This is a genomic window from Streptomyces sp. NPDC054794 (assembly GCF_053611585.1).
Map to the genome: position 1 here is coordinate 57,260 of NZ_JBSHAQ010000022.1, position 55,079 is coordinate 112,338.

At 70.9% G+C, this 55,079-nt stretch carries 57 protein-coding genes (2 of these 57 running past the window's edge); 38 read left to right on the forward strand and 19 right to left on the reverse strand.

The window, feature by feature from the left end; all coding sequences use genetic code 11:
* Positions 1–745: the 5' portion of a quinone oxidoreductase family protein gene (locus tag ACWGKT_RS23440; RefSeq protein WP_453275220.1), read on the reverse strand. Its footprint begins 230 nt before the window's first position; only the first 745 of its 975 coding nucleotides appear in the window; its start codon is at positions 743–745; its stop codon lies off the left edge, out of view.
* Between the two features lie 114 nt (positions 746–859).
* Between ACWGKT_RS23440 and ACWGKT_RS23445 the strand changes: the two genes are divergently transcribed.
* Positions 860–1,183, forward strand: a complete 324-nt coding sequence (locus tag ACWGKT_RS23445; RefSeq protein ID WP_356144019.1) for an ArsR/SmtB family transcription factor — start codon at positions 860–862, stop codon at positions 1,181–1,183.
* A gap of 33 nt (positions 1,184–1,216) precedes the next feature.
* Here ACWGKT_RS23445 and ACWGKT_RS23450 read toward each other — a convergent pair whose 3' ends face one another.
* Positions 1,217–1,504, reverse strand: coding sequence for a PLD nuclease N-terminal domain-containing protein (locus tag ACWGKT_RS23450; RefSeq protein WP_453275221.1), 288 nt, complete (start codon positions 1,502–1,504; stop codon positions 1,217–1,219).
* 76 nt (positions 1,505–1,580) lie between these two features.
* On the opposite strand from ACWGKT_RS23450, the gene ACWGKT_RS23455 reads away from it, so the two are divergent.
* From ACWGKT_RS23455 to ACWGKT_RS23490, 8 genes are all read left to right on the forward strand, one after another.
* Positions 1,581–3,032: a menaquinone biosynthesis decarboxylase gene (locus ACWGKT_RS23455; protein ID WP_235455467.1), complete on the forward strand. Its 1,452-nt coding sequence runs from the start codon at positions 1,581–1,583 to the stop codon at positions 3,030–3,032.
* Positions 3,029–3,931 carry a menaquinone biosynthesis prenyltransferase MqnP gene (gene mqnP, locus ACWGKT_RS23460; RefSeq protein WP_356144023.1) on the forward strand — a complete coding sequence of 301 codons (903 nt, stop codon included), beginning with the start codon at positions 3,029–3,031 and terminating at the stop codon, positions 3,929–3,931. The genes ACWGKT_RS23455 and mqnP overlap by 4 nt, the downstream gene beginning before the upstream one ends.
* 110 nt (positions 3,932–4,041) lie before the next feature.
* Positions 4,042–4,716 (forward strand): UbiX family flavin prenyltransferase, encoded by a 675-nt coding sequence (locus ACWGKT_RS23465; protein ID WP_453275222.1) that lies wholly within the window; start codon positions 4,042–4,044, stop codon positions 4,714–4,716.
* Between the two features lie 67 nt (positions 4,717–4,783).
* Complete coding sequence (locus ACWGKT_RS23470; protein ID WP_235455462.1) at positions 4,784–5,239, forward strand: Lrp/AsnC family transcriptional regulator; 456 nt, start codon at positions 4,784–4,786, stop codon at positions 5,237–5,239.
* 81 nt (positions 5,240–5,320) lie between these two features.
* Positions 5,321–6,484, forward strand: a complete 1,164-nt coding sequence (gene mqnE / locus ACWGKT_RS23475; RefSeq protein ID WP_453275223.1) for an aminofutalosine synthase MqnE — start codon at positions 5,321–5,323, stop codon at positions 6,482–6,484.
* Between the two features lies 1 nt (position 6,485).
* Entirely contained in the window at positions 6,486–7,007 is a 522-nt protein-coding gene (locus ACWGKT_RS23480; protein WP_453275224.1) for an N-acetyltransferase family protein, read from the forward strand.
* Positions 7,008–7,121: 114 nt separating this feature from the next.
* Positions 7,122–7,421, forward strand: a complete 300-nt coding sequence (locus ACWGKT_RS23485) for a DUF4229 domain-containing protein (protein ID WP_235455459.1) — start codon at positions 7,122–7,124, stop codon at positions 7,419–7,421.
* Positions 7,422–7,469: 48 nt separating this feature from the next.
* Positions 7,470–8,117, forward strand: a complete 648-nt coding sequence (locus tag ACWGKT_RS23490; protein ID WP_453275225.1) for a TetR/AcrR family transcriptional regulator — start codon at positions 7,470–7,472, stop codon at positions 8,115–8,117.
* Positions 8,118–8,147: 30 nt separating this feature from the next.
* Here ACWGKT_RS23490 and ACWGKT_RS23495 read toward each other — a convergent pair whose 3' ends face one another.
* A complete protein-coding gene (locus tag ACWGKT_RS23495; RefSeq protein ID WP_453275226.1) occupies positions 8,148–8,993 on the reverse strand; it encodes a MaoC/PaaZ C-terminal domain-containing protein in 846 nt (281 codons plus the stop codon).
* Between the two features lie 415 nt (positions 8,994–9,408).
* Between ACWGKT_RS23495 and ACWGKT_RS23500 the strand changes: the two genes are divergently transcribed.
* Positions 9,409–11,349 carry an AMP-dependent synthetase/ligase gene (locus tag ACWGKT_RS23500; RefSeq protein ID WP_453275227.1) on the forward strand — a complete coding sequence of 647 codons (1,941 nt, stop codon included), beginning with the start codon at positions 9,409–9,411 and terminating at the stop codon, positions 11,347–11,349.
* Here ACWGKT_RS23500 and ACWGKT_RS23505 read toward each other — a convergent pair.
* Positions 11,303–12,244 (reverse strand): LysR family transcriptional regulator, encoded by a 942-nt coding sequence (locus tag ACWGKT_RS23505; protein WP_453275228.1) that lies wholly within the window; start codon positions 12,242–12,244, stop codon positions 11,303–11,305. The genes ACWGKT_RS23500 and ACWGKT_RS23505 overlap by 47 nt on opposite strands.
* A 195-nt stretch (positions 12,245–12,439) precedes the next feature.
* On the opposite strand from ACWGKT_RS23505, the gene ACWGKT_RS23510 reads away from it, so the two are divergent.
* Both ACWGKT_RS23510 and kstD read left to right on the forward strand, forming a co-directional pair.
* Positions 12,440–12,997, forward strand: a complete 558-nt coding sequence (locus tag ACWGKT_RS23510; RefSeq protein WP_453275229.1) for a DUF6817 domain-containing protein — start codon at positions 12,440–12,442, stop codon at positions 12,995–12,997.
* Between the two features lie 102 nt (positions 12,998–13,099).
* Positions 13,100–14,872, forward strand: a complete 1,773-nt coding sequence (gene kstD / locus ACWGKT_RS23515; RefSeq protein WP_453275230.1) for a 3-oxosteroid 1-dehydrogenase — start codon at positions 13,100–13,102, stop codon at positions 14,870–14,872.
* 17 nt (positions 14,873–14,889) lie between these two features.
* On the opposite strand, the gene ACWGKT_RS23520 is transcribed toward kstD, so the two are convergent.
* Positions 14,890–15,537 carry a class I SAM-dependent DNA methyltransferase gene (locus tag ACWGKT_RS23520; protein ID WP_453275285.1) on the reverse strand — a complete coding sequence of 216 codons (648 nt, stop codon included), beginning with the start codon at positions 15,535–15,537 and terminating at the stop codon, positions 14,890–14,892.
* A 302-nt stretch (positions 15,538–15,839) separates the two neighbouring features.
* Between ACWGKT_RS23520 and ACWGKT_RS23525 the strand changes: the two genes are divergently transcribed.
* Complete coding sequence (locus ACWGKT_RS23525) at positions 15,840–16,415, forward strand: helix-turn-helix domain-containing protein (RefSeq protein WP_453275231.1); 576 nt, start codon at positions 15,840–15,842, stop codon at positions 16,413–16,415.
* Positions 16,416–16,522: 107 nt separating this feature from the next.
* Here ACWGKT_RS23525 and ACWGKT_RS23530 read toward each other — a convergent pair whose 3' ends face one another.
* On the reverse strand, positions 16,523–16,726 hold the full coding sequence (locus ACWGKT_RS23530; RefSeq protein WP_003992177.1) for a cold-shock protein: 204 nt from the start codon (positions 16,724–16,726) through the stop codon (positions 16,523–16,525).
* Between the two features lie 288 nt (positions 16,727–17,014).
* Here ACWGKT_RS23530 and ACWGKT_RS23535 point away from each other — a divergent pair, with 288 nt between their 5' ends.
* Positions 17,015–17,863 (forward strand): menaquinone biosynthetic enzyme MqnA/MqnD family protein, encoded by an 849-nt coding sequence (locus ACWGKT_RS23535; protein ID WP_453275232.1) that lies wholly within the window; start codon positions 17,015–17,017, stop codon positions 17,861–17,863.
* A gap of 88 nt (positions 17,864–17,951) precedes the next feature.
* Positions 17,952–19,775: a protein kinase domain-containing protein gene (locus ACWGKT_RS23540; protein ID WP_453275233.1), complete on the forward strand. Its 1,824-nt coding sequence runs from the start codon at positions 17,952–17,954 to the stop codon at positions 19,773–19,775.
* Positions 19,776–19,838: 63 nt separating this feature from the next.
* Here the strand turns inward: ACWGKT_RS23540 and ACWGKT_RS23545 are convergent, their stop codons facing one another.
* Complete coding sequence (locus ACWGKT_RS23545) at positions 19,839–24,398, reverse strand: FtsK/SpoIIIE domain-containing protein (protein WP_453275234.1); 4,560 nt, start codon at positions 24,396–24,398, stop codon at positions 19,839–19,841.
* 258 nt (positions 24,399–24,656) lie between these two features.
* On the opposite strand from ACWGKT_RS23545, the gene ACWGKT_RS23550 reads away from it, so the two are divergent.
* Complete coding sequence (locus ACWGKT_RS23550; RefSeq protein ID WP_453275235.1) at positions 24,657–24,959, forward strand: WXG100 family type VII secretion target; 303 nt, start codon at positions 24,657–24,659, stop codon at positions 24,957–24,959.
* Between the two features lie 70 nt (positions 24,960–25,029).
* On the opposite strand, the gene ACWGKT_RS23555 is transcribed toward ACWGKT_RS23550, so the two are convergent.
* The 8 genes from ACWGKT_RS23555 to ACWGKT_RS23590 all read right to left on the reverse strand — a co-directional run bounded on the left by ACWGKT_RS23555 (position 25,030) and on the right by ACWGKT_RS23590 (position 31,574).
* A complete protein-coding gene (locus tag ACWGKT_RS23555; RefSeq protein WP_453275236.1) occupies positions 25,030–25,578 on the reverse strand; it encodes a hypothetical protein in 549 nt (182 codons plus the stop codon).
* Positions 25,575–26,243: a hypothetical protein gene (locus ACWGKT_RS23560; protein ID WP_453275237.1), complete on the reverse strand. Its 669-nt coding sequence runs from the start codon at positions 26,241–26,243 to the stop codon at positions 25,575–25,577. Before ACWGKT_RS23560 ends, ACWGKT_RS23555 begins: the two co-directional genes overlap by 4 nt.
* On the reverse strand, positions 26,240–26,818 hold the full coding sequence (locus tag ACWGKT_RS23565; protein ID WP_453275238.1) for a hypothetical protein: 579 nt from the start codon (positions 26,816–26,818) through the stop codon (positions 26,240–26,242). The genes ACWGKT_RS23560 and ACWGKT_RS23565 overlap by 4 nt, the downstream gene beginning before the upstream one ends.
* 31 nt (positions 26,819–26,849) lie before the next feature.
* Positions 26,850–28,064, reverse strand: coding sequence for a putative T7SS-secreted protein (locus tag ACWGKT_RS23570; protein ID WP_453275239.1), 1,215 nt, complete (start codon positions 28,062–28,064; stop codon positions 26,850–26,852).
* Positions 28,061–28,372 carry a hypothetical protein gene (locus tag ACWGKT_RS23575; RefSeq protein WP_235459411.1) on the reverse strand — a complete coding sequence of 104 codons (312 nt, stop codon included), beginning with the start codon at positions 28,370–28,372 and terminating at the stop codon, positions 28,061–28,063. The genes ACWGKT_RS23570 and ACWGKT_RS23575 overlap by 4 nt, the downstream gene beginning before the upstream one ends.
* 637 nt (positions 28,373–29,009) lie before the next feature.
* Positions 29,010–30,053: a hypothetical protein gene (locus tag ACWGKT_RS23580; protein ID WP_453275240.1), complete on the reverse strand. Its 1,044-nt coding sequence runs from the start codon at positions 30,051–30,053 to the stop codon at positions 29,010–29,012.
* On the reverse strand, positions 30,041–30,697 hold the full coding sequence (locus ACWGKT_RS23585) for a hypothetical protein (RefSeq protein WP_453275241.1): 657 nt from the start codon (positions 30,695–30,697) through the stop codon (positions 30,041–30,043). The genes ACWGKT_RS23580 and ACWGKT_RS23585 overlap by 13 nt, the downstream gene beginning before the upstream one ends.
* Before the next feature lie 157 nt (positions 30,698–30,854).
* A complete protein-coding gene (locus ACWGKT_RS23590; protein ID WP_453275242.1) occupies positions 30,855–31,574 on the reverse strand; it encodes a hypothetical protein in 720 nt (239 codons plus the stop codon).
* Positions 31,575–32,626: 1,052 nt separating this feature from the next.
* Here ACWGKT_RS23590 and ACWGKT_RS23595 point away from each other — a divergent pair.
* The 15 genes from ACWGKT_RS23595 (at position 32,627) to ACWGKT_RS23665 (ending at position 44,417) form a co-directional block, all read left to right on the forward strand.
* Positions 32,627–33,349 (forward strand): hypothetical protein, encoded by a 723-nt coding sequence (locus ACWGKT_RS23595; protein WP_356144071.1) that lies wholly within the window; start codon positions 32,627–32,629, stop codon positions 33,347–33,349.
* A 17-nt stretch (positions 33,350–33,366) separates the two neighbouring features.
* Positions 33,367–34,299, forward strand: coding sequence for a hypothetical protein (locus tag ACWGKT_RS23600; protein ID WP_453275243.1), 933 nt, complete (start codon positions 33,367–33,369; stop codon positions 34,297–34,299).
* Positions 34,296–35,603 carry a CpaF family protein gene (locus ACWGKT_RS23605; protein ID WP_356144075.1) on the forward strand — a complete coding sequence of 436 codons (1,308 nt, stop codon included), beginning with the start codon at positions 34,296–34,298 and terminating at the stop codon, positions 35,601–35,603. Before ACWGKT_RS23600 ends, ACWGKT_RS23605 begins: the two co-directional genes overlap by 4 nt.
* Before the next feature lie 53 nt (positions 35,604–35,656).
* Positions 35,657–36,613 (forward strand): type II secretion system F family protein, encoded by a 957-nt coding sequence (locus ACWGKT_RS23610; protein ID WP_453275286.1) that lies wholly within the window; start codon positions 35,657–35,659, stop codon positions 36,611–36,613.
* On the forward strand, positions 36,610–37,530 hold the full coding sequence (locus ACWGKT_RS23615; RefSeq protein ID WP_453275244.1) for a type II secretion system F family protein: 921 nt from the start codon (positions 36,610–36,612) through the stop codon (positions 37,528–37,530). Before ACWGKT_RS23610 ends, ACWGKT_RS23615 begins: the two co-directional genes overlap by 4 nt.
* Before the next feature lie 46 nt (positions 37,531–37,576).
* Positions 37,577–37,828 (forward strand): hypothetical protein, encoded by a 252-nt coding sequence (locus ACWGKT_RS23620; RefSeq protein WP_235459403.1) that lies wholly within the window; start codon positions 37,577–37,579, stop codon positions 37,826–37,828.
* 36 nt (positions 37,829–37,864) lie between these two features.
* Positions 37,865–38,326: a TadE family protein gene (locus ACWGKT_RS23625; RefSeq protein ID WP_374295321.1), complete on the forward strand. Its 462-nt coding sequence runs from the start codon at positions 37,865–37,867 to the stop codon at positions 38,324–38,326.
* The gene (locus ACWGKT_RS23630) at positions 38,327–38,767 is read left to right on the forward strand and encodes a TadE/TadG family type IV pilus assembly protein (protein ID WP_453275245.1); all 441 of its coding nucleotides are present in this window, start codon (positions 38,327–38,329) and stop codon (positions 38,765–38,767) included.
* Complete coding sequence (locus tag ACWGKT_RS23635) at positions 38,764–39,225, forward strand: TadE/TadG family type IV pilus assembly protein (RefSeq protein WP_453275246.1); 462 nt, start codon at positions 38,764–38,766, stop codon at positions 39,223–39,225. Before ACWGKT_RS23630 ends, ACWGKT_RS23635 begins: the two co-directional genes overlap by 4 nt.
* 6 nt (positions 39,226–39,231) lie before the next feature.
* Entirely contained in the window at positions 39,232–39,936 is a 705-nt protein-coding gene (locus tag ACWGKT_RS23640) for a hypothetical protein (RefSeq protein WP_453275247.1), read from the forward strand.
* Between the two features lie 133 nt (positions 39,937–40,069).
* On the forward strand, positions 40,070–40,393 hold the full coding sequence (locus tag ACWGKT_RS23645; RefSeq protein ID WP_453275248.1) for a hypothetical protein: 324 nt from the start codon (positions 40,070–40,072) through the stop codon (positions 40,391–40,393).
* On the forward strand, positions 40,390–41,817 hold the full coding sequence (locus ACWGKT_RS23650; RefSeq protein WP_453275249.1) for a putative T7SS-secreted protein: 1,428 nt from the start codon (positions 40,390–40,392) through the stop codon (positions 41,815–41,817). Before ACWGKT_RS23645 ends, ACWGKT_RS23650 begins: the two co-directional genes overlap by 4 nt.
* Positions 41,814–43,160, forward strand: a complete 1,347-nt coding sequence (locus ACWGKT_RS23655) for a hypothetical protein (protein WP_453275250.1) — start codon at positions 41,814–41,816, stop codon at positions 43,158–43,160. Before ACWGKT_RS23650 ends, ACWGKT_RS23655 begins: the two co-directional genes overlap by 4 nt.
* A complete protein-coding gene (locus ACWGKT_RS23660; protein ID WP_453275251.1) occupies positions 43,157–43,756 on the forward strand; it encodes a hypothetical protein in 600 nt (199 codons plus the stop codon). The genes ACWGKT_RS23655 and ACWGKT_RS23660 overlap by 4 nt, the downstream gene beginning before the upstream one ends.
* Before the next feature lie 7 nt (positions 43,757–43,763).
* The gene (locus ACWGKT_RS23665; protein WP_453275252.1) at positions 43,764–44,417 is read left to right on the forward strand and encodes a hypothetical protein; all 654 of its coding nucleotides are present in this window, start codon (positions 43,764–43,766) and stop codon (positions 44,415–44,417) included.
* Positions 44,418–44,439: 22 nt separating this feature from the next.
* On the opposite strand, the gene ACWGKT_RS23670 is transcribed toward ACWGKT_RS23665, so the two are convergent.
* Complete coding sequence (locus tag ACWGKT_RS23670; RefSeq protein ID WP_453275253.1) at positions 44,440–44,667, reverse strand: hypothetical protein; 228 nt, start codon at positions 44,665–44,667, stop codon at positions 44,440–44,442.
* Between the two features lie 137 nt (positions 44,668–44,804).
* Here ACWGKT_RS23670 and ACWGKT_RS23675 point away from each other — a divergent pair, with 137 nt between their 5' ends.
* From ACWGKT_RS23675 to ACWGKT_RS23695, 5 genes are all read left to right on the forward strand, one after another.
* The gene (locus ACWGKT_RS23675) at positions 44,805–45,188 is read left to right on the forward strand and encodes a hypothetical protein (protein ID WP_453275254.1); all 384 of its coding nucleotides are present in this window, start codon (positions 44,805–44,807) and stop codon (positions 45,186–45,188) included.
* Positions 45,189–45,452: 264 nt separating this feature from the next.
* Positions 45,453–48,440, forward strand: a complete 2,988-nt coding sequence (locus ACWGKT_RS23680; protein ID WP_453275255.1) for a BTAD domain-containing putative transcriptional regulator — start codon at positions 45,453–45,455, stop codon at positions 48,438–48,440.
* Positions 48,437–49,168 carry a prepilin peptidase gene (locus tag ACWGKT_RS23685; RefSeq protein ID WP_453275256.1) on the forward strand — a complete coding sequence of 244 codons (732 nt, stop codon included), beginning with the start codon at positions 48,437–48,439 and terminating at the stop codon, positions 49,166–49,168. Before ACWGKT_RS23680 ends, ACWGKT_RS23685 begins: the two co-directional genes overlap by 4 nt.
* A 72-nt stretch (positions 49,169–49,240) precedes the next feature.
* Positions 49,241–50,440 carry a cyclic dehypoxanthinyl futalosine synthase gene (gene mqnC / locus ACWGKT_RS23690; RefSeq protein ID WP_356144105.1) on the forward strand — a complete coding sequence of 400 codons (1,200 nt, stop codon included), beginning with the start codon at positions 49,241–49,243 and terminating at the stop codon, positions 50,438–50,440.
* Between the two features lie 46 nt (positions 50,441–50,486).
* Positions 50,487–51,086, forward strand: a complete 600-nt coding sequence (locus ACWGKT_RS23695; RefSeq protein ID WP_453275257.1) for an imidazolonepropionase-like domain-containing protein — start codon at positions 50,487–50,489, stop codon at positions 51,084–51,086.
* Positions 51,087–51,092: 6 nt separating this feature from the next.
* Here ACWGKT_RS23695 and ACWGKT_RS23700 read toward each other — a convergent pair whose 3' ends face one another.
* A complete protein-coding gene (locus ACWGKT_RS23700; protein WP_453275258.1) occupies positions 51,093–52,079 on the reverse strand; it encodes a chitinase in 987 nt (328 codons plus the stop codon).
* Between the two features lie 164 nt (positions 52,080–52,243).
* On the opposite strand from ACWGKT_RS23700, the gene ACWGKT_RS23705 reads away from it, so the two are divergent.
* Positions 52,244–52,939, forward strand: a complete 696-nt coding sequence (locus ACWGKT_RS23705; RefSeq protein ID WP_356144111.1) for a demethylmenaquinone methyltransferase — start codon at positions 52,244–52,246, stop codon at positions 52,937–52,939.
* Between the two features lie 9 nt (positions 52,940–52,948).
* Here the strand turns inward: ACWGKT_RS23705 and ACWGKT_RS23710 are convergent, their stop codons facing one another.
* The gene (locus ACWGKT_RS23710) at positions 52,949–53,257 is read right to left on the reverse strand and encodes a PASTA domain-containing protein (protein ID WP_356144113.1); all 309 of its coding nucleotides are present in this window, start codon (positions 53,255–53,257) and stop codon (positions 52,949–52,951) included.
* A 127-nt stretch (positions 53,258–53,384) separates the two neighbouring features.
* A complete protein-coding gene (locus ACWGKT_RS23715; RefSeq protein ID WP_453275259.1) occupies positions 53,385–53,903 on the reverse strand; it encodes a GNAT family N-acetyltransferase in 519 nt (172 codons plus the stop codon).
* 48 nt (positions 53,904–53,951) lie between these two features.
* Between ACWGKT_RS23715 and ACWGKT_RS23720 the strand changes: the two genes are divergently transcribed.
* A protein-coding gene (locus ACWGKT_RS23720) for a geranylgeranyl reductase family protein (protein ID WP_356144115.1) crosses the window boundary here: on the forward strand, positions 53,952–55,079 show its 5' portion. 207 nt of this gene lie beyond the right edge of the window; 1,128 of the gene's 1,335 nt are visible here — the first part of the coding sequence; it begins with the start codon at positions 53,952–53,954; the stop codon falls past the right edge of the window.

Consider the following 55,079-nt stretch of genomic DNA (forward strand, 5'->3'; position numbering starts at 1 on the left):
CCGGCGGGCCCGCGGTCCACGGCGCCGCGGAGCTCGCGTTGCCGTAGGAGACGAGGCGGCCGAAAACGGCCAGGGAGTCCAGGGACGCCCGCAGGGTCTCGCCGCCCACCGGGTCCAGGGCGAGGTCGACTCCCCGGCCGCCGGTCGCCTGCCGTACCGGCTGCTCGAAGGCGCCCACGAAGACCTCGTCGTAGCCGTGGTCCTTGGCGTACGCCGCCTTCGGCGCGGAGGACACCACGCCGTACACCGCTCCGGCGCCCGCCGCCCGCGCCAACTGGCCGACCACGGTGCCGACTCCGCCCGCCGCGCCTTGCACCAGCACCGTCTCGCCGGAACGCAGCCGGCCCACGGAGTGCACCAGCGCGTACGCCGTGGGCAGCACCGTCGTCAGGGTGGCCGCCGTGCGCAGGCCGACGCCCGCCGGCAGCGGGAAGACGGTCACCGCGTCGGCCACGGTCACCTCGGCGTATCCGCCGCCGTCGGTCAGCGCGGCCACCTCCTGGCCGACGGCCAGGCCCTCGACGCCGGCCCCGACCGCCCGGATCCGCCCGGAGACCTCCAGACCGGGGACGTACGGCAGCCCGCCGACCCGGTAGCCCTCCGAACGGGCCTTCAGGTCCGCGAAGTTCACGCCCGCGTACGCCACGTCGACACTCACCTGCCCGGGTCCCGGTTCGGGCACGTCCGCCTCCACCGTCTTCAGGACCTCGGGACCGCCGTACTCCTGGAACCGCACCGCACGCATGCCTTACCCCCGGCTCGACTGTTCAATGAAAAGCGAACACTCGGGAGTGTATGGTTTTCATCGAACACTCGGCAAGAGATTTCGCGGCGGACACGCGGCGGTGAGGAGGACGGCATGGCCACCACCGGTCATCGGGCCGCCCCGGAGCACACCCACCCCGACGACGTCCCCGTGCTCACCGCGCTGGCCGCGCTCGCCGACCCCGTGCGGCTCGCGCTGGTGCGGGAACTGGCCGGCTCGGCCGAGTGGTCGCGCGCCTGCGGCAGCTTCGACGTGCCGGTCGGGAAGGCGGCCCTCAGCCACCACTTCTCCGTACTGCGCGGCGCGGGGCTGGTGGAGCAGCGCGACGAGGGCCCCAGGCGGGTCAACCGGCTGCGCCGGGCCGAGTTCGAGGCCCGCTTCCCGGGCCTGCTGGCCCTGGTGCTCAAGGGCGACTGAACCGCCGCGCGCGGGACGGCGGCCGCGGCCGCGTCAGTCCTTCTCCGGGTCCTCGTCCTTGCGCAGCGACTTCAGGAACTCGGGGTTGTCGTCGGGAGCGACCCACCGGTCCGGCGCGGCGTCGGGCCGCGGGGCATTTCGGACCTTGCCGGCGATCAGCCAGGCGACAGGGCCGACCAGCACCTCGCCGAAGAGCAGGATGACGATGATCCAGACGACCTTCGGCATCCCGCGCACCTCCTCCTCGGGGGTGTTCAGGCAGTCCACGAAGGCGTAGATCCACAGGGCGAGGACCAGCAGCAAGGGCAGGTACCTGAGCATGGTCGTACGCTCCCGCGGAGAAGTGAGGCGGCCCCGGTGACCGGCCCAGGGTAGCCGGTGGCAGATACTGGGACGCATGGCTTACGACGATCTTCGCTCCCTGCTCAGGGCGCTGGAGCGCGAGGGAGACCTCAAGCGCATCAAGGCCGAGGTCGACCCCTATCTGGAGGTCGGTGAGATCGTCGACCGGGTGCAGAAGTCCGGCGGTCCCGCGCTCCTCTTCGAGAACGTGCGCGGCTCCGCCATGCCGCTCGCCATGAACGTCTTCGGCACCGACCGGCGCCTGCTCAAGGCGCTCGGCCTGAAGTCGTACGGCGAGATCAGCGACAAGATCGGCGGACTGCTGCGGCCCGAGCTGCCGCACGGCTTCGTGGGCGTGCGCGAGGCGTTCGGCAAGCTCGGCGCGATGGCGCACGTACCGCCGAAGAAGGTGAAAGACGCCCCCGTGCAGGAGGTCGTCCTGCACGGCGACGACGTCGACCTCGACGCGCTGCCCGCCCTCTTCACCTGGCCCAAGGACGGCGGCTCCTTCTTCAACCTGGGCCTGACCCACACCAAGGACCCGGAGACGGGCATCCGCAACCTCGGGCTGTACCGCCTCCAGCGGCACGACCGGCGCACCATCGGCATGCACTGGCAGATCCACAAGGACAGCCGCAACCACTACCAGGTGGCGGCCCGGCGCGGTGAGCGCCTGCCGGTCGCGATCGCCTTCGGCTGCCCGCCCGCCGTGACGTACGCCTCCACCGCGCCGCTGCCAGGGGACATCGACGAGTACCTCTTCGCGGGCTTCCTCGCGGGCAAGCGGATCGAGATGGTCGACTGCAAGACGGTCCCGCTCCAGGTCCCGGCCAACGCCGAGGTCGTCGTGGAGGGCTGGCTGGAGCCCGGCGAGATGCTCCCGGAGGGCCCCTTCGGCGACCACACCGGCTTCTACACCCCGCAGGAGCCCTTCCCGGCACTGAAGATCGACTGCGTGACGATGCGGAAGCGGCCGCTGCTGCAGTCGATCGTCGTAGGCCGGCCTCCGACGGAGGACGGACCGCTGGGTCGTGCGACGGAACGCTTTTTCCTGCCGCTACTGAAGATCATCGTCCCGGACATCGTGGACTACCACCTCCCCGAGGCCGGCGGCTTCCACAACTGCGCGATCGTCTCGATCGACAAGAAGTACCCGAAACACGCCCAGAAGGTCATGCACGCGATCTGGGGGGCGCACATGATGTCCCTCACCAAGCTGATCGTGGTCGTGGACTCCGACTGCGACGTCCACGATCTGCACGAGGTCGCCTGGCGGGCGCTCGGCAACACCGACTACGCCCGCGACCTGAGCATCGTGGAAGGCCCGGTCGACCACCTCGACCACTCCTCCTACCAGCAGTTCTGGGGCGGCAAGGCAGGCATCGACGCGACGAAGAAGTGGCCCGAGGAGGGCTACACGAGGGACGGCGGATGGCCGGACATGGTCCTGTCGGACCCGGATACGGCGGCCCTGGTGGACCGCCGCTGGAAGGAGTACGGCCTATGAGCAGCGCCTCCGCCGCGATCCCACAGCCGGGACGCACCAAGGCGTTCCTGCGCCTGGTGATGATCGAACACTCGGTGTTCGCGCTGCCCTTCGCCTACATCGCCGCGCTGACCGCGATGTTCGAGTGGGACAAGAACATCCACTGGGGCCGCCTGCTGCTGGTCACGATCTGCATGGTCGGCCTGCGCACCTTCGCCATGGCGGTGAACCGGATCATCGACCGCGAGATCGACGCCCGCAACCCCAGGACCGCCCACCGCGAGCTGGTGACCGGCGCGATGTCGGTGAAGCACGCCTGGACGGGCGCGCTGATCGCCCTGGTGGTCTTCCTGGCCTCTGCGGCCCTGCTGAACCCGCTCTGCCTGGCCCTCGCCCCCCTCGCGGTCGTCCCGATGGTGGTCTACCCGTACGGCAAGCGGTTCACGAACTTCCCGCAGGCCATCCTGGGCCTGGCCCAGGCCATGGGGCCCATCGGCGGCTGGCTGGCGATCACCGGCGAGTGGTCCTGGGACGCGGTCGTCCTCGGACTCGCCGTCGGCATCTGGATCGGCGGCTTCGACCTGATCTACGCCTGCCAGGACGTCGAGACCGACCGCGAGATCGGCGTCATGTCGGTCCCGGCCCGCTTCGGCATCCCGGCGGCCATCCGGGGCGCGCGGGTCTGCCACGTGATCACGACGGCCCTGTTCGCCTGGTACGCGGTGCTCACCGACGCCGGCGCGTTCTTCTGGCTCGGCCTGCTGATCGTCACGGGTGCGTTCGTCTACGAGCACACGATCGTCCGCCCGCACGACCTGTCCCGCCTGAACAGGGCGTTCTTCAGCGTCAACGGCTTCATCGGCATTGCCCTGTTCGTGTGCGCCCTGCTCGACCTTCTGGTCCGGGGTCTGACCGTCTGAGTACGGTGCCGGGGTGCTCGGGAGGATGAGACCCCGGCTCGGACCCGGGCCGGACCCGGTGACGGCCGACCCGTCCTGAACACCCCGCGTCCCACCGGTACGCTCAAGGTGTGAACGCAGGAGAAACGCAGCGCGCGCCTTGGATCGTGGGGGTGTCGGGGGCGTCGGGTACGCCGTATGCCGCCGCCGTGCTGCGGGCGCTGCTGGACGCCGGTGAGAGCGTCGACCTGGTGGTGTCACGGGCCTCGCGGCTCACGCTGCTCGACGAGACCAAGATCGCCTTCCGGGACGGTCACTGGCAGGAGGACCTGCGGGAATGGCTGGCGCGGGGCGCCGACGGGAAGCCCGGCACGTTCCAGGTGGACGTGGACGGCGTGCGGTACTGGAACGCGGGTGACCTCGCGGCCGGGCCGTCCTCCGGGTCGTACCCGGCGAAGGGGATGCTCATCGTGCCCGCCTCGACCGCGTGCGTGGCCGGTGTCGCCCTGGGGCTGTCCAAGGACCTGTTGCAGCGGGCGGCGAGCGTCACCCTCAAGGAACGCCGCACGCTCGTCGTGGCCGTACGGGAGACCCCGCTGAACGGCCAGACCCTGCGCCACCTGGTCTCCCTCGACGACGCGGGCGCGAGTGTGGTGCCCGCCTCGCCGGCCTTCTACGCGGGGGCGACCCACATCCAGGACCTGGTGGACTTCGTCGCCGGACGCGTGCTGGACGCGGCGGGTGTCGCGCACCGGCTCTACCGTCGCTGGGAGGGCGAACTCGGCGGCGGAACCCGCACGGCGTGAGCGTCATCAGAGCAAGTCGCAGTACCTCTCATCTCTTCGGAACTCTTCAGTGGAAGGCTTCGATCGCATGGACGCGGTGGACAGGCAGCTCATCCAGGCCCTGAGGGAGAACGGCCGGGCCTCCTATGCGGAGCTGGGGCGCCTCGTCGGCCTGTCGGGACCCAGCGTCACCGACCGCATCAACCGGCTGGAGGCGGCAGGTGTCATCACCGGCTACCGGGCCACGGTGGACTCCGCCTCCCTCGGCCTCGGCGTCACCGCCCTGATCGGCATCTCGCTCTCCGACGCCGTGGACCACGAGGACGTGGCCCGGCGGCTCAAGGACCTGCCGGAGATCGAGGACTGCTGGTTCATCGCCGGCGACGACTCCTACATGCTCAAGGTCCGGGCCACGGACGTCGACGGTCTGGAGAAGATCATCCGGCGCCTCAGCGGCACCAAGGGCGTCTCCCGCACCCGCACCACCATCGTGCTGTCCACGAAGTGGGAGAACCGGGTCGGCGAACTGCCCGAAGAGGTCTAGGGCGAGGGCGCCCCCGGGGGTGCCGTTCGCCCTGGAGGCGGGGGAGTACGGTTGGTCGAGCTGTCGAGGAAAGGTGTTGGCATGGACGTCGGGCTCAAGCGCGAGCTGGAGGAGAAGGTCCGCTCCGGTGAGCGGCTGACCCGCGAGGACGGCATCGCGCTGTACGAGTCGGACGACCTGGCCTGGCTCGGCGGCCTGGCCCACGAGGTGCGGACGCGCAAGAACGGCGACGTCGTGCACTTCAACGTCAACCGGCACCTCAACATGACCAACGTGTGCACGGCCTCGTGCGCGTACTGCTCGTTCCAGCGCAAGCCGGGCGAGAAGGACGCGTACACGATGCGCATCGAGGAGGCGGTCAAGCTCGCCAAGGCGATGGAGTCGGAGAACCTCACCGAGCTCCACATCGTCAACGGGCTGCACCCGAACCTGCCGTGGCGCTACTACCCGCGCTCCCTGCGCGAGCTGAAGGCCGCCCTGCCGGACGTGTCGCTGAAGGCCTTCACGGCGACGGAGATCCACCACTTCGAGACCATCTCGGGGCTCAGCGCCTCCGAGATCCTCGACGAGCTCATCGACGCGGGTCTGGAGTCCCTCACCGGCGGTGGCGCGGAGATCTTCGACTGGGAGGTGCGCCAGCACATCGTGGACCACCGGACCCACTGGGAGGACTGGTCCCGGATCCACCGGCTGGCGCACGAGAAGGGCCTCAAGACCCCGTGCACCATGCTGTACGGCCACATCGAGGAGCCCCGCCACCGCGTCGACCACGTGCTGCGGCTGCGCGAGCTGCAGGACGAGACCGGCGGCTTCCAGGTCTTCATCCCGCTGCGCTACCAGCACGACTTCGTGGACATGAAGGACGGCAAGATCCGCAACCGGCTGCAGGCCCGGACCCAGATGGCGACCGGCGCCGAGGCCCTGAAGACCTTCGCGGTCTCCCGGCTGCTGTTCGACAACGTCCCGCACGTCAAGGTCTTCTGGGTCATGCACGGCGTCCAGACCGCCCAGCTCGCCCTCCAGCACGGCGCCGACGACATGGACGGCTCGGTCGTCGAGTACAAGATCACGCACGACGCGGACAACTACGGCACCCCGAACAAGCTGACCCGCGAGGACCTGCTGGACCTGATCCGCGACGCCGGCTTCCGGCCGGTGGAGCGCAACACGCGGTACGAGATGATCCGCGAGTACGACGGCCCGGACCCGGCGCGCCGCGAGTCCCCGCAGCCCATGCGCGTCTGACATGCCGCTCACCTTCACGCTGGACCCCGCCGTCACGCCCGCCCTGCGGGACGGTGTCCTCGATCTGTGGACCGAGGTCACCAACTCCGGCGGGGCGGTCGGCTTCGTGGCGCCGGTCACCCGGGAGGACATACGCCCGGAGCTGCTGAGGTACCTCGCGGGGATGGCCGGGGGACGGATGCGGCTGCTCGTCGGGCACGACGAGGAGGGGCGGGTGGCCGCGACCGCGTTCCTCGCCTTCAACGCGCACCGGCTGAAGACGCACTGGCTGTGGCTCTACACGGTGATGGTGCACCCGAAGCACCAGGGCCGGGGGTACGGCCGTGACCTGCTGGCGGCCGCCGCCGACGCGGGGCGCGGCTTCGAGGACATCGACGCGATCCGGCTCACCTGCCGCAGCGGCCTGGGCCTGGAGCGGTTCTACGCCTCCTGCGGATACCGGGAGGTCGGCCGCGTGCCCGGCGCGATACGGGTCGGGCCGGGCGACCACCGCGACGACATCACGATGCTGCTGCCGCTGTGACCGCCCGCCCCGCGCACCCGGCCACCCCCCTGCAAGATCGGGTCCGGAACGTGCTTCACTGGACGGTGCCCTTTGTGGCTGTTCAGACCGTTCGATTCGGAAGAGTGGATTGAGATGCTCCGCTACACGCTGATGCGCCTCGGTATCTTGGCGGGCTGCTTCCTGGTCGTCTGGGGCGCTGTCTACGCCGGCCTCTTCCCGCGCGGCTTCGGCGACTCCAACTTCCTGTGGATCATCCTGCTCGCCATGGTGATCTCGGCGCCGATCAGCTGGGTCGTGCTGCGCAAGGAGCGGGACCGGGCGTCCGTGCAGGTCGTGCAGAAGGTCGACCGCGCCAAGGCCAACCTGGCCGCCAACCGCAGCCAGGAGGACGTGGCGGACGACACGGCGCGGGCGCAGGGTCAGGCTTCGTAACACCCTCGCGCGCGCTGGGGAGTGCGGCGCCCAACTAGTCTTTCCCTCATGGGTGCCGTGAAGACCAAGCGGATGCCGCGGGCGGTGCGGGAGCAGCAGATGCTCGACGCCGCCGTGAGAACCTTCGGCCAGCGGGGATACATGGCCGCGTCGATGGACGAGATCGCCGAACTGGCGGGCGTGTCCAAGCCGTTGGTGTACCTGTACCTGAACTCCAAGGAAGACCTGTTCACGGCGTGCATCCGCCGTGAGGGCAAGGCGCTGATCGAAGCGGTCCGCAGCGGGGTCCGGCCGGGACTGCCCGCCGACCGCCAACTCTGGGACGGGCTCCAGGCGTTCTTCGCGCACACCGCCGAGCACCCGGACGGCTGGTCGGTGCTGCACCTGCAGGCCCGCACCCACGGCGAGCCCTTCGCCGCCGAGGTCGCCGCGATGCGCGAGGAACTCGTCGCGTTCGTGACCCACCTGATCGTGGTCGCCGCCCGCGAGGCACACCGGGATCCCGACCTTCCCGAGCGCGAGGTCGCCGGGCTGGCCGAGGCGCTGGTCGGCGCCGCCGAGTCCCTCGCCGCCTGGGCCAACGCCACCCCGGGCATCACCGCCCGGCAGTCCGCGGCGACCCTGATGAACTTCGCCTGGGCGGGCCTGGGCAACCTCATGGAGGGGCGGCCCTGGACCCCCTCGGTCACGGCCTGAGCCCAGTCCTCACCGGTCACCGCGCACCCCTCACCCGAGCCTGTCCACACGCCCCTCCACATGGGTGAGGCCCCCACCACGCAGTTCGAACCGGCCGTCCCGCGCCGCGTACTCCACCGTCCCGGGCAGCAGGACCGGCGCCCTGAACTCCGCCCGCACCCGGGCGGACTGGGGCACCCCGTGCGCGGCGAGACAGCGGGCCACGGTCCACATGCCGTGCGCGATGGCCCGCGGGAAGCCGAACAGGCGCGCGGTGAGCGGGTGCAGGTGGATGGGGTTGCGGTCCCCGGACGCGGCCCCGTAGCGGCGCCCGACGTCCTCCGCGATCCGCCACTCGGCGACTTCGGGCAGCCCGCCCGGCTCGTCCCCGGCCGGCCGCGCGGCGGCGGAACCGGTGCGGTGCCGGGCGAGATACGTGCTCCGCGACTCCCAGACGACCTCCCCGGCGCCCCACACCTCGGTGACGACGGTGGCCTGCGTCCCGCGCCGGTGCGGTGCCAGTCCCTCGACGTGCACGGCGAGTTCGTACTCCCCGGTGGCGGGCAGGGACGTGTGCCGGGTGATCTCGATCGACGTGTGGACCAGGCCGAGCAGCGGCAGCGGAAAGCGCCGGTCGCTCATCAGCCGCATGGCCAGCGGGAAGCCGAGGACGTGCGGATAGGTGACCGGCAGCGCGTCGTCGCCGGTGGCGAAGCCGCACACCCGCTCGTAGGCGGCCAGCCGGGACAGGTCGACGCGCACGCCGGGCAGCACCAGCCGGGTGCGCGGGTAGTCGGCGTCCGGGCGGGGCCGCTTGAACGGGGAGCGCAGCGCGCCCCGGGCGAGCAGGGGCGCGAGGGCGGGGGAGCCGGTGAGGACGAGAGCGGCGGATGTCATCACGCCCCCAGCAGTCTCTGGCCGCTGGTCGGGAAGCGGCCGGGCGCCGTGCCGGTGAAGCTCAGGTAGCGGTCGGCCATGTCCAACTCCCATGCGGCTCGGTGTGCGTGCACGGCTACTTACCGGATTGCTTACTCCGGAGTAAGGTTACCGGAGGTAAGGCTACCCAACCGGGACACGCTCGCGGCGGTCCTGGACCGAAACTGAGCCTCCCTCACGTCAGCCGTGAGGCTGCACAGCCCCGGCCCCGGACCCGCCCGTAAACCGCACAATCCCGCCACAGGTGGCTGGGTACGATCTCCTGCCTAACTGGCGGTAACCCCCAATCCACGGCCCGCCGCTGAACGCCTCGGTGCGCGAGGCACGTACGACAGGCAGCAAGCGTTCCGTCGCTGCACGCCCGAGGAGCCGCCCCGTGTCCACGCCCTTTCCGAATGCCCCCGCCTCCTCAACCGCACCTGTCTCGGCCACCGACTACGACGGTCTGCCGATCCTCGTCGAGCCCGAGACGCGTCGGCTCGACGGGGCCGTGCGGGAGGCGTTCGTACCGCCGTTCGCCCCACCCGTGAAGCACGGATCGCTGGGGGACCTGCCGTTCGAGAACGCGGAGACGGCCCCCCGCGCGGTGGTCCTCAGCCGGCGGACGGCCGACGGTTCCTGGGTGGACCTGACGGCCGCCCGGTTCGCCGAGGAGGTCCTCGCGGTGGCCAAGGGCCTCATCGCGGAGGGCCTGGTGCCGGGCGACCGGATCGCCGTCATGGCCAGGACGACGTACGAGTGGACGCTGCTGGACTTCGCTGCCTGGGCCGCGGGCCTGGTGACCGTCCCCATCTACCCCACCTCCTCCCTCTTCCAGACCCGCTGGATCCTGCAGGACTCGGGTGCGGTGGCCCTCGTGACCGAGACGGCGGCCCAGGCCTCCGCACTGGGCCCCGAACTCGACCACATCCCCGACCTGCGGCACCTGTGGGTGATGGAGAAGGGGCACGTGGACCGGCTCGCCGAACTCGGCGCGCTGGTACCGGACGCGGAGGTGGCCGTACGTCGGGGGATGCTCGGCCCCGACACGCTCGCCACCCTCATCTACACCTCCGGCACCACCGGCCGCCCCAAGGGCTGCGCGCTCTCGCACGGCAACTTCTTCGCCGAGGTGGACAACGCGATCGAGCTCCTCCACCCCATCTTCAAGGCGAAGGGGGAGGACGTGTCGGTGCTCCTCTTCCTGCCGATGTCGCACGTCTTCGGACGGATGGTGGGCATCGCCTGCGTCCGGGCGCGGGTGCGACTCGGACACGTCCCGAGCCTGAAGGCGGAGGACCTGCTGCCGGACCTGGCCGCCTTCAAACCGACCTGCCTGCTGACCATCCCCTACATGCTGGAGAAGGTCTTCAACAGCGCGCGGGCCAAGGCGGAGTCGGGCGGCCGGGCGTCGTCCTTCGACCGGGCGGCGGCGGTGGCGCGGAGGTACGGCGAGGCGGTCGAGGCGCAGCAGACGGGCACCGGCCCCGGCCCGAGCCGCGCCCTGAAGACGGCCCGCGGTTTCTACGATCCGCTGGTCTACCGCCGTATCCGCAACGCCATGGGCGGGCGCGTGCGGTACGCGATCTGCGGCGGCTCCCCGCTGGGCCGCCGGCTCGCCGCGTTCTACGCGGGCGCGGGCATCGAGATCTTCGAGGGGTACGGCCTGACGGAGACCACCGGCGCGTCCACGGTGACCCCGCCGCTGAAGCCCCGGCTGGGGACCGTGGGCTGGCCGCTACCCGGCACGAAGGTCCGTATCGCGGCCGACGGCGAGATCCTGATCGCGGGCGAGCACGTGCTGCGCGGCTACTGGGATCCGCAGGCGGGCGGCGTGGTGCCCGCGACACGGGACGGTTGGCTGCCGACCGGCGACATCGGCGAGCTCGACGACGAGGGCTATCTGACGATCACCGGCCGCAAGAAGGAGCTGCTGATCACCGCGGGCGGCAAGTCGGTGGCCCCCGCCCCGCTGGAGAACTGGCTGCGCTCGCACCCGCTGATCTCCCAGTGCATGCTCGTCGGCGACACCCGCCCCTTCGTCAGCGCCCTCATCACCCTCGACCTCGACGGCATCACCCACTGGCGCCGGATGAACGGCAAGCACCCCGTGCCGCCGGAACTCCTCGTGGACGACGCCGAGCTGAGGGCGATCCTGCAGCGGGCCGTGGACGAGGCGAACCGGCTGGTCTCGCGCCCGGAGTCGATCCGCAAGTTCACGATCCTGCCGGTGGACTTCACCGAGATGGACGGCCATCTCACCCCGTCGATGAAGCTGCGGCGCGAGCAGATCATGCGGGACTTCGCGACGGAGGTGGAGGAGTTGTACGGGGGCTGACCGCGAGCCGCTGACGGCGCTGTTCGGCGACCGTGGCCGCGAAGGAGCGGGCGGGCGGACTGAGCGCGTCCCAGCGGCGCACGGCCCAGCCGACCGGCAGGGGGCGCAGACCGGACAGCGGGACCAGCCGGAGCTCCCCGTTTCCCGGGACGGCGAGGCCCGGGACCGCGGGCACCACCGCCCGCCCCACGCCCAGTTCGGCCAGCAGCAGCGCCGTGTCCCAGTCGGCGACGCTCGTGTCGTACGCCAGCCGCACCCCCGACTCGGCGCAGGTGGCGTCGAGATGAGTCGCGGACGTGGAGTTCGGGGGCAGACGGATCAGGCGTACGTCCCGCAGGCCGGCGGCGTCCAGCGACGCGTGCGCCGCCAGCGGGTCGTCCGAGCGGACCGCCAGCACCCACGGCAGCTCCACCACCGGCCGCTGCTCGATCCCCCGTACCGGCGGGCCGATGGTGATCCAGGCGAGGTCCAGCGTCCCGTCGGCCAGGGCGTCGAAGCTGCCCCGCCCCGAACTCACCGTCCGGAACTCCAGGTTCACCTTGGGATGACGCCGGCGGAACGTCACCAGCGCCTCCGACATGAAGTGCCGTACGGTCGTCGCCCCGGTCGCCACCCGCACATGGCCGCTGTGGCCGTCGACCAGATCCCGCAGCTGCCGCACCGCCAGGTCCAGGCCCGATATCCCCTCGGCCGCCGCGGTCTCCAGCAGCCGGCCCGCCCGGGTCGGCACGACGCCCCGCGACTGCCGCTCCAGCAGCGCGACCCCCGTCTCCCGCTCCAGCCGCTTCACGTGCTGGCTGACCGCCGACTGCGTACAGCCGAGCTCCCGGGCCACCGCGCTCAGGCTCCCGGCCCGGCACACCGCCACGAACACCCGCAGGTCCTCCAAGGTCATAACACCCAAGTTAACGCTTGGAGTTGGTGACACATCCTTAGGATTGACTCGGTGCAGAGCGTGTACGACGATCTCCACAGGGCCCCGGCGGCAACCCGCTCCACCTCCCACGTCGAGTCCGGACCCGGTACGGGGAGGGAGAGGGAGCGGGTGCCGACCACCTCCGTCCCTCCACCGCCGAAAGGACGCGGCACCGTGGCAGCAGAACGGGTAGCAGACCGCGCAGCAGAGGCCAGGGAACTCCTCCTTCGCACCGGAGCCGACGCCCTGCCCCATCCCGGCGGCACCCTCCTCGCCCACCTCGAACGCGTCCGCGCGCTCCTCGCCTACTGGGGCGCCCGCCCCGCCCTCCAACTCGCCGGCCTGTGCCACGCGGCCTACGGCACCGACGGGTTCCCCGGCGCGCTGCTGCCCCTGGACCGGCGCCCGGACCTCGTGTCCGTGATCGGCACCGAGTCGGAGGCGATCGTGTACTTCTACGCGAGCTGCGACCGGAAGGCCACCTACCCGACCCTCACGGACGGCGCCTCCCCCTTCCACGACCGCTTCCCGGGCGGCGGCCCGAAGCACCCCGCGCCCCAGCCGCTGCGCGACTTCGCCGAGCTGACCGCCGCCAACGAACTCGACCTCGCCCGCCGGGACCCCGCCTTCCGCCGGACGTACGGGCCCGATCTCCTCGACCTCTTCACCCGCTGCGAGGCCCTGCTGAGCGATCCGGCCCGGCGGGACTGCCACGCCGTCCTGCGGCCGTAACCCCGATCCGCCCGCCGGCGCACGGCCCCTCGCGGGCCTTGACTTCACAAGACCCTCGCGCGACAGTCCGGTCCCCCGAACCCGCCTCTGGAGGGACCTGCCATGGCCGTGAGACGCACCGGAGCACCCACCCGGAGACATGTGCTCGGCGCCGCCGCAGGCGCCGGCGCCGCCCTCGCGGTCGGCACGGCCACCGGGCAGAGCGCCGACGCCGCCGACTTACCCGTCCTCGGTACGTACGACGTCGTCGTCATCGGGGCGGGCGCCGCGGGCATGACGGCCGCGCTCACCGCCGCCAAGCAGGGGCTGAGCTGTGTCGTCGTGGAGAAGGCGGCCACCTTCGGCGGGTCCGCCGCCCGCTCGGGAGCCGGGATCTGGATACCGAACAACCCCGTCCTGCTGGCCGCCGGCGTGCCGGACACCCCGGCGAAGGCCAGCGCCTATCTCGCGGCCGTGGTGGGGTCCGACGTGCCCGCCTCGCGGCAGCAGGCCTTCCTCGCCCACGGGCCGGGCATGATCGCGTTCGTCATGGCCAACAGCCCGCTGCGGTTTAGGTGGATGGAGGGCTACAGCGACTACTACCCCGAGCTGCCGGGCGGCCTGCCGGGCGGCCGGTCCATCGAACCCGACCAGCTCGACGGCAACCTCCTCGGCGGCGAACTCGCCCACCTCAACCCGGCGTACCTGGCGGTCCCGGCCGGCATGGTGGTCTTCAGCGCCGACTACAAGTGGCTCGCCCTCGCGGCGGTGAACGTCAAGGGCGCCGCCGTCGCCGCCGAATGCCTGGCCCGCGGCACCAAGGCCGCCCTGCTCGGGCAGAAGCCCCTCACCATGGGGCAGTCCCTCGCGGCCGGGCTGCGCAAGGGGCTGCTGGACGCCCAGGTGCCGGTCTGGCTCAACACCCCGCTCACCGACCTGTCCACCGAGAACGGGGCGGTCACCGGCGCGGTCGTGACCCGGGACGGCGCCGCCGGACTCGTCCGCGCCCGGCGCGCGGTCGTCGTCGGGTCCGGCGGGTTCGAGCGCAACGCCGCCATGCGGGCGCGATACCAGCGGCAGCCCATCGGGACGGAGTGGACCGTCGGCGCCAAGGAGAACACGGGTGACGGCATCCGGGCCGGCGAGCGGGTGGGCGGCGCGCTCGACCTGATGGACGACGCCTGGTGGGGCCCCGCCGTTCCGCTGCCCGGCCAGGCCTACTTCTGCCTCGCCGAACGCACCCTTCCCGGCGGCCTGATGGTCAACGCGGCCGGGCGCCGGTTCGTCAACGAGGCCGCCCCGTACAGCGACGTCGTCCACACCATGTACGACCGCAACCCGACCGACCCGGACATCCCGGCCTGGCTGATCGTCGACCAGAACTACCGCAACCGCTACCTGTTCCGGGACGTCGCGCCGACGCTGCCGTTCCCCGACGACTGGTACAGCTCCCGGGCCGCCCACAAGGCCTGGAGCTGGGACGCCCTCGCCTCCGCCATCGGCGTCCCGGCGGGCGCCCTCAGGTCCACCGTCGACCGGTTCAACTCCCAGGCCCTGAGCGGCAAGGACCCCGACTTCCACCGCGGCGACAGCGCCTACGACCACTACTACACGGACCCGATCGTCCTCCCCGACTCCTGCCTCGCGCCCCTGTGGCTGCCCCCGTACTACGCCTTCCGGATCGTGCCGGGCGACCTCGGCACGAAGGGCGGGCTGGTGACGGACGCGCGGGCGCGGGTGCTGCGCGCCGACGGTTCGGTGATCCGCGGGCTGTACGCCGCCGGGAACGCCAGCGCGGCCGTCATGGGACACAGCTACGCGGGCGCGGGGTCGACCATCGGCCCGGCGATGACCTTCGGCTACATCGCCGCGCTGGACATCGCCGGGACGCTGTAGGGGTGTTCCGGGGTGGGTCAGCCGGGCTTGCGGGCGATCAGGAAGGCCTGCGGGGTCGACTCGCCGGCCTCGCGGTTCGGCTCGCGCACGGTCCGGGCCAGCGGCTCGAATCCGGCCGCCGTCAGCAGCTCGGTCATCCGGCCGGGCTGCCGGCGGTGGAAGTCGAGGCGGACCGGGTGGCCGAACGGCCGGTCCAGGCGCAGGGGTTCGTCGCCGACCTGGAAGGCCAGCAGGAGATGGCCGCCCGGGGCCAGGACCCGGTAGAACTCGGCGAACAGGTCCGGCAGCCGGTCCACTGGGGTGTGGATCACCGAGTACCAGGCGACCACCCCCGCCAAGTCCCCGTCGGGCAGGTCCAGGTCGAGCATCGAGCCCTGCCGGAAGGTCAGATCCGGATGCTCCCGGCGGGCGAACTCCACCATCCCCCGGGACAGATCGACCCCGAAGACCCGCAGACCGAGCGAGTCCAGGTGCGCCGTCACCCGCCCCGGCCCGCAGCCCAGGTCCGCCACCCGCCCGCCGTCCCCGACCAGTTCCGCGAACGCGGACAGCACCGCCCGGTCCAGCGGTCTCGTGCCCAGGGGGTCGGGGAAGTGGGCCGCGTAGTCCTCGGCGATGGTGTCGTAGAAGGTCCGGGTGGTGGTGAGGAAGTCGGCGTCGGTCATGGTCGCGGACCCTATCCGCTCCCTCTGACATCCCTTCGGCCACCGCACCGGCACCCAGACCGGCAGCCCGCCGGCCACGGAGATCGCCCCGAAGGACACGCCGACGATGCCGCCGGCGAGCCAGACGAGCGAGCTGTCACGCACCAGCGCGCGGACGGTGCGGTCGGCGCGGTCGGTGCCGTCCGCCGAGGGGCGTGTTTCGCGTCTTGGGTCTGTTCGGAGCAGCGAACGCATGTTTTCTACAATGAACAGCAGAGACCCTGTTCGTCAAGGCGAACGATCGTACCGATGGAGCGAACAACGTGTCCGACGCAGCGGTGCCCCCGCCTTCCCGGCTGCCCCTCGACTGGATCGCCGCGTCCCTCAAACGCGAGCGCACCCGGGCCGGGCTGTCCCTGTCCGAGCTGGCCAAACGGGCCGGCATCGCGAAGTCCACGCTCTCGCAACTGGAGGCGGCGAGCGGGAATCCCAGCATGGAGACGATCTGGGCGCTGGGCGTGGCGCTGGGGGTGCCGTTCAGCGCGCTGGTCGAGCCGCCGACGCCGTCGGTGCGCGTGATCCGGGTCGGCGAGGGCCCGACCGTCGCCTCCGAGCAGGCCAACTACGTCGCCACCCTGTTGTCGGCGAGCCCGCCGGGCGCCCGGCGGGACATCTACCACCTGCGCGCGGAGCCTGGCGCGGCCCGGGTCTCGGAGCCGCACATTCCGGGAACCGTCGAGCATCTCGTCGTGAGTACCGGGAAGGTGAAGGCCGGGCCGAGCGGTGAGGCCGTGGAACTGGGGCCCGGGGATTATCTGACCTATCGCGGGGACGTTCCGCACGCGTACGAGGCGCTGCTGCCCGGTACGACCTTTGTACTGATCATGCAGCACATGTGAGGCGCGTGAACGAGAAATGAACGCGTGTGGAAAAAGGCAGGAGCCCCGTCGCCGTACGGCACGGGGCTCCTTGGGTACTGCTCTCAGGTTCTGCGATCAGGCAGAGATCAGACGGGGGTGACGTTCTCCGCCTGCGGACCCTTCGGGCCCTGCGTCACGTCAAAGCTCACCTGCTGGTTCTCCTCGAGGGAGCGGAAGCCGGAGGCGTTGATCGCGGAGTAGTGAACGAAGACGTCGGGGCCGCCGCCCTCCTGGGCGATGAAGCCAAAGCCCTTTTCGGCGTTGAACCACTTCACGGTTCCGGTAGCCATAAGCCCTCCTTGGGCTCAAAAGGGTTGCCCTGCTCCAGAACCTGCAAGTGCGAAACGGTGCTGCACAACTGCATACGTCTGAAAACGACGAGAGCCCGCGGTCACATGCTCCGCAGGCTCTGTACTGCAAGGGAAACCAAACTGCAACTTGCGGCGAGCCTAGCATGCGGGCAGCCGAAAGCAATAGAGGTCAAGATCACGTCACCCGGATGTTTGAAGAACTCGCCCTATTGGGTTGACGGAGGGGTCGGAGTCAGCACCGTACCCCATGGGGTCTAGTCTCGCGATGTGGACAATTCTCGCACCCGGCCGCGCGTCGGCCACATCCAGTTCCTGAACTGCCTGCCCCTGTACTGGGGGCTCGCGAGAACCGGCACCCTCCTCGACTTCGACCTGACCAAGGACACGCCGGAGAAGCTCAGCGAGCAGCTGGTCCGGGGTGACCTGGACATCGGCCCGATCACCCTCGTCGAATTCCTGCGCAACGCCGACGACCTGGTCGCCTTCCCCGACATCGCGGTCGGCTGCGACGGCCCGGTGATGTCCTGCGTGATCGTCTCGCAGGTCCCGCTGGACCGGCTCGACGGCGCCCGCGTCGCCCTCGGCTCGACCTCCCGCACCTCCGTGCGGCTGGCCCAGTTGCTGCTCGCCGAGCGCTACGGCGTCCAACCCGAGTACTACACCTGCCCGCCCGACCTCAGCCTGATGATGCAGGAGGCCGACGCGGCCGTGCTCATCGGCGACGCGGCGCTGCGGGCGAACCTCCACGACGGGCCGCGCTACGGCCTCGCCGTGCACGACCTGGGCGCGCTGTGGAAGGAGTGGACGGGGCTGCCGTTCGTCTTCGCGGTGTGGGCGGCCCGGCGGGACTACCTGGAGCGCGAGCCGATGATCACGCGTCAGGTCCACGAGGCCTTCCTCTCCTCCCGCAACCTCTCCCTGGAGGAGGTCGGCAAGGTCGCCGAGCAGGCCGCCCGCTGGGAGGCCTTCGACGAGAAGGTCCTGGAGCGGTACTTCACCACCCTCGACTTCCGCTTCGGCGGGCCGCAGCTGGAGGCGGTCGCCGAGTTCGCGCGCCGGGTCGGGCCGACGACCGGCTTCCCGGCGGATGTGAAGGTGGATCTGCTCCCGTCCTAATCACTACGCTGCTGGACAGCCAGGCGTAGGCCCTGTCGTTCGACGGCAGGGCCCAGTTCGACGGCAGGACCCAGGGGGAGGGGACGCCATGCAGCCGCTCGCGGCCGACGAACCGACCGTCGTCGGGCCCTACCGGCTCCTCGGCCGGCTCGGTTCCGGCGGGATGGGGCGCGTGTACCTGGGGCGGAGCGCGGGCGGCCGTACGGTCGCCGTCAAGATCGTGCACCCGCACTTCGCGCTCGACGAGGAGTTCCGCGCCCGCTTCCGGCGCGAGGTCGAGGCCGCCCGGCGGGTCGGCGGGGCCTGGACCGCGCCGGTCCTGGACGCCGACCCGGAGGCCGCCGTGCCCTGGGTCGCCACCGCCTACGCGGCCGGCCCCTCCCTCGCGGCGGCCGTGGCCGACGTCGGCGCCCTGCCCGCGCACACGGTACGGGCGCTGGGCGCGGGCCTCGCCGAGGCGCTGGCGGCGGTGCACGTGCTGGGGCTGGTGCACCGGGACGTGAAGCCGTCCAACGTGCTGCTGACCCTGGACGGTCCGCTCCTCATCGACTTCGGCATCGCCCGCGCCACGGACGGCACGGCGTCGCTGACCTCCTCCGGCGTGTCGATCGGCTCGCCCGGTTACATGTCGCCCGAACAGATCCTGGGCAAGGGCGTCACGGGCGCGGCGGACGTCTTCTCCCTCGGCGCGGTGCTGGCGTACGCGGCCACCGGTGAGCCACCGTTCCCCGGGGACTCCTCGGCCGCCCTCCTCTACAAGGTCGTCCACGAGCAGCCGGAACTCGGCGGGATGGGCGGGGACCTGCGCGAGGTGGCCGAGGCCTGCCTGACCAAGGACGCGGCCGTGCGGCCGGCCCCGGAGGAGGTCGCCCGCCGTCTGGCACCCGACGGCGCGGCCCGGCTGGTCACGGGCGGCTGGCTGCCCGGGATCCTGGTCGAGCAGGTCAGCCGCGGCGCCGTGCAACTGCTCAACCTGGAGACGACGGAGTCGGCGCCCTCGGGGCCGGTGGGGTTCACCGGTCCGTCGGTGGGCGGGAGTTCGGGGGCGAGGGCGGGGGAGTTCGGACCGGCGCCCGAGATGCCGGGGGCGGGGGTGCCGGGGGTGTCGGCACCGGGGTTTTCGGTGCCCGGGATGCCGGTACCGGGGTCGGGTGTGCCCGGGATGCCGCTGCCGGGTGTGCCGGGGGCCGGGGCACCGGTCCCGGGGCCGCGGACCTCCATGCCCGGGGTCCGGGATGCCGCGCCGGGGGCGGCGACCGTGGTGCCCGAGCAGCGGGACGCGGTGCCCGTCGAACAGCGGCCGGGGAAGGTCTCCGTCAGCGTGGCGGCCACCTCGGCTCCGGGCGAGGGCGGACGCGGACGCCGGGTCAGCTGCACGGTGGCCCTCGCGGTGGCCGGGGCGCTGGCCGCGGTGACCGTGGGGCTGGGGTTCGTGCTGCGCCCCTTCGGGGGTGGGGCAGACAGCGACTCGGTCGGTGGCAGCGCCCACTCCCCGGCGCCGAGCGCGGCGGCCAGCGCCCCCTCCAGTCGGGACACCAACGGCGAGGACACGGCGTCGCACGCCGTCCCCGACCGCTACCTCGGCACCTGGGAGGGCCAGGGCACCGCCCTCGACGGCAACCTCCCCATCGGCACCTTCCGGCTCACGGTCCACCGGGTGGGCATCGGCGACGAACTGGGCCGGATGACACAGACCGATCAACTCGGCGGCGTCTGCACCGACGTGCTCACCCTGAAGAAGGTGACGAAGACCCGGATCGTCGCCCGGTCCGTGGGCGCCAAGGGCAACCACGAGGGCTGCAACCCCGCACCCCACCTGGTGGAGTTGACCCCGGTCGGCGACGACCTCAAGTACACGTCGGACAGTTCGGCCGAGGGCAACCCGGTCTCCCGGATGTCGAAGGTCGACTAGCCACCGGCCGCCGGAGTCCCGGGCCCGCCGCCTGCGGCCGGCCCGGCCTCGCCGACCCCTTGCTCACCCCGGGATCACCACGGTCCGCAGCTCGCCGTCGCCCAGGTGCAGCATGCCCTTCCCGGGCACCACCTGGCCGCCGACCATGCTCCGCGACAGCCGTACGCCGATGAGGTCGCCGCTCGACGACTCCTGCGGGGACAGGAGGATGCCGCGGCGGGCCTTCTTGGCGTCGACCTGCCAGCCGGAGAAACCGCTGCACACGTCCTCCTCGTCACCGGCGATGACGAGGGCGAGGCCGCGTTCGGCGCCGCGCGAGACGATCCGCTTCATGTGGGACTCGGCGTCGAGGTCTTCGAGGATCTCGCCGTCGTCGACCAGGACCGCGATCGGCTCCTCCAGCGACGCCGAGTCGATGACCTCCTCGAAGTCGTCCTCGTCGATGTCGTCCCCGGTGAAGACCTTCAGCACGCCCTCCGTGCCGTCGAGCCCGCGCAGCGGCGACTGCCGCGGGGCCGCGACGACCAGCCGTATGCCCTGGGAGAGATAGGACTGGGCAAAGTTCATCAGGACCGTCGAGCGGCCGGACTTGGCCGGGCCCGCGATGACGAACGTCGGTACCCCCTGAGCCAGGTCCGGGCCGAAGCCGACGATCTCGTCGCCGCCGATGCCCGCCAGCGCCCACAGCCGCGAACGGGAGGCCTCCGGGTCGCGCATCTCCCAGGCGTCCGCGAAGGAGATCCGGCTCGGCAGGCTGTCCACCCGGAACGGGCGCCGGGCGCGCGGCACGTCCGCGTCCCGCGCCGCGGCCGCCTCGCCGATGGCCCCGATCGCCGCCGCCTGGCCCTGACCCGTGGTGTCCTCGGACAGCAGCGCGAACTGCGTCTCCGTACCGGACTCGTTGCGGAACGCGCGGCCCGGCGGGATCTCCTCCGGCACCTTGCGGGCCGGGATGCCGAGCGTGGAGAAGTCGCTGCGGTCGGCGAGCCGCAGACCGTACTTGTCCTCGGTGAGCGTGGCGATGCGGCCGACGAGGAGCGTGCGGTCACCGGTGAGGACCAGGTGGATACCGACGCTCGCGCCCTCGCGCATCATCGTCGTCAGCTCGTCGGTCAGCGACCCGTGGTCGATCTCGCCGAGGGTGGGCACCCAGCCCTCCCAGCGGTCGAGCAGTACGACGATGTGTGGCAGCCGCTCGTCCTCGGGCGCGTCGGCCCGCTGCTCGCCGATGTCGGCGTAGCCCTTGTCCGCCAACAGGTCCTGACGGCGGCCGAGTTCGCCCTTGAGCCGGTTGACCAGGCGGATCACCCGCTCAGTCTGGTTACGGCCCACCACCGCGCCGCAGTGCGGCAGCCGGGTCAGCGCGTTGAGCGCGCCGTTGCCGCAGTCGATGCCGTACAGGTGGACGTCGGCGCAGGAGTGCGTGCGCGCGAGGGAGGCCGCGAGGGTGCGCAGCACCTGGGAACGGCCGCTGCGCGGCGCACCGCCGATCATCAGGTGACCGAAGGTGGCGAAGTCGACCACGACCGGCCGGCGTGCCTGATCGGCCGGCAGGTCCTCCACACCGTACGGCGCGGGCGGCAGCTTGCCCGCCGCGAGACCGGCGACCGGGATCTCGATCTCGTCGAGCAGCAGCGTCTCGGAGAGCGCGGGCAGCCAGGGGCTGTGCTGCGCGGGGATGCCCAGCGACCGGTTGGCGTCGCGGACCGCGTCCACGAGCACCTTCAGGTCGGTGATCTCCTCGTCCTCGCGGGCCTCGGCCTTCGGCTTCACCAGCGCCGCCCGGCCCAGGTCCTCCCAGGTCAGCTCGCCCACCCAGGGGGCGAGGGCGGCGGGATCGGCGGCGCCGGGCCTGCGGCCACCGACGCGCCCCGACTGGAAGGGCACCAGGGACGCGTGACCGAGCCGCACGTACGCCCGGCCCGGCGTGTTCTTCGAGATGTGCCCGGCCTCGGGCGAGTCGATGACGTCGCTCGACTCGCCGCCGTCCGTCACCCGCAGGGCGATACGGAGGTTGGTGTTGGCGCGGATCTCCGGGGACACGACACCGCTGGGCCGCTGGGTGGCGAGCAGCAGATGGATGCCGAGCGAACGCCCTCGCTGGGCGATGTTGACGAGCCCCGTCACGAAGTCGGGCAGATCGCGCACCATGGACGCGAACTCGTCGATGACGATGAGGAGCCGCGGCACCGGCGCATGGGACGGATCCCTGCGCACGAGATCCTGATAGTCCTCGATGTCCTTGGCGTCGGCGGCGGCGAGGATGTGCTCGCGCCGCTTCAGCTCGGCGCCCAGCGACTCCAGCGCGCGCTCGACGAGGTGGGCGTCGAGGTCGGTGACCATGCCGACGGTGTGCGGCAGCTTCACACAGTCCTTGAACGCCGAGCCGCCCTTGTAGTCGACGAGGACGAAGGTCATGTTCTCCGGCGTGTTGGCCACCGCCAGCGACGCCACGATGGTCTGCAGCAGCTCCGACTTACCGGAACCGGTGGTACCGGCGATCAGGCCGTGCGGGCCGTCCTTGCGCATGTCGATGCCGAACGGACCGTCGTACGACTCACCGATCACCGCGAGCGTCGACTGCCCGCCCATCCGCCACCGCGCGACGATGGCATCGCTCGTCGGCGGCTCCAGCTGGAGCACGTCGAGCAGCCGGCTGGCACCCGGCAGGGCCGAGTCCTCGGTCTCGCCGCTGATGTCGCGCAGGGGGGAGAGGGAGCGCGCCAGACGCAGGCACCAAGGAGCGGAGACGAAGTCCGGCCGTACGTCCTTGATGCCCTCCGCGCCGGCCTCCTCGACGCGCAGCCGCAACTCCTGTGGTTGCTGGGCGCGTTCGGCCTCGGGCGTGCTCGTGGCATGCCAGGCCTGGAAGGAGGGGAAGCCGCCGGCGACCTGCTGCTGCGCCGCGGGCCGGTCGGCGGCGCCGTTCGCGTCGTACTCCCGCGCCTTGGGCTCGGCGACGACGAACGCCTGGCACTCACCCGGCAGGAACCGCTCCTCGGCGTCCAGACAGATCGCGTACAGGGAGACGGCCGGGCCCTCGCGCAGCAGTCGTACGGCACCCGGCAGCGACCGCAGCCGCCGCGACCCGTCCCAGACGACGACGATGTCCGGCTCGCTGAAGGAGGCCCCCTGCCCACGGTTCTGCTCGGCGGCCTTCTTGCGGGCGTCGAGGATCTGCGTCAATTCACCGATGCGGGCGCCGACGGTCTCGGCGTCGGTGCCGATGAGGACGTTGACGTCCTGCCCGCCGGAGGGCTTGGCGTGCGGCAGCCAGCGCATCCAGTCCCAGCTGTCCCTGGCGCTGTTCTCGCTGAGCACGTAGAACTGCACGTCCATCGGGCTGTGCAGCGCGGCGGTCTGCGCGACCGCCCACCGGCCGAGCGAGCGGGCCGAGTCGCCGGGCCCCGCCATGCCGATGACGCCGAGGGAGCGGAGGGACAGGGCGACGGGCGCGTCCTCGATGTTCCAGGTGACCTGGCGCCGGTGGTCGTCCTGCTCGGGGTCGTCCAGGACGACCTCCGAGGGCAGCCGCCCGGTGCCGACCCGGACCAGCAGATGGTCCCGGTCCGTACGCCGCCGCTCCCACAGCCGGGTCCGCGGTCCGGTGCCCAGGGAGAGCACAGCGGCGGGATCGGGTATGGCGCCGCGCCGGTCCTGCCGCTCCGCGGTGAGGGCGTCCTGGGCGTCCTTCTCGATCCGCTCCTTCTGCTCCTTGTACTCCTTGAGCTGCTTCGCATGGGACTTGCGCCCGTGCTTCTTGTCCATGAAGTAGTTGGCGAACAGCATGATGGGGCTGAGCCCCGCCATGATCAGGTAGTACCAGCGGTGGAAGATCAGCACCGACACCACGGACCCCACGAGGGGCGTGAGCGCCATCAGCCAGGGCAGCGGCCGGGCCTCGTACTCCCTGGGCGGGCTGGGCAGCCGGAACTTGGTCTGCCGGTCCGGCGGGCGCAGCCGCGGCGGCCGGTTGTAGTCGAGCCCCACCCCGTCGTCGGACCACTTCAGGGCGGCGTTGGGCGGGGTGTAACGCCCGAGCTCCAGAAGCGTGTTGCCGATGGCGATCTGGGCGCCGAGGGGCCAGGAGTCGTCCTCGACGGCCGAGCCGTCCTTCGTGACCCCCTCTTTGTCCTGATGGACGGTGACTTGGCAGGTGCCGTCCGTTGCAACTGACAACGTCAGGGCGCGGGCGTCAAGTTCCGGGTCGTCGATCCGGATGTACGAGGCGGCTCCGCTGCCGATGTCGTACCGGCCCACTCCGAGGCGGTGCACGAATCCGGCCACGGGCCCGCCGACGACGCGCAGTTCGACCAGTCCCGTGGGCTCGCCGGGCAGACAGCCGGCGGGATCCTGGAGGCTGACGACGGCCCCCTCCCGCAACGGCGAGCCGACCACGGTGGCCGTGGGGTCGACGACGTACCCGTCGACGTACACGAACGGCGCGCCACCGGCCGGTGCTTGATGATGCTGTCCGAACGGAATGACCTGCGCCCCACTGTGCCCGACCTGCTGGGCCAGCTCCTGGGCGATGTCCCCCACGGTGGACTCGGGATCGGCATCGAGCACGACGTCGGCGGAGCCCCCGCCGAACGGGTCGACGACGGTCAGAGTCAGGCGCACGCTTGTCCTCCCCAAGCCCCCTGTGGCCGCTTTCGCCACGCAGGTCACAGTGAAGGCGACGATATCCGCTCCCTGTTGCCGCGGGACAACGGGGAGACCGGTAAGGCTTCCCGATGGCAACGGCACGCGCAACGGCCGTAAGCTGCTGCCGCAAGAGCGGACGATCACACCGGTGGAACCACGCACCCCACTCGTCTCGTCCGCAAACAGGGAGCCACGGGGGTTGGCCCTGCGGCGTGTTGAAGAGGGAGCAGCTTCATGGCCAAGGACCTTGATGTCACATACCAGGACATGCGCGATGCCGCCAAGCATGTCGTGAAGGAGAAGGAAAAGCTCCACGAGAAGCTCGACGGCCTGCGCAAGTACATCGCGAACCTGGTCGAGTCCGGCTACGTCACCAAGAGCTCGTCGAAGGCCTTCGACGAGAACTTCGACGAGTTCGTGCGGGGCACGAAGGACACCCTCGACGGCCTGGACGGCATGGGCGACTACCTCACCAACGCGGCCGACAAGTTCGAGCAGATCGATGACGAGCTGGCCAAGTCGGCCAAGAGCAAGTGATGCTCGGCTGAGAGCTGTTCGACGGTGCGGCGGGCTTGCGGCCCGCCGCACCGTCCTACGTCCGTCTGCCTCACACCCACCGCAACGAGCCGGAGATGGCCTCGCACAGATCGCCCATGGGACTCTTGATGCCGCTCAGCGGAACGGTGAAGGCCAGCAACAGGTATCCGACCTCGCCCGGCATGTGGACGTAGAGGTCCAACGTCGTCGTCGTGGCCACGCGTACCGTGTCACCGGCGGGGAGAGGCACGACAGTCACCTCCGCGCCCTCCCCCCTGCGGGCCGAGAACGCCTGCGCGAGCTCCTTCGGCGGCGCGTCGAGCACTCCCCGCATCGGAAGCAGGGAGATCAACAAGGTTGCCGGAGTGGCTGATTCGGCCTCCGTACGCAGGAAGAGCTCCAACGCGCCTTCGGCGACACCACGCTCGGCGGTGTTGCGCAGCACCGTCCACAGTTCCTGCCTGGCCTCCGCGGACATGGGGCGACGGCATGCCTGCTGGTCGACGAACGTCTTCAGCTGGGGACGCCAGCGGTCGAGCGTGAGGTCGATCCGGAACCAGTCGCGCGGGACGAGCAGCCGGTAGTCCTCGGGAGGCTCCGCCTGGGTCCGACCGGTCACGCGGGGAGCCCCAGGACGTTGCCCTCGCCGTCGAAGAAGCAGAGGCTCTTCAGGATGCCCGCGAACATGGCGGAGAAGACCTCCCACCCCTCCTGGGTCGGTGTCACCATCTCCAGTACCAGCACCGTGCCGTTATGCAGGGGGACCTGCACCTGGATGAACGACGTCCAGAAGGGCTCGTCGTGCCCCGACGGCACGAGCGCGGCGTCGATGGCCGCCTGCCGGGTACCGATCCACGACACGGCCGGGCCGCAGGGCAGGCTGATTTCAGCGACCTCACCGCGATCGAGCGCGGTCAGGGCGCCGGTCGTGGCATGCACGGGGCTGAACCGGGCCTCCTCCGCCAGATCCATGAGGGAGACGTGCACGGTGGCCGTGCAGCGGGTTCCGTCGACCTCCGTGATGACGAAGCCGGCGTACTGGACGCTCGCTTCGACGAACGCGTCGTAGTTGCCCGCACAGATGGCGGCCCACTGGTACTGCATGTCTTCCGGGGCACCCGGCATCACCCGGCGCGCCAGGTCGATCAGCCCGTCGGCAAGCTCCTCCACGGACTCCACGTCCATGGGCAGCTCGAAGAAGCCCTCCGGCATGATCCAGCGAACGTGCACGGCCTCGCCGTCCACGACCGACGCGAACTCGGCCTCTGTCGTGACTGTGCTCATCGTTCGCCTGCCTCACTTGGCAGTTCGAGCTCCGCCGCGTCGGCGTAGAAGTTGGCGGCGAAGGGGTACGGCCCGTAGTGGGGGTAGAACTCCGGGAGTTCGGCGCCGTGCCGGGAGGCGACATGCGCGATCTCTCGGTAAGCGGCAGACCTCGCGCGTACCTTCTGCCGGGGGCGGTCGCCCCAGTGCCGCCTCAGAGAAATGACGTAGAGAAGGACGATGACGCCAACCACGGTACCGGCTGCGGCGTAGTACGCCGACTGAGACTTCGACGACTCCCAGTACTGGACGTACGCGCCCCAGTACACGAAGAGCCCCATGAGAACGAAGGCGGATGTAAGGCCCAGCCGCATTCCTCCGCTGCGCATCTTCTCCTGGTCGAGGTAGCGCAAGTGGAGCAGCTTCAGCACCGCTGCGTCGTCAAGGAAGTCGAACTGGAGTCGGCGGCCTTCGGATTCGGCGAGTTCGCGTGCGGCCGGGACCGAGGCCAGGACCTCTCCCGGGACCATCTTCCTGATGATCCCGGCCCGTGCCCGGTACTCACCGGGACCGAGCTCGCGGTCTTCTTCGGACATGTGCGGGGCACTCCTTCGGGCTGTTCCGGGGTCAGTGGGCGAGAGCGGCGTGGAACGGCGCCGACGTGGGCTTGGGAGCCGGGGTGGGAGCCGGCTGGGGCGACGGGCTCGGGGTCACCTTCGGGTAGTCACCAGGATCGCCGGTGCCCTCGCCGTTGTGTCCGGTGAAGACCTTCACCATGGCGCTGACGAAGCTTCCGCTCTTGATGGCGGCTGTAATCCTTCGTCCTTCCAGGGCGGGCTTGCCGGCCTTGGCGAGAATCGTGTTCACGGCCTTGACGCCGATGCCGTTGAAGAACTTGAAGCCCACGCCCTCCGCCGCCGCCATGCCACTGAAGCGAAGACCACGCAGCTTGGCCAGACCCTTGAGTCCCTTGAGGGCCTTGAAGCCCTTGAGAACGCCGAGACCAGGCATGACGCCCAGGGCGTCGAAGAAGAGCTTCATGCCGTTGAACTCACCGCCGCGCACGGTCATGTCGTACAAATGCCCTGCGAGCGCGGCCGCGCTGGTGATCACGGCAAGTGCCGCGAACAGCGGTACCAGGAACTCCAATGGCGGCACGAACGCGCAGATGACCGCCAGGATCGAGAACACGGCCGACAGGTTCGAGAAGAAGTCGGCCCAGTCGGCGAGGAAGTTCATGATCCCGCCGGGGTCGCGGACGCCGTCGTGATGGACGACGTTCTTTATGTGCTTGGCGGCGGCCTGGGCGGCCTCGTCGCGAATGATCTTCGCCCGGCCGATCTCACTGTGGCAGCGACGTATGACGTCCATCGCACCGTCGCGCTTCTTCTCGAGACGGGTCCGCTCGGAAACGTCGTCCTTGCTGGGGACGGTGTCCTTGTACTGGTCCAGCCCGCTGACGGCGCTCTTTTGGTCGCCTTCCGCCTCGCGGAAGTCCGCCAGCGCCTTGTCGGCGATCTTCTGGGCCCGGTGCAGCTCGCTCGCGTACTCTTTGGACTCACCGCCCTCCACGACCTTCGTCCCGAGGGCCTTGGAAGCCTCGTCATAGCGGTCGAAGGCCCGCTTGAGGCGCCCAGAGGCACCGTCGGCCACCTCGTGGAACGCACGGCCGGCGTCGCTGTCCCAGCCCTCGACGGAAGCCAGCGCCCGGATGTTGCCGGCCTGCTTGTCGATCTCGTCGGCCATGGTGCGCAACTGCTTGCCGAGCCTGGCGACTTCGTACGGGTCGCCGGGAATGGGGTCGCCGTCGTGCAGAGGTTCCCAGTCGCGGGGGCGAGTCACTTCTTCCCCTTCGAGTTCTTGCGGGCGTCCCGGAGGGCCTGGGCCAGTTTGTGGTCCACCTCGTCGTACGTGTCGGCCGCGGTCTTGGTGTACTTGGCCAGGTTCTCTATGTCCTTCATGAGTTTCTTGCGTGTCTTCTTCCACGTGTCGGAGAACTCGTCGAAGACATCGCGGAGCGTGCCGCTGCCCAGATCGTCGCGGAATTCGTCGGCCGGATTCCCGTGCTCTTTGAACTCGCGGTGAATACGGAAAAGGGAGTCGGAGCAGTCCCGGATGGTATCGAGATCCGCTCGTGTCCTGTCAGCCATGGTGCACCCCCGTGGCGCCTAGCACGGTCCACCCCCGTGGAGCCAAAGATCGGTAATGTTTCGTCAAGAACACCGAAGGTAGCGGTGTGACCGGTGGTTTCGCCAGGCGGATGGAGCTTCGGCGCCTGGCTGAGTGTGAATTTATTATGGCAAATCGGTCAACTTCTGTGCTCAGTTCGTACTCAGGGGTATGGGCAGGGACGCGACGCCGCTCCAGGACGACGAAGCGCCGGACCAACACCGCGACTTCGACGATGCTGGAGACGAGCCCCACCGCCCCACGGCGAACCGGGCGGCTCTTCCGCGACAGGTGATCGGCCCTGCCCAGTGCCCACCCGGAGAGGACGAGCAGGCACGGGGCGGAGAGACCAAGGTGGACCGCGAAGCGGCACACCCCACTCGGCCACGTCCCGGCCGCCCACCGCCAGGTGTCGTCTCCCCAGAACATGTCCAGGACCGCCATTAGGACGAGCGCGCCTGCAAACAGGGGAGCGAGGAGGGAGCGGTAGGCGAACTCCGTTTCCCTCCGCACCTCGCCACCCTGGCGGCCGCTCACAGCGCAACGCCGGAGAAGCCGTCTTCGGACGCCCGGACGGCGCGAGCTCTCACGGTGATGCCTCGCTGTCGGGCTCTGTCGCTACCGGTTGACTGTCTGGATCTCCTGGACGGTGACTTCCTGCGTGGCCCCGAAGGTCCCGTCCGGCAAATCACCGCCCGCACCGCCGGTTCCTGTCCAGTTGATCTGCCAGGTGATGGTGGCCTTCATCTGGAAGGCGCCGTTACCGGAGGAGCGGAGGTACTTGATGCCGCAGGGCGGGGTCTGGTCGGCCTTGCCCTTGACGAACGGGTCGCCGATGGAGCCGTCGGCGTTGATCGCACATTCGCCGGATGCGGGAAAGGTCTCGGCCTCCGTGGTGCCCGGCTGCAGTGTCAGAGAGACTGGTCTGGCCGTAGTGGTGGCCTGGATGTTGAGGCCCGCCACGTTCAGTGAGGCCGTGACGGAGACCTTCTTGAATTTGGTCTTGTCGAGCCAGGCCCAGGTGGGGAGCTTGACCTTGGTGGTTCCGTCGGGGGCGAGAGAGACAGCGGTGCTGGGCAGTTTGATGCGGTTGTAGGCGAGTTCCGCCAGGATTTTCGGGGAGACGGCATTCTTGACGCGCGGGTTGTCGCCGTTGTCGACCCAGAACGGCAGGTCGTCGCATTCCCAGGCCGCGAGGTCGTTCAGGCGGCTCGGATCCTGTGCGGTCACCCACCAGTTGCCCTTGTCGGCCTGATCCAGGTTGTAGTTCTTGTACTTGCCGTCCTTGTAGATGTCCCGGAATTGGCCCGTCGCCACCTTGGCGTAATTGGGCTGATCCGGATCGTCGACGACGAGTTTGTAGCCGTCTTCGGTTCTCTTGGCGAACTCTTGCGCCGAGATGGGTTCGTACCAGCAAGCGGGCGGCGTCCAGTCGCCGACGGGGGTCACGGTAGGGGACGAATCACCGGCGGCCCGGGTGGATCCCGTGAAGGTGATGCGGGACTCCAGGGTTTGCCCGCTGCGCTTGGCGCTTGTCGTCGTCTGGCCATGCGTACCGCCCCCTGGGGAGTAGCCGGCCTGAGCAGGAGACGCGATCACGGTGCATGCGATGGCAACACCGGCCACGACAACCCAACTGCGACCACTGATCACGGCCTGCACGCCTTGTTCCCCCTGTCGCCCTTGAAAATGGACGTCTGCCACACGCCCTTGCCGTTCTTCTCCAGGCGCGTGACGTACAGCACGTATGAGTTGTTGGTGACCGGGTCTTTCTCGACCTTATTGGTCTTGCGGTTCTTCGCGTATGCCTTGCCCTCGAACGAGCAGTAGCTGAGCGTCGCCCGGTTTGCCGCATACACATCAACCTTGGGGTTGAAGTATCGCGTCGTTCCGGTGAGGGTCACGCCCGCGTCGTTGCCCTGCTTGACCCACTGGGCAGCTCCGACGAGCGCATCCCCCTTGTAGTAGAAACCGAGCGCGGGTTCGTCCGGATTTCCCTGCGTGATGGCATAGTTCGTGGCGTCGATGGTGCGTCCGGCGTCTGCGAGTACCGGATCAGTCTTCGGATCTCCGGTCTTCCAGCCATCGAAGACGTCATGGACGTCACCGGGGAGAGCGATCTTGGGTCGCCCAGCGCTGTTGTCTGCCGAAGTGCTCGGCGACGGCGAGCTCTTTTGGTCGCCGGTGTCGGCCCCTGGGATCTTGTCGTTGCTCTTGGATGTGTGGTCACTGCCACCGCACGCCGTCAGCAGCAGGGCTGCGGTCGCGGCGAGCGCGGCGGCAACGGGCAAAGAACGGCGGTTCACGAGTGACTCCCAGTGGGATGAGGATGGACGCAAGGGGAGGGACGCTATCGGTGTGAGTCGCGGTTTCACCAGGACCGATCCGCCAAAGTCAAGGCCTGGACATGGGAGTTCACAACCGTCGATAGCACGTGACGAACGGACTGCGGGCCCAGGTCCGTCATCCCAGCTTGGCGTTCTGCGCCTTGACGACACCCGACGGAATCCGGGCGTTGCCTGCGGACTGCCTGAGGAAGGCCTGGCTGTCGATCGCGAAATAGGTGACCACTGTGTCGTGGAAGCGGAAGACCTGCGTGCGGACGGTCTGGGTCTGGCCGCCGGCGTCGAAGGTGGCGGCGAAGGCGAGCGCCTCGTCGCCGCCGGTCGGAGCCGTCTCCGGCCTGACCGTCTTGTACGGGTTCTTGCCGCCGGGCCCCTTGGCCGCGAAGCCGCTGGCGCAGGACTTCACCGCTGTGGAGAGGTCGGCCATGATGGCCTGTGCCTGGCCATGGGCGTAGGAGGACAGCGTGATGTACGTCAGGATTCCGTCCGGCTCTTTCTTGGCGGCGACCCGGGTCAGGTGAGCCTGGGGGGAGCCCATCGGAAGTTGGTTCATGGCGTAACCGGCCGGCAGGCACGTGGCTTTGTCGACGGTCAGTTCCTTCTGGGTCTTGGCCAACAGGTAGTCGGGTCGCAGCTTCGACACGCCGTAGCCGGCCGCCTCCGTCCCCGTGAGCATCTGCTGCTGCACCTGCTGGGCGGGACTGACCGCCCTCGTAGGAGTGGCCGACACGTCCGGTTTGCTGTCGGCTTCGGACTTGCCACTGCCGCCGCACCCGGTGAGCGCGATGAGGGACAGCACGAACAGTGCGGAGGCGGCCAGGGTGGCCGTTCTCTTCATGCGGAGGCTCTCCTTGATCCTTGGATGGTCCCGGTCAGCCTATCCATGGACCTGTTTGCAGCGTCTTCATCAAGAAAGGAGCTGCCGGAGCCGGGTTGCGCCCGGCATTACTTGCTGAGCGGTCATGCAAGCCTGCTTGTAACCCCGTTGAGCGGGCCTATGTGCTGCTGACGCGGCGGCACCTGGGGTCGAAGGTTGCTCTGGGCTGTGTGTTCTTCCGGCTTGCGCACGGCGTCGGAGGGACGCCATGCGACCGCGGAGCGAAGCTTGCGAAGGCAAAGCAACTTGGGGGGTTCTTGCGGGTGTTCAGGTCGGGACCCGTGAAGATCCAAGTGTGGCAGGGCGGGTCCGAGTCGGTGATGGTCACGTGTCCGTTCGCGTCGGAGGAGTTCCCCGCCCGAACTTCGTACACGCCCTGGAAGGTCGTCACCGACGTGTCCGGCGTCGCGTCGCGCGGCGAGCTGTTGCACGGCGACGGAACGTATCAGGTCCCGCCGCGGGGACCCCGGTTCACCGCGGTTCACGATTGGTTCCCCACACGAGGCGAGCTCACGTCGGGTGAGCCGAGGTGCGTGACGCCACCGCGACGTCTTCTGGTCTCGCCGGTATGCTGCTGGACCCATTTGCAGTGTCTTCCCCAAGACCTCTTGCGACTCAACCGCACCGCGCGCGTGTGTGATTCGTGCAGGCATCGTGGGCGGTCCGTGAGGAGGGCGTCGGTGGCCCTGGGATGGTGGGGCGGCGGCGCATTCGCTGGCGCACAGGTGGTGGCCCCGTCCGCCCCCCGTGGTCAACTGGCATGCGCACACCGTCGGTTGCAGAGGGTAACGGCGCGTCGGTCGGCGCCAGGGAGGCGCAACTCGCCTTGAGGGGCCCATGGGCGACTGATACGGTGCGATCGCTTGACACTCACCCCGGCCATCGGTATTCGGCCAGGTCGGGCGGTGCGTCCAGTGTGTCCCGTGCTCTCGCGTGCGGGCGTTCGGGGGTGAAGTGTCCGCTTTTGCAAGGAACTTGGCAGACATTTTCTTGGGTGTACGGGGAGCGGTTGCGTGAAGATCCAAGAGCGTACGGGGGCGGGCGCCGGTCGTTCCGCCGCTCCGGCTCAGCCGTCGGTCGGCGACCGGCTTCCCACACCGCCTCGCGAGCGCAAACCGGCCCTGGCCGCGCTCGCCGTGCTGCTGATCCTGCTCGGCGCGCTCGGCGCCACGACTCTCGTGCTGCGCGCCGGCGACCGGATCGAGGTCGTCAAGGTGACGAGCACGATCGAGGCCGGCGAGTCCGTCAAGGACAGCGACGTCACCTCCGTGATGGTCGCCGCCGACGACAGCATCCACTACGTGAAGTGGTCCCAGCTGGGCTCCCTCAAGGAGCTCCAGGCCAAGTCCACGATCTACGCGGGCACCGTCGTCATCGGTGACATGTTCACCGGCAAGAGCAGCCTCCCGTCCGGCAAGGCCGCCGTGGGCGTCGCCCTCAAGGAGGGCCAGTACCCGGCCGACATCAAGCCCGGTGACTCCGTCGCCGTCTACAACGTCGACAGCGGCAACTCCGGCTCGGACAAGACCGGTTCCTCCGCCGGAACCTCCTCCGGCGGGACCGCCCTCGTCGAGAACGCCAAGGTCGACAAGGTCGCCGAGGACAGCGATGCGACCGTGAGCACCGGCAACCTCTCGCTCACGCTGCTCGTCGACCAGAGCGACGCCGCCGCCGTGGCGCGCGCCGCGTCCGCCGGTGCGGTCGCCATCGTGCACGTACCCGGCAACGGCAACTAGAAGGCGGCACCCACCCCATGGCGCTCATCGCAATCGCCGCCGACAAGGGTTCCCCCGGCGTCACCACCACGGCCGTCGCCCTCGCGGCGGTCTGGCCGCGGCGCTCGCTGCTCGCCGAGACCGACCCGGCGGGCGGCGACCTGGTCTACCGCAGTGCCGCCGCGCACGGCGGCCAGCTCAACCCGAACATCGGCATGCTGTCCATAGCGGCGACCGCCCGCCGCGGACTGGTGCCGGACCAACTCTGGGACCACGTCCAGCCGTTGAGCGGCGGGCTGGAAGTGCTCGTCGGGCTCGGCATCGCCGAGCAGGCCACCGGGCTCTCCGGGCTCTGGCCCACCCTCGGCCACGCCTTCGCCTCGCTCGCCGACTCCCCGAACGCGCCCGCCGACGTCATCGCCGACTGCGGCCGGATCAGCGGCGACACCCCGGCCGTCGAGCTGTTCCCGCACGCCGCCCTCGTACTGCTCGTCTCGCGCACCGAGCCCGAGGCCCTGGCCCGGGTCCGGGACCGCGCCGCGGCCCTGTCCGCCAAGCTGCACGGCGGTCCGCGCGGCGCCGCGACCCTCGCCACCCCGCTGATCGGCGTCGTCCTGATCGCCGACCCGGGCAGCTCCGGCAAGCTCGTCAACCAGGTCAACGACATGCTGGTGCACGCCCAGACCGGCGCCCGCGTGGTCGGCACCATCGCGGACGACCAGGCCGGCGCCGACCAGCTGGCCGGCCGCAGGCGCGGACGCCTCGACAAGTCCCTGCTCATCCGCTCGGCCCGCAAGGTGACCGCGGATCTGTACCAGCAGTACGGCGCCGCCTGGGCCGTATCCGCACAGGCGCAGCAGGCTCACCAGGCCCAGCAGGGGGCCCAGGCCCAGAATCAGGCTCAGGCCCAGACACACCAGCCCAACCAGCCTCAGCAGCCCCATCAAGGCCACGCGGGGGCCGGCCGATGACCGCTGTCGACCACCAGTTGGTCAAGCGGTTCCGGCAGGACGCCGGTGACCGGATCGCCGAGCAGCGCCGCCTCGACCAGGTGGGCGGCGTCTCGCCGATGTCCACCGAGGACGAGCGGCAGTACGCGCGCGCGGTCATCGCCCAGATCCTGGAGGAGTACGCCCGCACCGAGATCAACGCGGGCCGCACCCCACTCGACGCGGAGACCGAGGAGCAGTACGCGGCCGCCGTGCACGCCGCGCTCTTCGGCGTGGGCCGGCTCCAGCCGCTGCTGGACAACCCCGACGTCGAGAACATCGACATCAACGGCTGCGACCAGGTCTTCGTCGGCTACTCCGACGGGCGGGAGGAGAAGGGGGATCCCGTCGCCGAGACCGACGAGGAGCTCATCGAGCTCATCCAGGTGCTCGGCGCCTACTCCGGTCTGTCCTCGCGTCCGTTCGACTCCGCCAACCCGCAGCTCGACCTGCGGCTGCCCGACGGCTCGCGTCTGTCGGCCGTCATGGACGTCGCCCGGCGGCCCGCGCTGTCCATCCGTCGCGCGCGCATGGGCAAGGTGTTCATCTCCGACCTCGTGGGCAACGGGACCGTGACGCCCGAGGTCGCGCACTTCATGGCCTGCGCGGTCCGCGCCCGCAAGAACATCATGATCGCGGGCGCCACCAACGCCGGCAAGACGACGCTGCTGCGCGCCCTCGCCAACGAGATCCCGCCGCACGAGCGGCTCATCACCGTCGAGCGCGCCCTGGAGCTCGGGCTCGACACCTTCCCCGAACTTCACCCCAACGTCGTGGCGTTCGAGGAGCGGTTGCCCAACTCCGAGGGGCAGGGCGCCATCGCCATGGCGGAACTGGTGCGCCGTTCGCTGCGTATGAACCCCTCCCGGGTCATCGTCGGTGAGGTCCTCGGCGACGAGATCGTGACCATGCTCAACGCAATGTCGCAGGGCAACGACGGCTCGCTGTCCACGATCCACGCCAACAGCTCCAGCGAGGTCTTCAACCGTATCTCCACGTACGCGCTGCAGGCCTCCGAGCGGCTGCCCATCGAGGCCAGCCAGATGCTGATCGCGGGCGCCGTGAACTTCGTCGTCTTCATCCAGCGGCGCAACAACTACCAGACGGGCGGCCGGCTCCAGCGCATGGTCACCTCCGTCCGCGAGGTCAACGGTGTCGACGGCCGGGTGCTGTCCAGCGAGGTGTTCGCGGAGGCCCCGGACGGACGGGTCGTACCGCACGCGCCCATAGCCTGCCTGGAGGACCTGATGGCGTACGGCTACCAGCCGCACGGGACTTGGGGGTGAGCGGCGTGACGTACTCGGCGCCCACATACGAGGCTCTCGGCTCGCTCGGTTCCATGGGCGGCCTGTTCTCCCCCGAGGTCCTGTACTCCATCGGCAGTGGTGTCGCCGTCGGCGGCGGACTCGCGCTGCTGATGCTCGCGGTGCGCGGTCTGCCCGCGAAGCCCGCGCACGAGAAGCAGAAGACGAACGAACGGGCCGCCGAACTCATCCGGTTCGCCGGTCAGCGCGGCTCGCTCGCCGCCATCGTCGGGCTCGCCGTCCTGCTGCTGACCCGCTGGGCCGTGGCCGGCCTCGCGGCCGGCGTTCTCGTCTTCTTCTGGGACCGCCTGTTCGGCGGCGCCGCCGAGGAACGCGCGGCCATGCGCCGCGTGGAGGCCCTTGCTTCCTGGACGGAGTCGCTGCGCGACACGATCGCCGGCGCCGTCGGCCTGGAGCAGGCCATCCCGGCCTCCGCCCGGGCCGCCGCCCCCATCCTGCGCCCGCACCTGGACGCCCTCGTCGACCGGTTGCGCGCCCGCACGCCGCTGCCCGAGGCGCTCCAGGTGCTCGCCGACGAGATCGACGACGCGTCCGCGGACATCATCGTGGCCGCGCTCATCCTCAACGCCCGCCTGCGCGGCCCCGGTCTGCGCCAGGTCCTCGGCGCCCTGGCCAAGTCGGCCCGCGAGGAGGTCGACATGCGCCAGCGCGTGATGGCCCAGCGCGCCTCGACACGCCGCTCGGTGCAGATCGTGGTCGCGGTCTCCATCGCCTTCGTCCTCGGCCTCTCCGTCTTCAACCGCGACTTCGTGAAGCCGTACGGCACGGCGGTCGGCCAGCTCGTCCTCGCCGTCGTCTGCGCCCTGTTCGCGCTCGGCTTCTGGTGGCTGCGCAAGCTGTCGACCATCGAGACGCCCGAACGGTTCCTGGTGCGGGACGAGGCGGCGGTGCAGTTCGTACGGCCCCGCACTCCGGCCCAGCAGGGCGCCCAGCCCCAGCCGTTCCAGCCGGAAGAAGGTGCACGCCGGTGAACCTCACGATGCCGATCGTCGTCGGCGTGGTCTTCGGACTGGGCGTCTACGCCCTCGTCCGCGCCCTCATGCCGACGAAGCGCAGCGCGGTCGCCCAGGTCGCCCGGATCGACGCGATGCGGGCGCGCGGTTCCGCCTTCGAGACCGCACGGCAGACGAAGGACACGGGACGCCTCGGCTCGCTGCGGGCCGAAGTCGGCGCGCGCGTCGCCGACTTCTACCTGCAGCAGGGCTGGGAGCAGCGCTCGCTGCGCGCGGACCTGGCCGTCCTGGACCGCAGCTGGGAGAAGTTCCTGGCGACGAAGGTGCTGCTGGCGACCGCCGGGCTGTTCTTCGGCCCGTTCCTGTTCGCCGTGGTGTGGACGCTGGGCTTCGGCTCCAGCCCGGTCATCCCGGTCTGGCTGGCCCTGCTGTTCGCGGCGCTCTTCTTCTTCCTGCCCGACCTGGAGGTACGGCGGGACGCGGCCGACCGGCGCCGGGACCTCAGACGGGTCATCGGGGCCTACCTCGACCTGGTGTCGATGAGCCTGGCCGGCGGCCGGGGACTGCCCGAGGCCCTGATGGCGGCCGCCGAGGTCTCCGACGGCTGGGCCAACCAGCGCATCCGCAACGCCCTGTCCGACGCCCGCATCACCGGCATCAGCCAGTGGCAGGCGCTCGGCGCGCTCGGCGAGGAGCTGGGCGTCGAGGAGCTGAAGGACCTGTCCGCCTCACTGGCGCTGGTCGCCGACGACGGCGCCAAGGTCCGCGAGTCGCTGGCGTCGCGTGCCGAGACCATGCGGCACCGCGAACTCTCCGAGATCGAGGGCAGTGCGGGCGAGAAGTCCCAGTCGATGCTCGTGGCGCAGCTGCTGCTGTGCGCCGGCTTCCTGGTGTTCCTGATCTTTCCCGCGGCGATGCGGGTGTTCCAGGTCTGAGCCCGTTCCCATCACCCAGCGAACTGTTTCGAAAGGACAACTCATCATGAACGGACGGAACGTCAGCACCGGGATCCCGGCCGTGGACTTCCTGGTCACCTTCCTGTCGGGCCGCGTCCAGCGCGCCCGCTCCGGCGAACTGGACCGCGGTGCCTCCGCCGTCGAGTGGGTCATCATCTCCGCGGTCGTCGTGGCGATCGTCGGCGTGGTGGCCGCCATCATCAACACCGCGCTGAGCGACGGCGCCAACAAGGTCGGCGACTGCATCAAGGGTGCCAGCGCGTCCAAGACCTGCTGATCGCGGTTACGGGATCGCACGTACGACACGACGGGGATGACGGGGTTGTTTGTGGGCGTGGGCAGATGGGCGCGCCGCCGGGCCAGGGCCGCGCGGGGGGACGCCGGTGATTCCGGCATGACCGCGATCGAGTTCGTGCTGCTCACTCCCGTCCTCTTCTTCATGATCTTCGCAACCGTCCAGTTCGCCCTGTACTTCTTCGCCGACCACGTGGCCCAGGCGGCGGCCCAGGCCGGCGCCCGCAAGGCCCGCGCCACGGCCGACGAACAGCCCGGCGCCTGGCGGGGCGAGGCCCGGGACGTGGTCGACGACTACATCCGGCAACTGGGCCCGCAGCTGGTGCTGTCGCCGGACGTGACGATGCTCCAGCCGGAGCGGAACACGGTCGGTGTGGAGATCACGGCACGGGTGCCCACGGTGTTCCCCGGGCTGGACCTGACGGTGCACGCGCAGTCGTCGGGGCCGGTGGAGCGGTTCGTGAAGGAGGGGGAGAACTAGATGTCCCTCGCCTCCCTGCGCACACGCATGACCTCCGGCCACCGGGACGACCGGGGACTGTCGACCGTCGAGGTCGTCATCCTCGCCCCGGTGATGATCCTGTTCATCCTGGTCCTGGTGGCGTTCGGCCAACTGGTCGACGGCCGGGGCGCGATCGACGGCGCCGCGCGCGACGCGGCCCGGGCCGGCTCCATCCAGAAGGACCACGGCACGGCCATGACCGAGGCCCGCAAGGCCGCCGAGGCGGACCTCGCGGACGTCTGCTCCGGGCCGGTCTCCGTCGTACAGAAGAGCGCGGGCTTCGACCCCGAGGTCGACCCGTTCTTCACGGTCGAGGTGAGCTGCCAGGTCCGGGGCCTGGCGATGCTGGGACTGGACATCCCCACCCATCTGTCCGCCAGCTTCTCCTCGTCGCTGGACCCGTACCGGAGGTCGGCGTGAGAGCAGCCGTACGGACCTGGTGGTCCGACCGTCGCACCCGCCTGGACGACCGCGGCTCCGGCGCCGGAGCGGTGATCATCTTCGCGCTGGTCTTCCTCTCCCTGTCCGCGTTCGTGATCGACGGCGGCCTGTCCATCTCCAAGCGCGAACGGGCCGCCGACATCGCCGAACAGGCCGCCCGCTACGCCGCCCAGGACATCGACAGGGAGGCCCTCTACGACAACCAGGGCGGCCCCGCGCCGATCAACTTCCAGAACTGCGACGCCCGGGTGAAGGCCTACGCCCGCGAGATGGACCTGTCCGGCGCCGACATCGCCGCGACCCACTGCGTGGCGGCCGACGCCGAGGAGGTCGAGGTCCAGGTGCAGTTGACGTACGAGCCCGTGTTCACCGGCATGTTCTACGGCGGCGACGTCGTCGTGCACGGGCAGGCCGTGGCCGAGAACCAGGTGGGCTGAGCGGCGGTGTTCGGGCGGCGGAAGACGGAGCCGGACGTACCGCCCGTGCCGTGGGACCGGGCGGGCTGGTTCACGGTGGGCGAGGTGCTGCGGGCCGGCAGCCTGACCCGTAAGCCGCTGACCGGACCGCGGGCGATTCGGATGCCGTCGACGCACGACGGTGTCCGCTACCACGCCCCGGCGGTGCTCGTCGCCGACGACGGGGGCGAGACGCCCTCGTACGCGCTGTACGACGCCGCACGTCCCACCGAGTTGGTCTGCGCCCTTACGCCGGAGAAGTCGGGCGCCCGCTACCGGGTGACCGCCGACGGGGGCGCGGAACTGGGCCTCGTCCACCGGACCCCGGCCGCCAGGCGCACCGTCCAGCACGGCTGGTGGCTCCAGCAGCCCGGTCGTCCGGACGCCGTGGCCCGCTACCACTGGGCGCGGGGCAGCGCCAAGGAGATCGCGACGCGCGGCAAGGACAACGTGGTGCGCGGCGCGGGCGCGGTGGTCGGCAGCGTGGTCGACTCCGTCCTCAGCCTGGGCGTGGAGGGCGACGCCCGCACCAGCTCGTACGAGAGCCGTCCGGTGACCTGGCGCGCCGAGGGCGACGACGAGCCCGGGGTCCTGACCTGCGAGCAGTTGGAGGGCGTCAAGGCGTATCTCCCGCAGGCGAGTTGGCTCGACCGCCGGCTGGCGTTCGCCCTGGCGGTGCTGCGGGAGGCCTGAGCCCGGACCCGCTCGGAGATTCTTACTTTCTTCCTACCTTCAGCCCCTCCGCCCTTACCCGTCACGGGCAGGCTGACCCGTCTGTGACCGGTGCGCGCGCCGGGGGCCGTGGTGCGGGAGGGGGAGCGTACGCGTGAGTGATCAGCAGGCGGACATCGATCGGATCCGAGAGTGTTCCAGAGCGCTGACGCGCATCCGCGACACCTTCGCCGAGCGCGCCAACCCCGCCGAGGGCTACGGCGTCGGCGAGATCGGCTCGCAGAAGGTGCTGGACGCCTTCGAGAAGTTCGGCAGCAACTGGAAGATCCACCGCGGGAAGCTCACCGAGGAACTGAAGCAGCTCGCCGGGATCACCAAGACCGCGGCGGACTCGTACGACCAGCTCGACCACGAACTCGCCGAGGCCCTCAGGAAGGCCGACAAGGACGGCAAGCAGGCCAAGGGGGCGAAGAAATGAGCGCCCGCCCAGCCGCCGACCGCTGGTCCGTGCTCGGCGAGTCGTCGGATCCGGTGCCCGGTGACCCGGAGGAGGTGGCCGCGCTCGGCCGTGAGCTGCGCAGGACCGCCGAGGCCATCGAGAAGGAGGCCCGCGAGATCAAGGCCCTTGCCTCGGTGGAGAACTGGAAGGGCAAGACGGCCACCGAGTTCCGCGGCTCCGCCGAGGGCGCGGGCGACAAGCTGCGCAGGGCGTTCAAGCGGTACGACGAGGCGGCCAACGCCCTCGGCACCCAGGTCCGGGACGGGGTGTGCAGCAACGAGTACGCCTCGGAACTGCACCGCGCCCAGCAGTTGGCCGACAAGGCGCTGCACGACGCCGAGGCCGCCCACGGCGACCTCACCACCGCCCAGCGGTCCCTCGACGGGCAGCCCCACGACACCCCGAAGGACGACCCGGACAGCAAGAAGTTCACCAAGCAGAAGGAGCACGCCGACTCGGCGCTGTCGGCGGCCAAGGACACCCTCGAAGCCGCCAAGGGGATCCGTGACCGGGCCGCCGGACTGGCCGCCGACGCCATCCACGACGTCATCGAGGGCGACGGGCTCAAGGACGGCTGGACGGACAAGTTCAAGAACTGGGTGCACGAGAACGCGGGCTGGCTGACCCAGATCTCGAAATGGGCCGGCCGCATCGCCCTGTGGGCGGGTGTCGCAGCCCTCGCGCTCGGCTGGATCCCCGTCATCGGCCAGGCCATCGCCGCCGTCGCCAACGCGGTCGCCCTGCTCGCCAGCGTCGTCGCCCTCGCCACCGACCTGGTGCTCGCCCTGGGCGGCGAGGGAAGCTGGAAGTCGGTCATCCTGGACGCCGTGGGCGTCGCGACCTTCGGCATCGGCCGGGCCGCGATGTCGGGCGCCCGGGGCGCGGCCGCCGGAGGCAAGGCGCTCGCCCGCAGCGGGCTGTTCCGCAACGCCGTCGCCTCGGGCATGAAGTCGGGCAAGGCGTGGAACCTGGCCAACCGCGGGGCCCAGGGCGCGATCCGGGGCAAGGCCGCGGCGGAGGCGATGCGCACCATGCCGAAGGGCAAGTTCCCCACCTGGAGCAACCTCAAGGAGGGCTTCAGCCCCGTCTCCATGTACCGGGACACCGTCGACGGCGCGAAGTCGATCGGCAGCGCCTTCTCCAAGCAGGGCTGGAGCGAGGGGCTCAAAGGGATGGCCGCACCCCGCTCGCTGGGCACCCTGGACCCCGAACTGGCCCGTACCGCCTCCGATCTCGACGGCATCGCCCCCGCGGGACTGAAGCTGCCCGAGGTCAGCGGCGCGCTGAGCAACTTCAGCGCGCACACCAACGTCTGGGCCGGATCCACGTTCGCGGGCGTGGCGGCCGGCGCGGAAGGCGCCTACGGCACGGTGACGTCCCTCTACGACAAGGTCGCGGGATGACTCCCGAGCCGGCTCTGCGACCGGCAGCCGGGCGCGGACCCGGGCTCGAACGCTGCCACACCTCCCGCCTGTACCTGGACGGCACCGAGCTCGTGCTGCGCACGCGGCGGCGGTCACTGCGGCTCCCGGTCGGCCCCGGCGGCATCACCCGCGCCGTCTTCGTCGACGTGCCCGGCGCGGACCGGGAACGCATGGGGCCACCGGTCACCGGCTCCTGGGGCGAGGTCCAACTCCAGGACCGGAACGGGGCCTTGCTGGCCTGGTTCGACATCGAGGACTGGCTTCCCGAAGCGCCCGCGCTGCCCAAGCGCTCCGTGCGCGGGGAGCAACTGCTCGGCCGCACCGGGGTGTCGGCGCTGCTCAAGGCGGCGGGCGTCCCCCTGCACGTGGTGCGCGACGCGGACGATCCGCGGGTGGCGAGGGGGGACCGCCGCCGGGGAGCCGTGCGGCTGGGCCGGGGCGGCGACCTCCCCGCCTGGTACTGGGCGACGCGGCTGGTGGCCGGGGGCGTGTGGTTCGCCGCGTTCACGGTCGTCGTCTTCTCGGGCTCGCTGTCCCCGTGGCTCGTCCTGCCGGCCGCCGTCGCCGCCTTCGTGGCCCCGGCGGCACGGCTGGCCCTCCGGCTCGGGACGCGGATGCGACTTCGGCGGTACGACCCCGTCGTACGGGAGCGGGTCCGGCCGGCCCCCGCGGACGGGCCGGGAGCGACCGTACGGTTCCGGCGGGACACCGAACTGCGCGTGCAGGACCGCGATCTCGTCCTGCGATACACCGACGGTCGGGAGTACTGGCTGCCGCTGACCGGCCCGCATGCCTTGACGACCCTGGTCCGCGTGCGGAACCGGGCCGGTGCACCGGTCGGCGTCGAACTGCGGGGGCCGGGCGAGGAGCTGCGGGCCGCCCTGCCCTGGGGCCCCTGGTTCGGCGGTACGGCCGGGGCGGAGGGTTGGGCGTGGCTGCGCGCGGCGGCCGGGGCCGCCGGGCTGCGGGAGACCGAGCGAGAGCCGAGCGGCAAGGCCGCCTGGCCCAAGCACCCGGCGCTCGGTGCCGACCCGCTGCCCGCCTCCCCCCGCGCCGCACGGCGCGTGTCCCGCTTCTCCGGCACCCCGGCCGGCGTCTCGTCCACCGCGGTCATGGCCCTCGCCTCGTACTTCTCGATCGCCTGGGGCATGCGCATGCCGGACACGCACCCCGCGACGGCCCCGGCCGTGATCGTCCTGGGCGCGCTCGGCGCCGTGCTCCAGGCGGTCCCCTACCTCGCCCACCAACTGCACAGCCGCCTCCGGCTGGACCGACCGGCGGATCCGGCACCGGACCGCCCCCTCACGGAGCAAGCCGCATGACAGGACTCCAGGAGACCGCGCCCCCGGCCGACTACCGTCTGCTCCTGCCGGACGGCTGGTTCCGGATCCTCCTCGACCCGCCGGAGCAGCGGGACAAGGCGGTCGACGCGCTGGTGGAGCGCCAGTTCCACGGCATCGACAACGCGCCGCACCTCAAGGAGGACCTCCGCAAGGACCTGCGGCGCCGGGCCGCGAAGGCGCACCGCTCGGGCGGCATCGAGCTGTACCTCAGCCTCCAGGAGATCGGCCCCTTCACCATCCCCGCCTCCCTCCTCGTCACCCTCGCCCCGCTGCGGCACGCGGCACCGCTGCCGCTCGACGCGCTCGCCGAGACGCTGTCGGCGGCGGACGGGGGAACGGCGAGCGTCGAGGAACTGCCCTCGGGCCCGGCCGTGCGGGTGCGCAGGCTGATACGGCAGCCGGGCGAGGAGGACGCGCGGCAGGTCCACCACTCGCTCTCGGTGGAGTACCACGTCCCCGTCCCCGGCACGGCGGCGTTCCTGCTGCTCACCTTCTCGACGCCGCTGGAGCAGATCGCGGACGCGATGGCGGAGCTCTTCGACGCGATCGCGGCGTCGCTGACCTGGACGGAGTGACGACACCATGACCGACGACCCCCTGAGCGACGACCTGTCGAACCTGGGCCTCGAGTGCTCGGAGGACTGGGTGCCGTTCCCGGTGACAGGCACGGGCACGGGCACCGGCGACGCGGACCCGACCATGGACCCGGCCGTGCACCTGGACCTGGACTACTGGGCCAAGTACCAGGCGGAGGAGCTCGCCGAGCGCTACGCCCGTGACGGGGAGAAGGCCGACGTCCGCGCCCTGACCCGGGACCTGAAGCGGGCGGCCGCCGACAGCCGCACCCGCACTCCGCTGGCCGCCTTCGGCTGGTACGTCAGCGGTCACAACGCGGTGGCGGCGATCATGGAACTCGACGCCATCCACCCCGACGACACGGTCCCGGACGTGTCCCTCGCCTGGCTGACCGAGCACATGGCGGTAGGGGAGTTCGGCGAACCGGACGTCCGCAGGCTGCGCCTCCCGCTGGGCGACGCCGTCCGCATCCGGCAGAACTTCGTCGGCGAGAAGAAGCGCCTGCTCGGCCCCCGCCCAGTGATCCGCTCGCTCTTCTACGGGGTCCGCCCGAAGGGCATGCGCACGGCGATCACCCTGACCCTGTCCTGGACGGAACCGATCCTGGACGAGCCGACGGAGCGGATGGGGGACGACATCGCGGGGACGCTGTCGGTGTGAGCGGCAATCGTGCCGGTGCGGGTCATGCGTGCTCGTCGCCCTCGAAGGTGACCGGGGTGTAGGTCTTGGCGTAGTCCGCGAGGAAGCGGCGTGCTTCGTCGGGGAGGGGCAGCGGAGCCCTGGCCACGTATTCGAGGAGCCGCTTCGGCGCGTAGTAGTCGACGAATGCGTAGGCGACCCGCTCCAGGTCGGCCGCGGGCCCGTACCGGTCGGCGACTCCCAGAGCCGACAGCAGCTGCGGAAGGCTCATGCCACCGACTCCGCCGCCGAGGTCCACCGGAAGCCGGTACGGCGTCACCTCGGCGGGGGAGAGGGGCGTCCGGCCACGCTCGATGTCCGCGAGGTCCGCACGGCGCAGCCGGCACCACGGACCCGTACGTCCGGCTGATGTTCCCGGCTCACGTCTGCGAGTTCTCCGGCGGCGAGCCCCTCGACGAGGCGGTGACGCGCTATCGAATGCTGCGTCCGACTCATCTGGACCGGTCTCCCCTTCCCTTTCTGAAGATGCGGTACGCCAATACGCGCACCCGCGCCCGGAGTACGGACCCCGGGCGCGGCTTCGCCGAGCCGGATCGGCTGGTCGAGGAGCTCCGCCGGATGGACGGGGGCACGGGGAGCTTCGTCGAGTTCGAGAACCGGCACGGCGCGGTGTGGCGTGTCGAATGGCACGGCGCCTGGTTCGTCGCGGAATGGGAGACGCAGAGCGGCACACCGCGGGAAATCGGCATCGACGAACTCATCGGGTTCGCGCTGGCGAGCCTGAGGGACTGAGGACACCGCAGGCCGGTCGCACCGGAGTTGGATGTGTGGGGAATGTGAGGGTGGGGCGCGGGAGGGGCGGGAAGGGCGTCCCGGGTGGGCCGGAGGCGTGGTGCAACCCCGGCCTATGGGGCGGGAAATGAGGAATCGGGCGGCGATGGTCCCCTGGTCCCCGGCGGACCTTTTCGACGCTGTCAGTCCCAGTCAATAGGATCTCGGTAGGCTCGACCCACCCCCCGAACCCACTCCTCCCACACACGACCCAGGACACCCGCCATGGCGCGACGCAGGACATCAAGCTCGACGGGAAGCCCCACGGGCCCGCGGAACCGGACACCGCAGCCGGTGCGCATCCGGCGGCGTACGTTCGGGGACTTCGTCAAGGCGTTCTTCGCCTTCCTCGCGCTGCTCGTGCTCGTCGCCGGCGTGCCCGGCGCGCTGGCGGTGACCGTCGGGTGGCCGCTGCCGCACGGGGTGCCGAGCCTCGACTGGCTGCAGCAGGAGATCACCGTCACGACCTTCCTGCACGTGCTCACCGTGATCGTGTGGCTCGCCTGGGCCCAGTTCACGGCCTGCGTGCTGGTGGAGGTCAAGGCCGCGCTGTCCGGTGTGGGCATCCCGGGGCGCGTACCCGGCGCGGGCCCCAGCCAGCTCCTCGCCCGGCAACTCGTCGCCGCGCTGCTGCTGGTCGGTGCCACGGCGGCCAGCCTCACGCCGGGGCTCTCGCAGCTCGGGCACAGCATGGAGGGGAACCAGAAGGGGACCGTCGCCGCCGCCCAGCAGACGCCCGGCCTCCTCGCGCAGCAGCAGGAGCAGGCCGCCGGTACCGCGGCCGCGCTCGCCGAGCAGGCCTCGCACGCCACCGCCCACGCCGACGCCGGGGGCGGCACGGCCAAGCACGGCGACACGGCGACGCGAAGTACGGCGACGCGAAGTACTACGTACTACCGGATCCAGCCGCCCGAGGGCCGCCACCACGACTCCCTGTGGGAGATAGCGCAGCGCCACCTCGGCGACGGCCGCCGGTACAAGGAGATCTACGAGCTCAACAAGGACCGGATCCAGCCCGACGGTTCGCGCCTGTCCGAGGCCAGCCTCATCCGGCCCGGCTGGATCATGGAGATGCCCGGCGACGCGCACGGCGGCGAGCTCGTCGAGAACCCCGACGCGCATGTCTCCTCCGAGGTCCGCCAGCAGATCCACGACTACGCCAAGACCGGGGACCACGCCCAGGAACAGGAGCAGGGGCAGCACGCGAGCGGCGGCGGTTCCGGCGCCTCCCACACCTCCGTGCCCGAGCAGCGGCCCGCCTCGGACGGGGGCCAGGAGCGGCAGCACGCCACCCCCGCCGCCACCGGCTCCACCTCCGTCGGCCACTCCTTCCGCCTGCCCGAGGCCCTCGTCGGCGCCCCGCTCCTCGCCGCCGGCCTGCTCGGTGCCCTCGGGCGCCGGCGTCGCCAGGCGATGTGGCAGTCGGCGCTCGGTGCCGTCGGCGGACGGCGCGGCATGGAGCCGCCCACGCCGACCGGGGACGCCCAGGACGTGCAGGACGCGCTGCTGGTCGGCGCCGACCCCGAGGGCGTACGACTCCTCGACCGGTCGCTGCGCGGCCTCGCCGCCTCCCTCGCCGCCGAGTCCCGCGCGCTGCCCGTCGTCTACGCCGCCTGGCTGAGCAACGGCGACCTGCACCTCCAGCTCGCCCAGCCCGCCGGCAAGCCGCCCACGCCCTGGCAGCTGGGCCAGGACCAGACGTTCTGGCTGCTCGCCCGGTCCGACGCCGAGCGGTACGAGGAGGTCGACACCGCGGCCCCGTACCCCGGCCTCGTCAGCCTCGGCACCATGGACGACTCGCGGCTGCTCCTCAACCTGGAGGCCGTGCCCGGCCTCGTCTCCCTGAGCGGACGCGAGGCCGACCGGGCCGCCGTGTTCTCCTCCGTCGCCGCCGAACTCGCCACCAACGGCTGGTCCGACCGCATGACGATCACCCTCGTCGGCTTCGGCGAGGACCTCACCGCGCTCGCGCCCAACCGGCTGCGCCACCTCGACGGCATCGAGGCCCTCCTCGAAACCATGGAGGCGGAGACGCGGCAGCGGCGCGGAGCACTCGGTGCCGCCGGGCACGACTCGGTCCTGACCGGCCGTACCGGGCCCGCCCAGCACACCCGTTGGGCTCCGCACCTGGTCCTGCTCGCCGCCCAGCCCTCCGCCGAGGACGCGGTCAGGCTCGCCGAACTCGCCGCCGACGCGAGCCGGCTCGGCATCGGCTACCTCGTCGGCGCCGAGAGCGGCGATCTGCCCGGCGCCGCCTGGGAGATGGAGATCACGGCCGCGGGCAAGCTGCTCGCCCCGCTGCTCGGCCTGGAGCTCGACGCGCAGCTCCTGCCCGCCACCCAACAGCGTGCCGTCGTCGAGCTGTTCGTCGAGGCCGACCCCGAGCGGGACCCGGACGGGCCCACCAACGCCCCGCCGTTCCTGGTCGACATCAGCGAGCAGGGGCGGCCCGCGGTGTACGCGCGCCTGGTCGGCCCGTACGAGATCATCGGCCTCGACACCCCGGACGGCGAACGCAGCGCCCTGCTCCACGAGGCGCTCGCCCTGCTGCTCCTGCACCGTGAGGGTGTGCACCCGCGGGTGCTCGCCTCCGCGCTGTGGCCGCGCGGGGTCACCGAGGACGTACGGGACGCGCTCGTCGAGCGGCTGCGCGCCTGGCTCGGCGCCGACCCGGACGGCACGCCCCGCCTCACCACCGACGAGACGGGCCGGCTCACGCTCGCCAAGTCAGTCGTCTCCGACCTGGACGTGCTGCGCTCCCTCTACTACGAGGCCACGCAGGGCAAGGGCGTCGACAACCGTGCCGTGCGCGGGCGGACGCTCACCGACGCGCTGGTCCTGGTCCGCGGACCGCTGCTCGCCGACCGGCCCGAGGGCCGCTACCGCTGGCTCACCCACGAGATCATCGATGCCCAACTCCCCCTGCTGGTCGCCGACATCGGCCTCGCCCTGTCCGCGTTCCACCTGGAGAAGGACCGCGCCGAGCGGGCGATCGAGGCGCTGAACGCCGCCCTGAACTCCGCCCCGGCCGACGAGCGCCTGTTCAACGAGCTGCTGCGCGCCACCCACGCCACCGGCGACACCGACCGGCTCCGCTCGCTGGCCGCCGACCTCGTCGGCCGCAGCGGGGCGCGCGGCCTGCCGCCGCGCACGGAGGCGCTCCTCGACGAGCTGCTCCCGACCTGGCGCGACAGCGTCGCCGCGGCCGGATGACCGACCTGCTGCCGGTCGTCGCCGCCGCGCTGTGGGGCGTGGCGGCCGGCGCCCTCCTGCTGCCCCGGGCCGCTTACCGGCTCTCGGTCCCTGCGGAGGAGCCGTGGCGGGACCAGTGCCCGGGCGGGCATCCGGTCCACGGGTGGATCGGGCCGGCACGGTGCGGGCAGTGCGACGAGGCCTCGTACGGCCCGAACGCCCTCCTCCTCGCCGCGGCCACCGCCCTGGTGTGCGCCGCCCTCGCCGCCGCCACCGGCACCCGCCCCGAACTCGCCGTCTGGCTGCTGCTGTCGCCCGTCGGGGTGCTGCTGGCGGCAGTGGACTTCCGGGTGCGGCGGCTGCCGGACGCGCTGACGCTGCCGCTCGCGGCCGCCGCCCTCGGCCTGCTCGGCCTGGCCGCCCTGCTGCCCGAGCACGCCGGCGACTGGTTCACCGCGCTGTACGGCGCCCTCGCCCTCGGCGCGGGCTACTTCGTGCTGTTCCTCATCAACCCCGCCGGCATGGGCTTCGGCGACGTGAAGCTGGCGCTGGGGACGGGCGCCGCCCTGGGCTGGTACGGCTGGCCGACGGTGATGCTCGGCACCTTCGCCGGGTTCCTGCTGGGCGCGCTGTACGGGGGCGCCCTCGTCGCCCTGGGACGGGCCGGTCGCAAGACGGCGATCCCGTTCGGCCCGTTCCTGATCGCGGGCGCGTTCGTGGGGATCCTGATCGGCGCGTACACAGCCTGAGGTCGGACGGTTGAACGCCCTGGCGTAGGCTGGTTCGGTCCGTCCACAACCCTTGACGAAAGGGACGCCCCGGTGACCGAGAAGGCCGACCTCCAGTCTGTGCTCGACCGTGCCGCAGCGGGCGGACGCATCACGCCCGAGGAGGCGCTCGACCTCTACCGCGACGCCCCGCTGCACGCGCTCGGCGCCGCCGCCGACGCCGTACGCCGCCGTAAGTACGCCGGCACCGAGCACATCGCGACGTACATCATCGAGCGCAACATCAACTACACGAACGTGTGTGTCACGGCGTGCAAGTTCTGCGCCTTCTACGCCGCGCCCAAGGACACCGCCAAGGGCTGGACCCGCGACCTCGACGACATCCTGCGCCGCTGCGCGGAAACCGTCGAGCTGGGCGGCACGCAGATCATGTTCCAGGGCGGCCACCACCCGGACTACGGCGTCGAGTACTACGAGAAGCACTTCGCCGCCATCAAGAAGGAGTTCCCGCAGCTCGTCATCCACAGCCTGGGGGCGAGCGAGGTCGAGCACATGGCCCGGATCTCGAAGGTGTCGGTCGAGGAGGCCATCACCCGGATCCACCGGGCCGGTCTGGACTCCTTCGCCGGCGCCGGTGCCGAGCTGCTGCCCGAGCGCCCGCGCAAGGCCATCGCCCCGCTCAAGGAGAGCGGCGAGCGCTGGCTGGAGATCATGGAGATCGCGCACAAGCTGGGCGTGGAGTCGACCTCCACGATGCTCATGGGCACCGGCGAGACCAACGCCGAGCGCATCGAGCACCTGCGGATGATCCGGGAGGTGCAGGACCGCACGGGTGGCTTCCGCGCCTTCATCCCGTACACCTACCAGCCCGAGAACAACCACCTGAAGGGCCGCACGCAGGCCACGCTCTTCGAGTACCTGCGGATGATCGCGATCGCCCGGCTCTTCCTGGACAACGTCCAGCACATCCAGGGCTCCTGGCTGACCACGGGCAAGGAGGTCGGCCAGCTGTCGCTGCACTACGGCGCCGACGACCTCGGCTCGATCATGCTGGAGGAGAACGTCGTCTCCTCGGCCGGCGCCAAGCACCGCTCCAACCGCCTGGAGATCATCGACCTGATCCGCAAGGCGGGCCGGGTCCCGGCGCAGCGCTCGACGACGTACGAACACCTCGTCGTCCACGACGACCCGGCGAACGACCCGGTCGACGAGCGGGTGATGTCGCACATCTCGTCCACGGCGATCGAGGGCGGCACGGCGCATCCCGAGCTGAAGCTGCTCGCGTCCAACTAGAGCCGATCACAGCGACCAGAGCCGACCAGAGCCGATCAGGGGTTCCGTGCTGACACTTCACGTCGCCGAGCAGTCGCCCGAGGCGGCGGTCCTGGTCGACGGGGCGTCCGTCGCCGCCGTCGGCCCGTACCAGGAACTGGCCGACGCCCACCCGCAGGCGAGGGTGCGGCGCTGGCCCGGCATCCTCACGCCCGGACTGCTGAACCCGTACGGCCCGGAGCTCCTTGAGGCCACCTACCATCCCGACCCGCGCGAGGCCGATTCCCTCGGCACCGAGCCCATCGGCGGACCGCGGGCCCGGGAGATCTTCCGCACCGACCCCGCACGCCTCGGCGCGAGCGCGCGGCGCGGGATCCAGCGGATGCTGGCGCACGGAACGGTGGCGGTGGCCGGGGAGTTGCGGTCGCGGGCGGTGGTCGACGCGGTGCGCAGGGCGGGCCTCGCGGTGGGACAGCGGCCGGACCGGCTCCCGGGCCCGGCGGCGCTCTCCCCGACCCCGCTGATCCTGCTGCCGAGGCTGGTGCCGGGCGGTCCCGCCCGGTTCGCGGTCTTCGACGTCGCGGACCGTGCCGAACTGGTCCGGCGCGGCGCCGGGACCTGCGTGGCGACCGTGATCGGCGGGCGGCTGGTGTACCGGGGCCGCTGACCGGGCTCAGCCGGACAAGCTCCGTCCGAAGGCGCCCGAACTCTGCTTCACACCGCTGCAGTCGGTCGCCGGGTCGTCCCGCCCGGACCGCCCGTGCGCGCACTGCCGGTCGCGGAAGGAGGACCACATCGACACCCAGGCGATCTCCTTCTTCTCGGCGAACGCCCGCACCTGGGCCGCGTCGGAGAGCGTGAACGTCTCGCCCGCCACGTCGTTGACGCCGATCATCGAGGTGAGCGCCATGCCCCGCCAGGCGTCCGCGTCGGACAGTGCGAAGACCTTCTTCAGCTGGGCGTGGGTGGCCCTGGCCGAGGTGAGGGCGTAGTCGCCCATGTCGCCGTCGTACGACTCGGCGTAGTTCATCGTCATGATGTTGACGGTGGAGACCTGCACGTCGTACGTGTTCGCGGACTCCAACAGTGCGAGGCCGTCGGAGTCGAGGCCGGACGGCATCACGGGCAGGGTGAAGGTGACCTCCAGGTCCGGGCGGTCCCGTTGGAGCTCCGCTATCGCCTTCGACCGCAGGGCGACCGAGTCGGAGTCGGTCAGCGTGGCGCCCTCGATGTCGAAGTCGGCCCGGGCGGAGCCCGCGTCGTCCAGCGCCTTGCCGTAGGCCGCCGCCAGTTCGGACGCGGAGTCGCAGGCCTGCGCCAGCTCCTTGCCGGACGCCCCGCCGAAGGACACCCGCACCGTCGCGCCGTCCCGTTTCAGCCGCGCGATACGGGACTGGACCGCCGGGTCGCCGATGGCCTCCGACCCGTCCCACTTCGGCGTGCAGCCGCTGCCGTTCGAGATCACGAAGGATAGGTTGTACGTCGCCGGGGAGCCGGCGGAGTCGGTGGCGGACGCGTCCGTGGCACTGACGTAGGGGGCGTACGACGTACCGTCGGAGGCGTACGACGTGCCGCCGGAGTCCGAGTCCGCGGAGCATCCCGTGACCGCCAGTGCGAACGTGCAAGTGAGCCCGGCCGCCGGCCTCAGGAAACCCCTCATCGCGTACGTACCCGCTCTCGTCGTCTCTGGCCCAGGACGGAACCGCCTCGCGTCTCCCGGAGGGAATGTTGCCAGGGGCCGCCGGGAGGCTGCCCGGGGCCCGAGCCGTGACGATGCCGAGGGGGCTGCCCGGGCGTCGTACCCCCTGCTGCCACAATGGGCGGGTGACCCGCGCATCCCTGGACAAGCAGCCGCACGAAGTCGCCTCGATGTTCGACAACGTGGCGGAACGGTACGACCTGACGAACGACGTCCTGTCGCTCGGCCAGGACCGGCGGTGGCGCAAGGAGGTCGCGAGGGCGGTCGACGCGCGCCCCGCGCAGAAGATCCTGGACCTCGCCGCCGGCACGGGCACCTCGTCGCTGCCCTTCGCGCAGACGGGCGCGTACGTCGTCCCCTGCGACTTCTCCCTCGGCATGCTCCAGGTCGGCAAGAAGCGCAACGCCTGGCTGCCGTTCACGGCCGGCGACGCGACCCGGCTGCCGTTCAAGGACGGCACCTTCGACGCGGTGTCGATCTCCTTCGGGCTGCGCAATGTGCAGGACACGGACGCCGCGCTGCGCGAGATGTACCGGGTGACCCGCCCCGGCGGGCGCGTGGTGATCTGCGAGTTCTCGCACCCGACATGGGCTCCTTTCAGGACCGTCTACACCGAGTACCTGATGCGGGCCCTGCCGCCGGTCGCGCGCGCCGTCTCCTCCAACCCGGACGCGTACGTCTACCTCGCCGAGTCCATCCGCGCCTGGCCCGACCAGCCCGCGCTGGCCGAGCGGCTGCGCGGGGCGGGCTGGTCGAAGGTCGCCTGGCGGAACCTCACCGGCGGGGTGGTCGCCCTGCACCGTGGCTTCAAGGAGAGCTGAGCCTCCGGCTCACCGGTTGATCATCTCGAAGGCGTCACCGGGCTCGTCGAGTTCGCGTTGCAGCCCGCCCCGGGGCGGGCGCGGAATGCGTGGCTCGCGGATGCCTCCGCCGCCCTCTCCCTCACCGAAGTCGAACCACACGTAGACCATGGAGTCCCGCGGCACCTCGGCACCGGGCTGCGGGTACTGGCGGACGACGTAGTCGACGACGGTGTGGTGGAAGTCCGGCCGGTCCGGCGCGTTCAACGACAGCCCCCACGCCTGGGCGGTCTCGCGCGCGTCCACGGCCATCAGACCGACAAGGCGTGGTACGCGCACTTCGGGCGTTTTGGGTGTTATATGCACAGATGTCACCCCCAGCGGTACTGGAAGGGTAACGCCGCCGCGCCAACAGCCGGAAGCGGTAGGTGTCTTTCTGTGACAGATCATTACTTTGAGTTACGAGTCACAGATCAAGGCGGTAGCAGTGCCCCTGCCGTGCTCTCTGCCGCTCCGTCTCCGGCGTCACATACGTCTGCGCGAGACGCATCCCCAGCCGCCGGGTGACCGCGATGGAGCGCTCGTTACTGGCGTCCACCATCGCCACCACGCTCGGCACGCCCGCCGCCCGCAGCCGCTCCAGGGTCTCCCGCGCGGCCGCCGTCACATACCCCTTGCCCCAGTGCGCCCGCCCGAGCCGCCAGCCGACCTCGATCTCGCCCGTCGGGCCCCACTTGCGCTCCCACGGCTGGGCGCCCGTGAAACCGATGACCTCGCCGCTCTCGTCGAGCACGGACCACAGGCAGAAACCGCGCTCCGCGTCGTGCCGGCGCTGGCGGGCGGTGAGCTCCTCGTAGACGGACAACTCCGCGGCCCTGCCGCCCTGGAACTCCATGACCTGCGGGTCGGCGAAGGCCCGGTGCCAGGTGAACGCGTCCTCGTGAGTGGGGACACGCAGCCGTACTGCGGGGAGAGCTCGTTTCACGGGGGCAGCCCTTCAGCCGGGTGATCAATCCTGCTGAATAGACTGCCCATGTCCAGTGCCCGTCAGCACGCAGATTTCGAACTCAGGGGAGATCCCGCCGTGACCGAGCCCCTCTCCGACCACACCGCCGATGTGATCGTCGTGGGCGCGGGGCCAGCCGGCTCCGCGACCGCTTACCACCTCGCCCGGGCCGGCCTCGACGTACTCCTGCTGGAGAAGACCGAGTTCCCGCGGGAGAAGGTCTGCGGCGACGGCCTCACCCCGCGCGCCGTCAAGCAGCTCGTGGCCATGGGCATCGACATCTCCGAAGAGGCCGGCTGGCTGCGCAACAAGGGCCTGAGGATCATCGGCGGTGGCTCCCGGCTCCAGCTGGACTGGCCTGATCTTGCCTCGTTCCCCGACTACGGACTCGTCCGCAAGCGCGACGACTTCGACGAGCAGCTGGCCCGCAACGCCCAGAAGGCGGGCGCGCGGCTGTACGAGCGCTGCAACGTCTCCGGCCCGATCGTCGACGACCGCACCGGCCGCATCACCGGCGTCACGGCCAAGCTCGGCGAGGAGAAGCGGGAAGTCACCTTCCACGCTCCCCTCGTGGTGGCCGCCGACGGCAACTCCACCCGGCTGTCCCTGGCGATGGGCCTGCACCGCCGCGAGGACCGCCCGATGGGCGTCGCGGTCCGTACGTACTTCACCTCCCCGCGCCACGAGGACGACTACCTGGAGTCCTGGCTGGAGCTGTGGGACCGGCGCGGCGCCCAGGACCGCCTGCTGCCGGGCTACGGCTGGATCTTCGGCATGGGCGACGGCACGTCCAACGTCGGCCTGGGCGTCCTGAACACCTCCGACTCCTTCAAGGAGCTGGACTGGCGCGAGGTCCTGAAGGCCTGGTGCGCCTCCATGCCGGAGGACTGGGGCTACACCCCGGAGAACATGACCGGCCCCATCCGCGGCGCCGCGCTCCCGATGGCCTTCAACCGCCAGCCGCACTACACCAAGGGCCTGCTGCTCGTCGGCGACGCCGGCGGCCTGGTGAACCCCTTCAACGGCGAGGGCATCGCCTACGCCATGGAGTCCGGCCAGATCGCCGCCGACGTCATCGTCCAGGCGCACGCGCGGGCGACGCCGGGCCAGCGCGAACTGGCCCTGCAGCGCTACCCGCGCGTCCTCAAGGACACC

What these genes read in the sequence shown, in the direction of transcription:
- ACWGKT_RS23445 (WP_356144019.1), top strand. Translation starts at nt 860, where the DNA reads ATGGCCACCACCGGTCATCGGGCCGCCCCGGAGCACACCCACCCCGAC.
- ACWGKT_RS23450 (WP_453275221.1), bottom strand. Translation starts at nt 1,504, where the DNA reads ATGCTCAGGTACCTGCCCTTGCTGCTGGTCCTCGCCCTGTGGATCTAC.
- ACWGKT_RS23455 (WP_235455467.1), top strand. Translation starts at nt 1,581, where the DNA reads ATGGCTTACGACGATCTTCGCTCCCTGCTCAGGGCGCTGGAGCGCGAG.
- mqnP (WP_356144023.1), top strand. Translation starts at nt 3,029, where the DNA reads ATGAGCAGCGCCTCCGCCGCGATCCCACAGCCGGGACGCACCAAGGCG.
- ACWGKT_RS23470 (WP_235455462.1), top strand. Translation starts at nt 4,784, where the DNA reads ATGGACGCGGTGGACAGGCAGCTCATCCAGGCCCTGAGGGAGAACGGC.
- mqnE (WP_453275223.1), top strand. Translation starts at nt 5,321, where the DNA reads ATGGACGTCGGGCTCAAGCGCGAGCTGGAGGAGAAGGTCCGCTCCGGT.
- ACWGKT_RS23480 (WP_453275224.1), top strand. Translation starts at nt 6,486, where the DNA reads ATGCCGCTCACCTTCACGCTGGACCCCGCCGTCACGCCCGCCCTGCGG.
- ACWGKT_RS23485 (WP_235455459.1), top strand. Translation starts at nt 7,122, where the DNA reads ATGCTCCGCTACACGCTGATGCGCCTCGGTATCTTGGCGGGCTGCTTC.
- ACWGKT_RS23490 (WP_453275225.1), top strand. Translation starts at nt 7,470, where the DNA reads ATGGGTGCCGTGAAGACCAAGCGGATGCCGCGGGCGGTGCGGGAGCAG.
- ACWGKT_RS23495 (WP_453275226.1), bottom strand. Translation starts at nt 8,993, where the DNA reads ATGACATCCGCCGCTCTCGTCCTCACCGGCTCCCCCGCCCTCGCGCCC.
- ACWGKT_RS23505 (WP_453275228.1), bottom strand. Translation starts at nt 12,244, where the DNA reads ATGACCTTGGAGGACCTGCGGGTGTTCGTGGCGGTGTGCCGGGCCGGG.
- kstD (WP_453275230.1), top strand. Translation starts at nt 13,100, where the DNA reads ATGGCCGTGAGACGCACCGGAGCACCCACCCGGAGACATGTGCTCGGC.
- ACWGKT_RS23520 (WP_453275285.1), bottom strand. Translation starts at nt 15,537, where the DNA reads ATGACCGACGCCGACTTCCTCACCACCACCCGGACCTTCTACGACACC.
- ACWGKT_RS23530 (WP_003992177.1), bottom strand. Translation starts at nt 16,726, where the DNA reads ATGGCTACCGGAACCGTGAAGTGGTTCAACGCCGAAAAGGGCTTTGGC.
- ACWGKT_RS23540 (WP_453275233.1), top strand. Translation starts at nt 17,952, where the DNA reads ATGCAGCCGCTCGCGGCCGACGAACCGACCGTCGTCGGGCCCTACCGG.
- ACWGKT_RS23550 (WP_453275235.1), top strand. Translation starts at nt 24,657, where the DNA reads ATGGCCAAGGACCTTGATGTCACATACCAGGACATGCGCGATGCCGCC.
- ACWGKT_RS23560 (WP_453275237.1), bottom strand. Translation starts at nt 26,243, where the DNA reads ATGAGCACAGTCACGACAGAGGCCGAGTTCGCGTCGGTCGTGGACGGC.
- ACWGKT_RS23565 (WP_453275238.1), bottom strand. Translation starts at nt 26,818, where the DNA reads ATGTCCGAAGAAGACCGCGAGCTCGGTCCCGGTGAGTACCGGGCACGG.
- ACWGKT_RS23575 (WP_235459411.1), bottom strand. Translation starts at nt 28,372, where the DNA reads ATGGCTGACAGGACACGAGCGGATCTCGATACCATCCGGGACTGCTCC.
- ACWGKT_RS23590 (WP_453275242.1), bottom strand. Translation starts at nt 31,574, where the DNA reads ATGAAGAGAACGGCCACCCTGGCCGCCTCCGCACTGTTCGTGCTGTCC.
- ACWGKT_RS23600 (WP_453275243.1), top strand. Translation starts at nt 33,367, where the DNA reads ATGGCGCTCATCGCAATCGCCGCCGACAAGGGTTCCCCCGGCGTCACC.
- ACWGKT_RS23605 (WP_356144075.1), top strand. Translation starts at nt 34,296, where the DNA reads ATGACCGCTGTCGACCACCAGTTGGTCAAGCGGTTCCGGCAGGACGCC.
- ACWGKT_RS23610 (WP_453275286.1), top strand. Translation starts at nt 35,657, where the DNA reads ATGGGCGGCCTGTTCTCCCCCGAGGTCCTGTACTCCATCGGCAGTGGT.
- ACWGKT_RS23620 (WP_235459403.1), top strand. Translation starts at nt 37,577, where the DNA reads ATGAACGGACGGAACGTCAGCACCGGGATCCCGGCCGTGGACTTCCTG.
- ACWGKT_RS23625 (WP_374295321.1), top strand. Translation starts at nt 37,865, where the DNA reads ATGACGGGGTTGTTTGTGGGCGTGGGCAGATGGGCGCGCCGCCGGGCC.
- ACWGKT_RS23630 (WP_453275245.1), top strand. Translation starts at nt 38,327, where the DNA reads ATGTCCCTCGCCTCCCTGCGCACACGCATGACCTCCGGCCACCGGGAC.
- ACWGKT_RS23650 (WP_453275249.1), top strand. Translation starts at nt 40,390, where the DNA reads ATGAGCGCCCGCCCAGCCGCCGACCGCTGGTCCGTGCTCGGCGAGTCG.
- ACWGKT_RS23655 (WP_453275250.1), top strand. Translation starts at nt 41,814, where the DNA reads ATGACTCCCGAGCCGGCTCTGCGACCGGCAGCCGGGCGCGGACCCGGG.
- ACWGKT_RS23660 (WP_453275251.1), top strand. Translation starts at nt 43,157, where the DNA reads ATGACAGGACTCCAGGAGACCGCGCCCCCGGCCGACTACCGTCTGCTC.
- ACWGKT_RS23665 (WP_453275252.1), top strand. Translation starts at nt 43,764, where the DNA reads ATGACCGACGACCCCCTGAGCGACGACCTGTCGAACCTGGGCCTCGAG.
- ACWGKT_RS23670 (WP_453275253.1), bottom strand. Translation starts at nt 44,667, where the DNA reads ATGAGCCTTCCGCAGCTGCTGTCGGCTCTGGGAGTCGCCGACCGGTAC.
- ACWGKT_RS23675 (WP_453275254.1), top strand. Translation starts at nt 44,805, where the DNA reads ATGTTCCCGGCTCACGTCTGCGAGTTCTCCGGCGGCGAGCCCCTCGAC.
- ACWGKT_RS23680 (WP_453275255.1), top strand. Translation starts at nt 45,453, where the DNA reads ATGGCGCGACGCAGGACATCAAGCTCGACGGGAAGCCCCACGGGCCCG.
- ACWGKT_RS23685 (WP_453275256.1), top strand. Translation starts at nt 48,437, where the DNA reads ATGACCGACCTGCTGCCGGTCGTCGCCGCCGCGCTGTGGGGCGTGGCG.
- ACWGKT_RS23700 (WP_453275258.1), bottom strand. Translation starts at nt 52,079, where the DNA reads ATGAGGGGTTTCCTGAGGCCGGCGGCCGGGCTCACTTGCACGTTCGCA.